This is a genomic window from Paenibacillus sp. MY03, assembly GCF_002165585.1.
GTDB classification, from domain to species: domain Bacteria; phylum Bacillota; class Bacilli; order Paenibacillales; family Paenibacillaceae; genus Pristimantibacillus; species Pristimantibacillus agaridevorans.
In genome coordinates this window covers 1-57,671 of the sequence record NZ_MXQD01000055.1, presented here as the reverse complement: position 1 = coordinate 57,671, position 57,671 = coordinate 1, and the positions used below count along the sequence as shown (strand labels likewise).

Below are 57,671 nucleotides of genomic sequence, written 5' to 3'. Positions count from 1 at the left end.
ATAATGTCCCGGATTTCATCCTCGGATTTCGCAAGCACGCCGGACACGACCATGTCTTTCCAGCGGGTCGCGTAACCTGCGCCCTTCTTCAGTTCGATCGGTCCCGGGAGGACGTACGGGGCTTTATCGGTTATATAGCTATAGACCGGTTCGCCTTCGACATAACCCATATTTTTTAACGTTTCTACGACGTCCGGCCTTTCGTCATACGCGGTCGGAGCATAGTATTTGACCTGAAGATCAAAGTTAGGAGAAGGGCTGTAATAATAGATCCCTTCCGGAATTTTCGCGACCAGGCTTCCGTTGAACTTTTCGATGCTGGCCTGGGTATCTACGATTTTATTGTTCGCATCGTACTCCCAATCCTTTCCTTCTTCTCCGAAGGTGGTCAACTTCCAGCCCTCTTCTCCCATCGTGTATTCCATAAACTTGATAAAGGCATTCAGATCTTCATCGCTGATGCTCTTTTTAATAATCCAGTACGAGTTGACTCCCAACAGGGCTTTCTTAATAAACGTCGGGTCAAGCGATGGGTTCGTTTTACTGCTGAACACAGTCGTTCCGACGAACAAACCGTCCGGATCCACGCTCGCCAAACTATCGTTGACCGTCATGACGTGCGTGCCCCATGTTCCGAACAATCCCACTCGGCCGCTGGACGCCTTCTCGATATATTGTCCGTACTTCATCGTCAAGCTTTCCTTGTCGATCAAGCCCTCTTTGAAAAGCGAGTTGTAATAGGCAAGAAACTCGAACAGATTATCCGAAAAAACCATGTCATGCCGTTTGACTTTACCGTCTGTTTTATCCGTAAACCAATCGTTCAGACCAACCGTAATGTTGCCGGAGCCCGCATACGAGTATTCCGGATTATCGAACATGTACTTATTGTTCCAGAACATCTCTCCGAAGTCGATCGAAGGAATGACCTTCTGCCCGTCGGGCAGCTTGATGTTATCCCTGAACGCGATCAACGTATCCCGCAATTCGTCCGTTGTCTTAGGTACGGGCAGGCCAAGCTCGTCGAGCCAATCTTTCCGAATGAGCGGCGCGGTAGCCGGCTTGGTCCCCTTCGGCGATTCATATCCCTGGGGCACGCGGAACAGCTTCCCGGTCTCCACATCTTTGTTTAACGGCAGCAGTTGGCTAACCTGGGCTTTATACGTCGGCATCCGGTCCAGGATCTCGTTCCAGTCCAACAGAATGTCGTTTCGTCCTAACGCATCGATCGTTTGCGCCGCCAGCGTGGAGCTTGTCGTCATTAAGATGTCCGGCATGTCAGCCGCTTTCGTGGCCGCCCACAACTGAAGCTTCTTGTCCGCTTCGTCGGAGCTTCCTACTTTGAATACGTTTAGATTCACTTTGAAGCCCAGTTCTTTCGCAAGCACGGGTCCGATTCTGTCCTTCGATTCTTCGACGGTCGGCCATCCCCAGTTGAACATGGAAACGGTAAGCTCCGACGGAAGCGCTTCCTCCGGGGGCGCGGCCGAAGCGGTCGCCTGTTGTCCGGACGAAGACGCCTCGGGGCTGGACGCTTTGGGCGCATCGTTCGTTTTGGCGCAGCCGGCCAGAACGCTGGAAGTCGCCAACGCCAGCGTAGCCAGCGAAACCAACATTTTCTTTTTCATCGTCATGCTAACCTCTCCCTTTTGATTTCATTATATATAAATACCGTTAGGTACTCATATCGCCTGTCCGATTAACCTTTGACCGAACCTAACATCATGCCTTTGACGAAGTACTTCTGTAGAAAAGGATAGACGACGATAACCGGAACCGTCGTGATGACCAGCATGGCCATTTTGACCGACTCTGCCGTCACGGTCGCTTTGAAGCCCGCATCCATCTTGGAAATAGACGCGATGTTGGACGCTTCGTTGGTTTGAATGATTTTCAGCAGCACGTTCTGGGCGGTCCAAAGGTCTTCGCTAGTCATATAGGTAAATCCGGAAAACCAATCGTTCCAGTGGAATACCCCGATAAACAGCGCAACCGTCGCCAGCACCGGCGTGCTCAACGGAACGACGATTCGCCAGAAAAGGGAAAAATCGCTCGCTCCGTCGATAACCGCGGATTCTTCCAATGCGGCCGGAAGTTCGTTCAAGAAGGTTCGCAAAATCAAAATATGAAAGGTCGCGAGCAAATGGGGCAACACGTAAACCATAACGTTGTTGACCAAACCCAGCATATCCATAACGACGTAAGTCGGGATAAGACCGCCGGAGAAATACATCGGAATCAACATCCACCAAGTCAGGAATTTGCGGAATACGAAGTGCTTCTTCGTTAGGGCAAAAGCGAACATCGCGGTAAGGAGCAAATGCAGGACGGACCCGACGATGACCCGGAACAACGTAATTTGGTAGGCGTTCAACAGCTCCGACGTTTGGAAAATCGCTTTATAATTTTCGAAGGAGAAAGACCTTACCCACAGATAGAGCCCTCCGCGCTGCGCGTCCAGCGGATCGTTAAGGGAAACGATCAAGACGTAGTAGAACGGATAAATGCAGGCCAGCGTGAAGAGCAGCATGACCAGGCCGTTGACCACGGCGAACAGGTCTGGTTTTCGTTTGTTCATAGCCTTGCCTCCGTAATCATAGGATGGAATCGCTTTTGGCGGCTTTCGCCAAATAATTGCACACGATGAACAAGACCAGGCCGATAAAGGCTTGGAAGATGCCCATGGCCGTTCCGATCGAATACCCCATTAAGCCCATATCCTTCAAGTAACGAAGAACGAGCGTATCCAGAATTTCGGCCTGCTGCTGAACGGTTACGTTCGACATCGTCCACATTTGATCCTGACCCGCCCTCAACAGGTTCGAAGCATTGAGAATGAACATGAGCACGATCGTGTTTTTGATGCCGGGAAGAGAGATGTGCCAGATTTGCCTGAACCGGTTGGCTCCGTCCATCTTGGCCGCCTCGTACTGCTGGACGTCGATCGCGGACAGAGACGCGATAAAGATAATCGCGCTAAACCCCATGTTTTTCCATGCCTCGGTAAATAAAATGATCGGATAAAAAGCGTCTTTATCGGCCATGAAATGAAATGGCTCTTTCAGGATTCCAAGGGAGACGAGCAGGTCGTTCACCACTCCGCCGTCGATGGACAAGAGCTTGTACCAGATTCCCGCCGCGATGACCCAAGAGACGAAATACGGCAAATAGGAGGTCGTCTGAACGAATTTCCGGAACCATCCCGTACTAATTTCATTGATCAGGAGAGCAAAAACGACCGTCGCCGGGAAGAGCAGGATTAATTTCAAAGCGCTGATCAGGATCGTGTTCCGAAGCGCGTTATTAAAATCGGGCATATCGAATAACGTTTTGAAATTATCGAATCCGACGAAGTCGCTTCGAAATACGCCTTTGAAGACGTCGAAGTCCTGGAACGAAATGACGATGCCGTACATCGGAAAATAGGAAAACACGAGAAAAAACAGAAATCCGGGCAACGCGAACGCGATCAACCATTTTTGACGATAAAGCTTGTTCATACCTTTCACCTGCTTACTTAAAGAATAGTTCAACCAAAATGTAAGCGCTTTCTCAATGAACTGAGAAGAATCCGCCGTTCCTCGCATCGCCTTGGCTCTTCTAAAGCGATACTTGTGACGGACTCGACTTCTCGCCGATTGCGCCTTGCTTATACTTCTACTTTAACGCATCGGACAACCGCTTATCTTGCACGAATCTTACGCGTTTTTTGGACTTTTTTTACTCTTGTTCCGCCATTCGCTCGGCGTCGTTCCCGTCGTTTTTTTGAACACCCGATTGAAATACTGTTGGTCGGAAAATCCGAGTCCGTGGGCGATGTCCGCGATTTCCAGCGCCCCGTTCCCGAGCAGTTCTTTCGCCTTATCGATCTTGAGCCCGGTCACGTATTTGACGAAGCTCTGACTCGTGGCGGCTTTAAAGACGCGCGAAAGGTACGAAGGATTAATGGCGAATTTATCGGATACCGTCTGCAGGTTGATCTCTTCCTCGATATTTCTGGACACGTAACCGATGATTTGATCGATGACCGACGAATGGAGAGCGGCATTCCGAAGGGCGCCTCCTTCCGATCCCGGAGCGGAACGAAACAATCTTTCGATCATCGTCTCGATCGACTTTACGATCGCTTCGCGATCCTCGAGCTCGTCCAGAGCTCTTCCCGATAGAACGTCCGGATCGATCCGATCGACGAAATCGTAGCCGTTTTTCAAACAGAACCGGATGACCAGGTTAACGTACTCGTTAAACAGGTAGTCGATCGAAATCTCTTCCCGGCATTCGGCTAGCGAACGTACGAATACATCCTCCGCGGTATGGCGGAGAAGGTCGATCGCTTTCGCAAGACTTTTGTTTTCCAGACTTTGTTCGGCCAGCTTGAATTTAAGCGCGAGCGATTGCGAAGCGCTATTGCTGCGAGCCTCGTTCGCGGCATACGGGAAGATGCGGTCCGTTCCGAAACAAAAGCGGTTTTTCAGCGCCATGGCGGCTTGTCGGTAAGCCGTCCTCGGATCGCCGCAAGGTCGGCTTATGCCTATCGTAACCGCCAAGCCGTGCCGGTCGCCGAGCGACGCGCGAAGCCGATGCGCTTCCTTGGACGCCGCGTCGGCGAGCTGATTTTCGTCCTCGCCGCCGAATATCAGAATGAACGTATCCTTGCCGAAGTAATTTTCCATCATCCAGCCGTGTCCCGTTTCATCGTCGAATCGATTGCGCAATTCCAGGTAAACTTCGCCATCGACCGGTCGTTCTCCGGCATGGAGCTTAACCGAGGCAATGAGATAGGAGCCATGCCCCAAAATGGCGAATTCCCGTACCGCATCTTTTTTCTCGCCCTCATCGTCCCGTCTGTCGGTCAACAGATGATAGATTTCCTTTTCCATCGCCATGCGGCGATTTTCCCGGCTGACCGTTTCGATCCGAATGCTCTCTTCTTTCGCCTGACCGGCTGCCGCGATCGCGTCCCGCATCGCCTCCACCACGGAAATGAGGTCTTGGGCCTTGACCGGCTTGAGCACGTAATCTGTCACCCCGTGCTTCATCGCTTTGACGGCGTAGTCGAAATCGGCATAACCGCTGGTCACGATAAACCGGATGTCCGGATATTCTTCCTTTACGGCCTCGATCAATTCCAACCCGTTCATGACGGGCATCCGGATATCGGTCAGGATCAGGTCCGGAATTACGCCGCCTTTGATCAAATCCAGCGCTTCCCTGCCGTTGCCCGCCGTTAAAACGCTTTCGAACGAAACGGAGCTGCCGTGCAAAAAATAAACGATTTTGTCCTTGCTCAATTCTTCATCGTCTACAACCATGACCTTCATCTGGATGCACCTCATTTCATTTTGCGACCGGTAATGACGACCTTTGTCCCGCTCCCCTTGGCGCTTTCGATCGAGATTCCGTAATCGCCACCGAATAAGAGCTTGTACCGCATGTTCACGTTTTTCAGTCCCACGCCCCCGCGAGTCTCGGAATGAGACAAAAAGGCTTCTCCATCGATATCTTGCATGATCTTGCGAAGCTTGGACTCCTCGATTCCGATTCCGTTGTCCGACACTTCCAGAACGATCGTATCCTCCGTTTCGAAGGCTTTGATCTCAATGACGCAGGCCATCGACATTTCGTTAAACGCATGTTTGATCGCGTTCTCCACGACGGGTTGAAGCGTGAACCGAATCGTCCGGTAGCCCGACATTCCTTCGTCGATCTCATAGATCACGCTTAAACGGCTGCCGTAACGAATTTGGATAATTTCAAGATAGTTTTTGACGTGTTGGATTTCGGTTCCGATTTCCACAACGTTATTGCTGGCGATGTTCATATTGTAGCGGTAAAAATCGGCCAGCTTTTCCACCATTCCGTTGATTCGCACGTAATCCCGTTTAATGGCCAGCGAGCTGATCGCGTCGAGCGTGTTGTACAGGAAATGCGGGTTGATCTGGTCCTGCAAACTTTTGATCTCGGCCTCGTTGCGCAACACTTGGTTCTCGAGCACGTTCTTGATCATCGCATTAAAGCTTCGGCTTAGATCGCCGATCTCGTCGTTCCGGTTAATGTCGCTTCGGATCTGGTAGTTCGATTTCTCTATGTTTTTCATCGTCTTGGACAACCTTTTGAGATCCCGCGTGCTCCTCGTCACGAATAGATGAACGGCGAGAATCAGGATGGCCATCACGATGATTCCCGTCAGCATGATGATGATTTTCGAATCGTTGATTTGTTTGTCGATCTTGTTTTGGTTAATCAAAGAAACGACGTACCAGCCCGTCGTCGCGGAATTTTTAACGTTGGCGTAATAGCTTGACCCATGGAGATGAAGCGTGTCGAATTCGGCTAACCGGCCGATGTCCTTGTTGCTGAATTCGTCGTAAGCCGAGACTTCGGAATTCAGGCTGAAAATGACCTTCCCGTCCTCCGTCGTAATCAAAATATCGTCGAATGCCTGGTTGTTGACCCCGTTGAGAAATTGCGAGAACAGGTCTTTGTCGGCGCTCAGCACCATGAAGTCTTTTTCCCCGGGCAGGTTGCCCCATAACTTGATGGCCTGGGAGAATAACGTATTGTTGTCCTTGCCCGGCAACAGGGAGAATCCCGGCAGCAGTACCATCGATTGCTCGGAATCGGTGATCTCGCGGTACATGTTCGTATTCAGGGCATTGCGAATATACTTGAAATCCTCGCCGTCGTTTAAATCCGTCGTCAGAATTTCCTGCCTGTCGAAGAGGATGACCGATAACGATTTGTAGCCTTTGAAAAAAATCAGCGATCGGATGTTATCGTAAAAACGATTGTAAGCCGTATACCCCTCGAAGGTTCCGACGAATTTCTTGTCCGCGATCACGGGGAGGTTCGCGTCCTCGGAGAGGATCATCAGCACCTTCTGCATATCGTCGACGTAGCGGTCGATGCTGTTGCTGATCTGCGCGTTCAGGCTCGTAACGTACTGATTGATGTTTTCCTTCGCGTACTTTTCCATGAAATGCGATAATAGAGCGCTTAAAACGGTAATAAACACGATGCCGATGATCGTGTTGAACAGGATAAATTTATTGCGTAAGCCAAAAAAGAGGAGTTTCATCCTCTTTTTAATCGTGTCGACGCTATTCGCTTTTATACGATAACCTCCCGGAAAACAAAACGTACATCTCTTCTTGCATGCTCAGAGAGACGTAAGCAGCGTCCCTTTTCTGTCATTATATCATCGTTTTTGCCATCGTTAATCGAATCGCAGCACAATTTCGGCATTTCCGTCGAATCGTTCGATCAATACGGTTTGCCCTGTAGGGCAGTAAGTTCCGCCTACGATCCGAGAGGGAATCGCGCCTTCCGGATGCGGGAGCCGGATGCTCACGGTGTTCGGTTTTCGGTCCGACCGGCAGACGACTTTCGCCACGATCTCATGTTGCTCCAAATTCGATTCGACGCTCAGCGTGACGGCTCCGAAATAAGTCGCGATTCCGTCCAACTCGATGATATTGCCATGCTCCAGCCATTTGCTCGGAATTCCCGGCAACAAGTTCAACCGATCCTCCCCTTCTTCCATGTAAAGCATCCAACGGGTCTGCATGAGGAACCAGCCTTCCTCGTGCGTCTTATGCGGGCTGGCGTGCCAGAAGTGCTCCCAGAACGTATACGTCTCCCGGTCGGCCAATCCGGAGAAGCCGTTATAGTAGGCTTTCAGGAACGCTTTAACCTCGCCGCGTTTCAGATGCACCCACGGATGAATGCTGTAGTAAGGCTGGCTTAAAGCGACGTTGCGCGTACACATCAATTCCTGATGGTAATTCAACATGAATTCCGCCGCGGCTTCGTCCGGAGCAACGACCTCTTGAAAGACGAGATATAGCGGGCCGAGAAGAGAATCCCGAGTGGCGACCGAACCGTGCGTCAGCCATTTGCCGCCTTCTCCGTTAATGGAAAGCGGTCCTCTGTGTTCTACCCAAGGAGGAACGGTCGGCACCCAGCTTCCGTCGGCCAGAGGGACGACCGGGGAGTTCCCCATCGCGACGAACAAAGCTTGCCGGATATCCTCTTTCATGGCCTGCGCCTCTTCTTCGATTCGCGCGGAACGGTCGGGATCGATGTTCGCGAGCATCTCCGACAGCCGGCTCATCCCCATATACGCATACCCGTTTAACATGAAGGAGCGGAACGGGTCCTCCGGATCCGCCGTTTTCCCTTCCAGCATGCCGTATCCTTTGCCCCGAAGTTCCTCCGTTTTATTGCGTTCTCTCCACTTCGCCAAATAATCGAACGCCTTTAGCAGACGATCCTTAATCTCAAGAAGCCAAGCTTCGTCCCGGGTATAACGGTAGTGCTCTCCGAGGCTCCATAACACGGCTCCCGTTTCCAGCATATATCCGCCGTAGTTTTGCATCAGGCCGTCCTCGTGCTGCTTATCCAAGAAAAACCGCAGCGCCCTCTCCGCAACGCCGTTCCAACCCATGGACTCCATGAATTGGATAATCGGCGAGCTCTCCGAGCCGATCGCCGTATACACGCCGATCGTCGGAACGATCGTCCCGCCGGGCTCCAGGCCGTAAGAGACGAGATCGAGATGGAGCAATCCGGCCTTGACCATCTCTTCGATCCGCGGCTCGGGAAGCTTGATCGTCGCCGCTCGGGAAAGCTTCTCCAGCCAGAAAGCGCGACACTCCGTCCATCTCTCTTCGAAAGATTGCCGCCGCAACCTTTCGGCGCGTTCCTCGGAGATCGGGCGGTGGGGCAAGTAGAATTCGAAAGCGATCGACTCTCCCGGAGCCAGGAGAACGGCCGTCTCTTCCGTTCCAAGCGGTTGTCCTCCCAGCTTGGATACGCAGCAAACCCGATTCTCCGAGTAACGGACGAACCCGTTGCCTCCGTCGAACTCGTATTGCTTGTCGTCGTTTAAGACGAAAGCGTTGGGAACGACGTTCTTGAACCAGGCGTATCTGGGCACTCGGGCTTTATTCGTGGCCACCGCCCGGAAGTAAAGCACCGTCTCCTCTGCCTGGTTCATCTCCTCCGGAAGGAGCCGTTCCCGCAGCGACGTCTGCTCTTCCGTCAGCATATGAAAGTGGCCGAAGCCGTCGGCGGCCAAATAATGGGTGCCCCTTAACGTATCGGCCTTCAAAGGGCTGCTTTCGTAAGAAACGAAGGATACCGTGTCGTAGACAACGTCGTTATCCACGATCGAGGCGTGCAGAATGGGGAGCGATCCGTCCTCGAGCCTGCGGGAGACGCCGTCCACGCAGCCGACGCCTCGGCCAAGCATATATCGATAGCAGACGGGCTTGTCCTCGTTTTCCGGCAGCTTCGCTTCGAAGCCGTGAAATCTCGGCTGCACCCAATCCCACAGCCTTTCCTCTCCGCCGACTCCGCGAAACCCGACGCCGAAAATCCGCATATCGCGCGACAACCCGAGCCAGGTCTGCGAAGCGAGCTCCCGGGTATGTTCGGCGGCGTTCTCGAAGGTTTCTTCCGGTTCTTCCTCGATCCGTTGCAGCTCGGTAATCAGGTTCAACGCCTTGACGTCGAGCTCGATTTGCCCGTATGTCCGATCGTCTTCGACTTGCGTAACGGCGACTCCGTAAGCGGGGATGTAGATCGGATAAACCTTGTTGACATCCCTTAGGAAAAAACTGAACGGATGCTTAGGCGTATCGATCTTCACCAGAATCCCCTGCGAGCCGGTTTCGTCTTCCGTTTCAATGGTTACTTCCAGCCGCGCCGGACCGCCGTCCGTGGAGAAGATAGCCTCTTCGGCCTTGCCGCTCCCCCGTACGATTGCCGTAACGACCGTGCCGACGGTCGCCGTAACAGCCCCCTCGATCGGCGCTTTCTTCCATTCTATCGCGAATTTCGCATTCATCTTTTCCAGTCCCCTTTATGAGGTTGTTCAAAAAGTACGCTTCCCATTACGAAGTAATCCTTGTAGCTGACTCGACGTCGAATATTGAATTCAGCCGAACCTTCCGGTGCTCACGTAGCCTCCACTACGCTCCGCTCCTCAGGTTCTAGCTTCATCCAATCTTCTCGGTACTGAGAACCGAACTTTTTGAACTCGCATTTTATGCTATAATCCCAAGGATGAACGGTTGGTTGCGCCTGTTGATCCACATCTGAAAGCGCTAACACCAATATCTCTACTATAGGCCGCGAAGGACGTATCGGATAGTACAAATCTTATCATTTCTTTTGGACTTTTTTGACCTGCATGCCCAGATCAATCGGCCGTTCGGGCGAAGCATTTTTCCATTTTGACCTTCTTTGACTTTTTGAAAACAATCCGTTATGATAGGAATACGAAATTTCTACTTATCGTTTCTTGATGAGTTTATGCTTACGAAGATGCGTTTGCTGCGCAAACACTTAAGGAGGATTGGTTAAAAATGAATTTTGTGCCTATGGTAATTGAGCAAAGCAACAGAGGGGAACGCTCGTACGACATCTACTCCCGCCTGCTGAAGGACCGCATTATCTTCCTTGGCTCCGGCGTGAATGACGTAGTCGCCAACTCCATCATCGCGCAAATGCTGTTCCTTGCCGCGGAAGATCCGGAGAAGGACATTTCCCTTTACATTAACAGCCCTGGCGGTTCCATTACAGCTGGCATGGCTATTTACGATACGATGCAATATATTAAGCCGGACGTGTCCACGATCTGCGTCGGCATGGCCGCTTCCATGGGCGCCTTCCTGTTGACTGCCGGCGCGAAGGGCAAACGTTACGCGCTGCCGAACAGCGAAGTCATGATCCACCAGCCGCTGGGCGGAGCCGAAGGCCAAGCGAGCGATATCGAGATCCGCGCCCGCCGCATTCTAAAGATGCGCGATAAGCTTAACAACATTCTGGCGGAACGTTCCGGCCAGCCGCTTAGCCGCATCGAACAGGATACCGACCGCGACTACTTCATGAGCGCTGCCGAAGCGCAAGCATACGGACTCGTCGATAAGGTTATCGAGAGGATCTAATATGCAATAAGCGCAAACAAGAGAAGCAACGATACTATTCGTCTGCTTCTCTTTTTCTTTCTCTATAACGACACTATTTTATAGTCCTGCAAACGCCGGAGCCATCATACTATACTGCCTATCTTATCTGCCACAAAGCTCATGCGGATCGACCAGAAGCTCCGTCATTAGCTCGCCACGATGCATCAACGCGATCCTTCGCTTTTCCAAATATGCTATTTCTCGGGGCACCTCGCCGTCACAGAACACGTCGTCCGCAACGGAAACATCCTGCAGCCACTTTCGCGCGTCATCGTCGCCGCGCACATCGTCGATTACATAGACAAGCCAACCGGCTTCAAGCTGAGGATGCTGAACGAGATCCAGCTTGTCGCCATACAATTGTTGTCTTAACTTTAGCACGGTCTCTCCTGCTTCATCCACCTCATGTATAATCTCAATGTCAACCTTGGAACGAGTAATCCGCTCATGCGAAATCCCGCGAAGAGAAGCAAACAAGACTTGCGCATTGCGATAATGGAGGACGATCCAGCGTCTTCCTTCGGCATCCCGTTCCTCGCTGACCTCTCCCGCAAAACGATGCACGATCCACTCGTCGGCAATTTCCGCGGCGCGATTATTGACGCCAAGCATGCCGCGATACATAATCAAGGCTCGCTCCTTCTGGGTGCAGCGCATCTGGATATTGGGATACCAGCTTTCTCTAAACAGGGCAGGACTTAAGTATGTTTCCTTTGCAAACGCCGGATGTGTACGATGCTTATCTCCATCGTCTACAAACCAACGGGGGTACGCAAGCTGCTCGCCCTCTATCAGGTATGCGGCGGGGAACGTCTGCCAGGCAAGCCCCCAGGTCGGCCATTGATAGGAGCCGGGAATAACTGGAAAACGATTCAAGCTGCCCAGCCGCGCCTGTTTGCCAATCCAGGAATAAGCAAAGCTATCGTCGAAGACGCGCTCCGTTCGCTCCCGAGGCACCGCCGCGCCGTCTGTCTCCGACAATGCTCCGCCGTTGTCCGGCTCCGCCGCCGCTGCCGCTTCAATACGCTCTTCGCTTAACCATACCGACATCACATCCGACATACATTCCGTCGCATTCGACATGCTGTCCAGCGCAAGAACAAGGTTGGACACATCTTTGCGCGTACCGGCAATCCATTGCAGCAGACCGTCGTTTTTGTCTATTCCCTTAAAATTATAGGTTCGAATCGCCGGTACAAAGGCATAGCCGCCATGAAAGCGAACATACTCAAGCAGTTCCTCGATAATGGCATCCAGCCTGACGGCTAATTCGTGATGCTCCGAACGAAGCGCAGCGATCGCGATATTCAATGCATTGATGCAAATCCGGATGTATCCGGAACTGATATTTTCACCCCAACCCCAGCCGCGTCTCGCCGTATAGTCCAGCCATCTTTCAAAAAATTGAACGCCCAGCTCATAATGTTCCCGATGATTGGTAAGACGCGACAAAGCAAGCAGCAATGCTCCATCGCTTAATATTTTGTTCGGGTAATACAGCTTGGCCTCCCCGATTTCGCGGGCAAACCATATTCTGCCGAGCTCCATCATTTCATCCAGTATCGGCAGATGTTCTCCCGGAATTTGTTCATGCAGCTTGAGACGAAGCACGACAAGCGATGTTAGCGTAAAAAAAGCCGCATTCGAGTCATGCATCTCGCTCTCTTCCCTGTACCAGAAGAAACAGCCGTAATACGGACTGGACTGATCTGTAATTTGCAGCTTCTGTACCGCTTCCAGCATATCCAGACCTTCATCCTTATCCAGTAAGCCAAGCGCCGTTCCCATCATATAATAAGCGGTTGTCGTCCGCCCGTCATGCGCCTCCGCCGCCTTCGAGGCGTCCCTGGTGTGGCCGGGCCTGCCCAAATTATTCAGCCCGTCGTCAAACACGCTGTTCTCGCGTACCTTCTGAAAACAAACCTCCCATAGCTGCCTCGTAAACTCCTTCATGCAAGCGCCTCCTGTTCCTCCCGATGTCTGGCCCCTTCCACCAGCATCAACATAACCATCGATTGGCCATATGGCATCGGACATTGTTCGATATCCTTGTAAAACTGCAAGTCGCGGCCCATTCCCGTACCATAGGATACGCCATGCACCAATCCTGCATCATCAATTTGCCGAAGCACCGCATGGTAAGCCTTCCACCCTGTATCCAAATAAGAACGGTCCAGATACCCGCATCTCACTGCTTTGAGAATCCCGTAAGCAAAGGCCGCTGTCGCCGAAGTTTCCTTGTAAGAGGAAGGATCCATCAGTAAGGTATGCCACATGCCATCCTCCGCCTGTACCTCTTGTAGCTTGGCAACCTGCCTTTCCAGCGAAGACAGCAGGAATAACCTCACTCCTTCCGGCAAAGGCGCCATGTCCAAATAATCGACCAGTCCCGCCGTATACCAGGAGTTCCCTCTAGCCCACAACGCCTGAGCAAAATGATGACTTCCATCAAAGGTCCATCCATGATAAAACAGCCCCGTTGCCGGATCGGTCAAATACTTCAGATGCACCAAAAACTGCCGGACGCTTTCATCCAAATAACGGCTTTCCTTCAGCAACACGCCGGCCCTGGTCAGAAATAAAACCGTCATATAAAGCGTGTCGTCCCAAAGCTGTCCTTCATTAAGCCCACCGGACACCACATGCTGGAAGCCGCCTTCTCCCGCGCGCGGCAGCTCGTTCATCACGTAATCCGCCCATTCCCGGCAGAGCGCCAGATAGCTTTCCTTGCCGATTTCCTCATACAAATACGTTAAAGTGAGCATCGGGCAAACAGTGTTTACATTTTTATATGGAATATTGCCGCTCTCCAATTTCTCATCAAACCATCTGCACATATAGTCCAAAATTTCCGGCCGTCCCGTCTCCTTGTAATAAGAATAAAGGGCAAACAATGCCACGCCCTGCGGCCATTCCCAATTGTCCATCGAAATAATGCCGATCGGCGCCGTTTCCGCCATGCCGCCTTTCATCTCCTGAAGTTGCCGCAGCAGCTTGTGAACCAAATTGTCTGTGTTGCTTGCGCTTAATCCAGCCTTACCGTTTATTTGCACATTGGACTCCTCCCGACTATCAAAATCACCCCCAATATACCACCTGGACCAACACCGTTTATATAAACAATAATTTCGGTTAAACATCCGGAGAAACGGATCCATCGCACACTCCTTTGCTTCATCCAGGACTATACAAAATTTTTGTTTATAGCCGCTTAACACGCGGCGCGCTAAGCTATTAATGATTTCACAAGACAAAGGAGGATTATAGTAATGAGGAAAACAGCTCTGCTTACTGTTGTGATCGCTTTGCTGCTTGGCGGTGTCAGCTATTCGCTCCCACGGACTCCCGTGCATGCTGCAATTCAGGCGACCTATTATGCCGCGCCTACCGGCAGCGGCACTGCATGTACTTTGGCAGCTCCATGTTCCATGGACGGAGTCCGGGACAAAGTGCGAACAGTTAATGCCAGCATGACAGGAGATATTGACGTAATGCTTCGCGGCGGATTGTATGCGCTTACAGGTCCTTTGACGCTTGATTACCGCGATTCGGGAACAAACGGCCACTCGATCATCTGGAGAAACTATGCCGGCGAAACTCCCATTATATCTGGAGAACGATCACTTGCCGGCGGCTGGACTTTGCATGATTCCGGAGCAGGCATTTACAAGAAAACGGGTGTTGCCCCCCGCTTTCGTCAGCTGTATGTCGAAGGAACAGCTGCCGTACGCTCCCGTACACCAAATCTGAACGATCCCGACACCATGGGTGGTTACTATAAGACGATAAGTGCAAATTTAACGAGCAAGCAATATAAAATCATCAAGTCAGAAGTCTCTTCATGGTCCAATCTCAATCAGGTAGAAATGGTGGTTCAGCCGCATTGGTATCACAATCAGCTTAGAGTGGCGTCCTTTACAACGGATGCCAGCTATGCATATGTCAGCTTCCTTTCACCTGAACAAGACTTTGCCTTCAACAAAGCGGCCGGTTTCTATAGCAACAACGCCTATCATTTCGAAAATGCCTATGAACTGCTGGACTCTCCGGGGGAATGGTATCTTGACCGGTTTACCAACACTCTGTATTACAAGCCACGGGCCGGCGAAAATATGGCCACCGCATCAGTAATCGCGCCTGTCACAGACACTTTGCTGCGACTCAACGGAACGATGACCAATCCCATCCATCATCTCGAGTTCAACGGCTTAAACTTCCGACACACTGGCTGGGATACCCCAAGCACGAACGGTCTCGTCGCTACCCAGGCCGCCTCTCCGGTCAATTCCTTGAACGTTCCGGGAAGCGTCCAGGCCACCTACGGCTACCAAATTCGTTTTGTTGGCAATACGTTCCGCCAGCTCGGCGCAACAGGACTTAAACTTGGCAACGGGATCAAACATAGCCAGGTAGTCGGCAATATTTTCGAAGACATTGCTGCCAACGGCATCATGCTCACTTCTCCCCGATTGGCATCGGCCGCAGATCTGACGGAGCAAGTGCTGATTGGCAATAACGCCATCTCGCGCGTTGGGCAGCTGTACAAAAATGGAATCGGCATCGTCGGCGCTTTTGTTCAAGGCGTTGTTATAGAACATAACGAAATTTCCTACTCTCCCTATATGGGCATTCAGTTCGGCGGCCAGACCGGCTGCAACTGCGAGACCGGCATGCGATCGAATCGTATTCACGCCAATCATATTCATCATGTGATGCAGCTTTATGATGACGGGGGGGCCATCTATACGTTAGGCCGACAACCCGGAACGATTATCGATCGAAATTACATCCACGATCTGTCCAAAAGCACTTATGCCATGAGTTATCCCGTAGCCGGTCTTTATTTGGACAACTATAGCGAATACATCCGCGTTCAGGATAACGTCCTGTCATCAATCGATACTGCTTCGGGCGTCACTGCGACTTACGAGCAGACCGGCATCGGCGCCATAAACAATTTGTGGTCCAACAATGATACGCTGGATGCCACGGTGATCAGTGAAGCCGGCGTCAGTTCTTCCTACACGGAACCTTCGATTTCCCTGTTCGAGGAAAATTTCAACGGCGGCACCGCCGGGACGCCGCCGACGGGATGGACGGTTGCGGCAGGCAGCGGCAGCGTACAGATAGCGAATATGCCAAGCACAGCGGATAAAAGCGTGTTGGTAAGCAAAGCTGTCTCCACATCTTCTACTATAGCGAAAAAAACATGGGCGAATGCAGACGGAATTGTGACCATGCAGCTGCGGATCCGGCCTGAACAGACGGGAGGTTGGAAAATGGCCCCTTATGTGCTTAGCGAAACTGGGACGGCGGCGATAAGCATCGCCTTTGACGCCGGATTCATCAAGGCCTATATCGGCTCCACATTAACCAACTTGCAAAGCTTTACGGCGGGGGCCTGGTATGAACTGCTGCTGGTCATGGATACCGACACCGACAAATTTGATCTATATGTGGACGGTATCCGTATATTAGCGAATGCCGCGTTCCGGAATGCTGTAGAGAATGTGGGCGGCATTCAGCTTGGCATCGGCGACGGGCATGCGGGCAGCTTTTACTTCGATCATATTCAGATGCTGACGCCTTGAGAAAAAATGCAAGAAAGAAGCTTGACCAGGAAAAATGATCCAGCTACAATAGGGGCAGACCCATATGGGGGGAAACGAGTAATTCAACATTTTATAAAAATTGTAGTGAAGCACACTCGATCAAGCGCAAGCTGCGCTGTCGGTGTGCTTTTTTGCGTTGTCGACGGAAAGCAGGAACGGTGCAAGTGGTCGGATTGAAACAAGGCAAGATACGGGGACTGCACAGTGGCACAAACACAAGGAGCGGGGGATTGGTATGGACCAGGAGCTGGAACAGGATCAAGAATGGGATCAGGAACAAGAACAGGAACGGATCAATCATGACGAAGCATTCAAAAAATTGCTGCATACGTTTTCCAAGGAATTTATCGAATTATTTTTCCCGAGGTTGGCAAAAGAGCTTGATCTGGGGGAAGTTATCTTCCTGTCCGAAGAACAGCTGCATGATATTGTCGGCGGGCAGTCGCGCCGGTTGGATGTGTTGTTCCGGGCTCGGTTGCGCGGACAGGAGGTTCATATTCTGGTTCATTTGGAGCCGCAATCCTGGCATGAAGCTGATTTCCATGAGCGGATGTATATATACTTTGGCCGACTGTATGAAAAGTATCGCAAGCAGTACAAGCTGATCATTCCGATTGCCGTCTTTTCCGGCCCACGCAAGAAGAAGGAGCGGAACGGGATCGACATGCGGATTGCCGGATATAAAATATTGCAGTTCCGCTTTCTGAAGGTACAGTTGAAGCGCAGTCATTGGCGGCAATTTATCGATTCGGACAACCCCGTGGCCGCTGCATTGTTGGCCAAAAGGGATTATAATGAGGAGGAGAGGCGTGAGCTGCGCAAGGCCTATTTGCGTATGCTTCTGCGCTTGCGTCAGAAGCTGGACGACGCCAGATTGGCGCTGGTCATGTCGGTTGCGGATTTGTATTATAAGTCAACTGTCGAAGAGGATCAAAGCATTGCCGAAGAGTTGAATGAACAAGATTCCAAGGAGGGACATGAACTGATGAAGCTGATGCCCGAATGGTCCAAGCAAGCATATATGGAAGGCAAAGAAGAGGGTCGTGAAGAAGGTAAAGAGCTAATCATCCGCAATCTGCTTCGCAAAGACTTTTCGTTGGAGCAAATTGCTGATATGGTGGATGAACCAATCGAAAAGATCAGAAGATTGGCGAAATGACGGCACGAAAAGATCACCTGAGTGGCGTGTACGTTAGATTTCCGTCCGTTAGATACCCGCCGAACTGCGCCTTTAGCGAGACGCAGTTCGGCGTTCACCTGGCAGGAGATTACGCTTTGCTCAATGACTTACTCCACTTCGATTGCTTCCAGCAGCCTCAAAATAACCGCCACCGCTTCGGCCCTTGTTGCTATTGCCCCCGGAGCAAACCGGTTGCCGCTTCTTCCCTCGACAATGCCCGTCTCCTTCAGGTAAGCAACCGCGCCCTTCGCCCACGCTGGAATATCCTTGTCATCGGAGAATCCGGCGGTTGACGAAGCCAACTCCGCCACTCCCGCAGCCCTTGCCATCATAACAGCCAGTTCCGAGCGTGTAATATTCGCTCGTGGACGGAAGCTGCCGTCTCTATAGCCGTTCACAATTCCGCTCTGCACAGCTTGAGTAATGGCTGCGCGCGCCCAAGGGTCGATCGCATCCGTAAACGTAAGCTCCGCTCCATCACCCGCCACATTGCCGCTTTTCAGCGCATTCATCAGCATCACAACAAATTCTGCGCGAGATATGGCTGCATCCGGCCTGAACTCGCCGTTCGGATAACCGTTAACCATTCTCATTTGAACAGCTTTACTGACAAGCGACTCTGCCCAATGTCCGGCAATATCGGAGAAAAATTTTTGCCCTGACTCGCCCGGCGACTCTTCATCGACCATTACGACCAGCTTCATCTTCGGATCGATTCGATCGATCTGAACCGCAATCCGGTCGCCGTCCACTTCGCCGCCAAGCTTCTTCCATTCTTTCGTCACTTCGTTGTAATAGAACACGGACGGTTGCTGTCCGACTTTGACTTGAGTCCGATCGAGTGTTATCGCAACTTCAAGCGGCTTCACAAATGCCTCCGGCTCGTCGCTCGTCAGCACAAACACCGGGCTGACCGGCTGCCCCTTCGGCAAATCGGCCGCGTAAGGCTCGGTCTCCTTTTCAACCGTAAACCGAACAGGCTTGGTCGTTGCGCCTGACGGAATATCGATGACAATATCGCCCGGCAACGAGGTTCGGCCGGCTCTTCCGGCCGGAAGATGCAAGATGCCGTTGGTCGTTTCGACGATCGAATCGTTGTGGACAATGATCCCGCCACCGCCGTTTGACGCAGCCGCCTCGCGTCTGATGACAACCGTATAGGTTCGGCTCTCTTCATTTAAACCCTTCACCGTTATGACAATCGTATTGTCGCCCACAGCCAGCTGCTCATTTCCTGCAATTTCAACCGTGACTCCGGGGTTGGAGGCGGTGTAGGAAATATCTACTTTTGTTACCTCATGAGCCACTTTCGCCTGATACGGTCCAGTGTGATCGGGACTAAAGCCCGATACAGCTTTGCCGTCCACGTAAAGCTCGGTCAATCTCAGATCGACAGACGGTCTTTCCACCGAGCGCAGAACGACCGTTCCGGTGCGCGCATGCACGCCGAAATATCCCCGTTCTTTGATCGCGGCATCCGCTGTATCCATAAAATCAATGACTGTTTCCCCGTCGATTTTCAACGTAATTTGTACGCCTTCATTCCGATTTACAGCGCTGACCTCAACCAGGCTTTCAACGCCATATTTCACATAATGGTTCGGAATCGCATCGCCCGCCACAGACAGGAAACCCGCAAGGTTGCCGTAAATCACCGTTCTCTGGCCGTTATTGAAACGATGAAGCTCAATCCCCCCCGCGGCAAACACAAAAATGTAATTGGAGTTGGAAGATCCGTTATAATCTTCGTCATATTCCTGAGAGCGCAAATACAACGAATGCCATCCGCCCGTATCTTTAATTTGCATTCGGAATTGCAGTGATTCATCCAAAAACGTTGTTCCCTGATATGTTGCAAAACCGGCCGGAGTAGTGATCTCGACAACTCCCGGGCTGCCTTCAACCTCGCCTATTCCATCCACATACCAGTATTCGGGTTTGTTAATAAAATCATCATTGGACTCTTCCACTATCTGAAGCAATAGCTGCCCCGTCTTCATTTCTCCCCGGCTTAATCCGGTTGCTCTGATCTCCGCATAGCCGGGGCTAATGCCGGTAACTTTGCCAGCGGCATCCACAGTCGCGGTCTCCGGATTCAGGCTTTCGAATGTCACGGAGGACAACGGGAGCTTCTGTCCATATTTCGTAATAGCCAAGGCTTCAACCTTCATCATAAACCCGGTTCCAATGACCGTTTTTGGCGCTTCGATGGTTAAAGCTGCAAGCTCGTCCTCCACATAAATCTTGTTGGCTACAGGCACGGACTTGCCGTCGACACTGGCCATAATCGTCGCTTCACCCGGTCCGACTGCAGTAACTTTCCCTGCCGCATCGATGATTGCAACTTCCGGATTCAAGCTGCTGAATACAGCGCTGTCGCCGACGTTCGCCACCGTATAGCCGCTGTCGGTCAAAGCGGATACCACCTCAATTTGTCCCTGTTGACCAACCTCAAGCGGCAGCTCCCGGATGAACAGACGCGCGATTTCCTCTTGCGGACGTAATCCGTGATAAGCCAGCTCCAGACCCGCCTGTCTGATAATATCCAGCGCTTCCGTCGGCCATACCGCATTTTCGAATAATTGCGTATTTTTAATGATTGTATTGATTCCATTGTTTCTGGAACTGGGCGTATTCGTATACAAATTATCGGCATGAATATCATGAATCGTATTGGTCCAAATAAAGATATACGCCGGCGCATCTTCGATCACATTGTCATAAACATCCCAATAATTGCTGCCTTCGTCAAAATAAAGCGCGCCTTGCGAATGGCTATGATTACGCAGCAAATAGTTGCCTGAAACAATACTCGGGTTTTCCGGCGAACCTCCCGTCCGGCCCAGCGCATAAATTTGCGCGCCATCGTTCAGAACCTGCATCGCATCGTAGATCAAATTGTTCTGGATTCGCACATTTTTGGTATTCGAGAATGCATTGGAAGCCCAGCCATAACCGATATGCAAGCCGGAGTAAGGAATATGGCCGATTTCATTATGTCTGATATCCATATCCACCGCATACCCCGCAGAAATGGCCGCCGATGAGTAATAATCCTGGCCGATATGGCTGATGTAGTTGTTCAGAACATCATTATTGCGGTTTAAATCCCTTGGATCATTTGTTCTTCTCTGAAGCTCGCTCACTTCCCCGATCGCAATCGCACTGCCGGCAATATCGACAAAGCGGTTGCCGACGACCAGGCTGTCCTGCACGCCGTCGGTTGTTCTCAGCGCAATCGATCCCAGATGCGTAAATTGATTGCCCGAAAATACGACCTCATTGGCGTTGCTTACATTAACCGCTCCCAGCGCCAGGATATCCGAGGAAACGCCTGGCTCGCGGATATAGCTGTTTTGCGCGTCGGATAGACCATTGCGCGAGCTTGGCCTCAGCCATGTTGTATATTCAAAACGTATGCCCTCAAAGGATAAACGAACCGCTTTATGATCCAGGCTGCTGCCCCGGATCGTCAGCAACGTTTCCAGCTCGGGAGCGATCACCTCCGCAGCCTCCATCGACTCGCCCGGACGCGGCTTGTAATAGAAATACTCCCCGTCAGCATCCAGGTACCACTCCCCCGGCTGATCAAGCAATTCATAAGCATTTTCATAATACCAAGGTACGGTCGCGCTAGTCGCCCCTTTGTCCGAAGCGTAAGACCAGCAAGGCTGCTGCATCGTAATATGAGCCAAACCTTGCTCCACCGCAATCGCCTCTACTCCACAGCGCGGGCTTGTCCATTTTTCCTGGAATACCATCTCGATATCTTTTACATTGCTCCAGCCTGCAAGGAAGGTGTCCGTTGTGGTCACTCCGGTGGCAGTCTTGACAGCTTGCGCCAATCCCGCTTCGCTGCGCGCTCTGACAGCGCGTTCCCCATTTACATACAGTTGTCGCGTATCCAGATTTCCGCCGGACGGCGCCTTGTAAATATTGTTCTGGGCATCATGCAGCGTCCAGCCGTCAATAACGCGCCCTCCCGCAATAGTTGGCTCCTCGCCGGGGAAAGCGGCATACCGTACGTAAAATCCATTTTTTCCGGAATCACGTTCATCGAATACCAGTTCGCTTTCCTTCACCTGCAAGATTTCGCTGAGGGAGTTATCCCGATTGTACAGCGGCTGCTCTGTCAATGTATATTCAGGCGTATACGTGCCGCCGCGCAAATAAACCGTGATATCGGAAGTCATTCCGTCGCTGATGGCGCGAACCTTGTCGCGCGCCCTGGCAATCGTCCGGAACGGTTTTTCCAGACTTCCCTCGTGATCGTCGTTGCCGAGCGCCGGATCGACATAAAACTCCGACGGCATTGTCGCTTCGATGCGTTCGGAAGGTAAACTCATATAAGGCTCTCCCTGAGATATTGCATCAGCCGGGGCGACTTCAAAACGAACATATTGATGAAGCTGCGCTTCCGTAAGCGTCAGCGACCGGCCTGCTGCACCGGGAATCGGGCTATACACGCCGCTCCTCGTATCGCTTTGCAGCCAGCGATATGTCGAGCCTGCTTCCTTGTCATCGTCTTCATCCGCAAACGCATATACGCCTTCCAACGTTTCTCCTACTGTTGGCATACCGGCAATGCTTACATCCGTTGCCGCCGGCGCATGATTTTCCGTCACCTGTACAGATTCACTGAACGCTTGCGTTCCTGTCTCGGGAGCAACAGTTGTTGCCGGCGTCACGCCGAATTGCAGGTATTTGCCCACATCGTCCAGCGACACGACATAGTCCCGACCGTTCTGCCCCGGAATAAGTGTTGGCGTACCTCCGGCACTGTCGCTGATGTACCAGTTGTAGTTTGTGCCCGCTTCATGATCGCCGTTGGCGTCTTCATAATCGTATACTCCGGTTACCGTTCTGCCGGGTTTTGCTTTCCCTTCCACAACCACATTGGAAGCTACCGGCGCCGTCGGCGTTGCTTCAGGCGTTATATTCGTCAAGGTGACAGTCAACCCGGCTTTCACTTGCGGATTGGCATGGGCCGCAGCCTGAATCCGCAATGTACTCGCAGCGGCGGAATCTGCCACCGACAGCTGCCCGGTAGCGCTATTGATGCCGACTCCCGGATAATCGCCTTCAAGCGTCCATGTTACAGCTTCATCCTCCATCCCTTCCGTGGTATGAAGCTGATTTTTCAATATCGCTGAATAGCTGTATTTACGAACCGAATTACCGTTCAACGGAATTTCGACCGAAGCTGCTCCCGTTATTTCCAGAGAGCTCGGCATGGCAATGCTGACGAATACATCATCGACATAAAAGGCCGGAAACGGCCCCGAGCCGTCATTGCCCGCGCTTGTATGCTGGAAGAACAGTCTGGCGTTATCATAAACGTAAGGTTGTCCTCCGCTTGTAGCCGCTGTCGGGAAGGTTCGGATGCCGGCGAGACGGGTCCAGGAAGTGCCTACATTGGAATTGGCCATCTGCGGATAGCTGCTGCCTCCGTTCCACTTGATATTGGGTTGGTTCAAATAAAACGAGATCGATCCGGTGCCTGTTTCCCTTCTCACCATGGCTGAAAAATAATAGGTTTCCCCTGGTTCAAAAGCAAAATTGTCTTGCCCGATATTCCCGTTATAGCCGACTGTGCGGCTCACCTTGGCCGAAGCTGCGCCGCTGTTTTTTATTGCGGTATCGCGGCTCAGCACTGCTCCGCCCGCGCTGTTCCAGCCTTGCAGATCCGTTTCGAAGCCCGGATTGCGAATCATATTGACGGTTGGCTCGGCATAAAGCGACACATGAAATGAAGCACTTGCAGAAGGGTTGTCAACGGATGCCGCGTGCACCGTTACTGTACCCGCCGCTGCGGCATCCGTTACGGCAAGCATTCCGGTGGAGGCATCTATGCTTACGCCGCTGAAGTCGCCCTCAATCGACCAGGCAATCGCCGGGTCGGCCATCCCTTCCTCCGTCCCCATTTGATTGAAAGCACTTGCATTATAGTCCAATATCCGTGCCGGATTTCCGGCATTCGGTATGGCTATCGAGTTTTCGCCCGAAATAACCAGACTTTGGGGCATCGCCGGCTCAACGACAATATCGTCGACATAGAAAGCGGGGAAAGGTCCCGTGCCATCGCTGCCCGCGCTGACATGCTGCACGAAAAAGCTGGCATTATTATAGATATAAGGAGATCCCTGACTGGTCTGCTCGGTGGGAAACGTCTTGATCCCTCTTAAATTAACCCATGTTGTGCCTATATTGCCTGTCGCCATTTGCGGGAAGCTTGTACCCCCGTTCCATGTTACATTCGGCTGATTTACATATAAGGCTATTTGGCCGCTTCCCGCCTCGCGCTTTATCCATGCGGAGAAATAATAGGATTTGCCAGGCTCAAACGATAACCCGGATTGCATCACATTGCCGTTATACCGCGATGGGCGCTCCACCTTGACGGATGCGGCCCCCCCATGTTTCTCGGCTTCATTGCGTGAGATTACGCCGCCGCCGTTTGCCGTCCAGCCGGACAAATCCGTCTCAAAGCCCGGGTTGGCAATCATATTAGCTCCTGCGGCCGCCGCAGGTCGGCCCAAACCGCCAGGAATCATGCTTGTAAGCAAAAGCGCCGCCAACAAAATCAAAGCGATTCTTCTCAACATCCACACATCCTTTACTTGTTCGAATACAGACCGTTTCTGCAATTATCATGTCTCCGCGCCCAAAGCCTGATTGCGATATTCCGTAGGTGTCATTTGCACCAGCTTTTTGAATGACCGGTTAAAGGAAACCGCATGGACATAACCGACCAAAAAACAAATATCCTGCACCGACGCATCGGTCTCGATCAGCAGCTTCTTCGCTTGCTCTATCCGAACCCGGGTGACATAATCGACGAACTTTTCTCCGACGCCATTTTTGAAGGCAATGCTGAACCGTGATGGCGCCATATCGAACATCTCGCTGATTTGCGCTAGTGACAGATTGGCGTCGTCCAAATTTTCATCAATATAGTGCTTCGCTTGCCTGGTGACAGCTTCATAGCCAGAGTCCGCCCGCCAGGCAGCCAATTGCGCGAATCGCAGCGTCAATTCTTTGCGTATTTCTGCGAACAGCTCTTCCATCGTATCGAAGCTTGCTATCTTCTCATCCATTTGCCGTCTTAACGATTCATCTTCAGGCACCAGCTCGGTCGGTGCCGCTTCCCGCCACTCGTTATCGAAATGATGGAGCATATACTCCGCCAAGTTGACCACATCCTTGCGAGGCATAATAAGCCCGCTCATGCGTTCAATCATCACTTCGAATTCCTTCTGCCACTCTTCCTTGCCCAGCTTGAACAAGTCGCTAATTTTGTGTATAACGGACAGGAACGGGTAATATTCGGTCATCGCATTAAAGGCCAGGGAACGCTGGTCAAGACGGCGATTCGTGCCCAGAGACACCTTCAAATGCAGCAAATGAGCAGCCGTGTCATGGGAAAGATACAGTCGCTCCAGCAGCTCGGTTTCTTCCCCGACAGCGATGGTCAGCGTAAACGACAAATTTGCCTGCACCCAGTCCAGCAACTCATCCAGATAGCCGGCAAAACCATGCTCCCAGGTCTGCTCGTTCGCCGCTTTTTCTCTACCCGTAACAAAAGCAAGGTGTTTGTCCGAAATCCACTCTGCCCAGACTGTCAGCTTGTGGTTTTGAGCCATCTCTTCGACAACGCTTTTGAGCGCAAACTTCAGCAAATGCTGATCGTTGCGGGAAAATTGTTTTTCGAATACGGCGTAACGATCCATTTCAATCTGAACGACCGACCAACAAGCCACCTCCGCCCCAAAGCCTTTACGATACAAAATTCCCCGCAGCTCGGCAGCCGAAGTTGGCTCCAGCCCGTCCATCAATTCCTTGAACAGCAGCTTTTCCTTCAGCACCCTGTTTTCGTCAAGCTGCCTGCTGTGCATTTGCGATTCCTCGAGCAGCTTGTCCAGCGCATGTTCGATATATTTGAACTCATCGTAACCGCCGCTGAGCTGCAACGATTTTTTCAAGGAATAACCTTCGATCCGCACCGTTAAAGCCTCGATCGGCTTGTAGTTTTTGCGGACCAAATAAAACAGCCAGCCCAGACCAACGACAATAATAAGCAAACCGCTTGCGATCCACAGACCCGAAATCAAGCGCAAGGAGTTGAACAAATACGTTTCGTTCAAGCCGGCAAAGATCGTCCACCCCGTGACATCGGATTGTAGCGCTGAATTCACTTTAAGCGTTTTCATATCTGCCGCAAGCACGTTTCCGAACAGCCAATTACCCGCCTGATCCTGCACATAGAGATTGCTGTAATCGATGCGCCCAATGCCAGTAAAAAAAGCTTGCAGCGCCGGAACGGAAATATTCAGTACCATCCCGCCGAGCTCCTCCGTGCCAATCGGGTATGGATACCATTTGGAAATAATCGTCCTGCCCGTCGACTGCCGCGTCTCTTTAAAGACGCGCGCACTCGACCAGGACGATTCCCCATCCGCTCCAAGCTCGGCAAAAATAAAAGCGGCATCCGCATATTCGTCGGCATGGATCAGGATAGAGTTGGACAACACCATATGATCCGACTGACGGTACATATAAACGGAATCGATCAGAGAGGCGGAATTCACAAAACGCTGCAAGTTTTGCGAAAGTTCATAATTCAGCCTAGTGTCCTGCGCATAAAGGGGATTGAAGAAAAACTGCGTCTTGTCGGAGAAAAAAACTTCGCTCAGCAAAGCCCTCTGCAACGTGCCCAGTTCATTGTCCACCGACTGCATAATATGTTTCGCAAACTGCTCATTCGCTCTGTTGTTTTCCTTCTCAGCTACCTGGTTGACCGCGAAAAAAAAGATAAACACAAGAACGGACACCACAATAAAAAACAACGGAAGATACGAAAGCAGCATTTTTTGAAACCATCTGTTTTTCATCTTCAATCCCCCGATTTCAGCCGCTAGAGCCTGACAGATTACATCCTATTTTGCAAAAAAAACATCCTGGGCCAACGCATACATATCTTTCGTCAAAAAGGCATTGTCTTTGTTTTCCTTGTACCAATCCGCATACCATTGGTCAATCTCGTCGCCGTTTGCCTGCTTCCAGGCCGATTGACCGTCGGCAATCGCCTGCTCGACCGAATAAGCATTTCCGCTAATAATCGACTTGACCAGCGCATCATGAATCGCCTTGAAGCCGTTAGTCTGATTAATTTGCAGATCAGCCGGCATGACTGGCATGTGCTCTCCATGGGTTAAAGCCGGAAGCGGATGGTCTGGATTAATATAAGCCTCCGAGGCAGCGAAGCGCAGATCTTTCATTTCCCATTGCAGCTCTGTCGCATTTTCCTTCTTCAAATTCCACCAACCCTCGCAAGGATTACTGAAGTCAGCGGATACCAGCATAAAGAAGTCGCCGCGATAGGACATCTGGTTTTTTACAGCTTCGGAATCGTTAACAACCGGGCAGCCGTCCACTAGGCTATGATGTTCGTCTGCAATACCATAGCCGGCAAGCGTTCTAACTTCATCGCTTAGCATAAAATCAACATATTCCATAACAGCCTCCGGATTTTCGGCCAATACATTTACAGCGCCAACCGACTGCACCGGATTCTGCAACACCGGACTGAAAGAACCTATCGGACTTTCTGGCAACGGCATCGGGATCATGCGGGCTTCCGGGAAATTTGCCCTTAACGTTTCAAATACACCTTGATCCAAAGTACCACCCCAAATGCCAAGTTTGCCGTTGATAAAATCCTGCTTTGCCTTATCGCCGTTGCCGTCCGTCAGGAAATCCTTGTCGACAAGACCGGCGTCAAACAGTCTTTTCTTAAACGCTGTAGCCGCAAGCTTACGATTCCAATCATGCACCAACTCGTCCTGTTCATTCGGATACCAAGGCTGCTTCTCATAGATCGTAAAGACATTGCCGAACATATAATCCACAATCATTCCGCTAATAAAGCTCAGCGCCATGCCATTCGTATCATTCTTCTGATTCCGATCCGGGTCTTGCTCCTTAAACGCCTTGGCCACTTCGAACAGCTCTTCCGTCGTCTTCGGAATGTCCAGCTGCAAATTATTCAGCCAGTCCTCCCGGATCCACAGGACGTGATTGGGCTGCAGGCCGTTGATTTTGGCAAATTCATAAATTTTTCCATCGCTTTTGGTCGTAACCTTCTTCAATATCGGATTTTCTTCAAGCAGCGCTTTATAAGCGGTGCTATGCTGCTCGATCAGATCGTCGAGCGGCATAATCAATTGCTGGTTAAAAAGTTGATTGCGATAATTTGTATCATATTCCAGAATCAAATCGGGAGCTTCCTTCGATGCGAACAGTACATTGAATTTTTGCTGCGATTCCCAACGAGGCACGCTCATAAATGTCACATCGACAGGCCCGTTTTCATTAAGCCACTTGGTATAGCGGTTATTCTCGATCGTACCGTCCTCTGCGGGCACATTGCCGCGGTCATAGACGGAAGCCGTTATTTTTCCGCGCTCCTTCGGCTTATCCGTTGCTGTCGCGGTTGTTTTCGGCGTATTGCTCGTAGGCGCGTTGCCGCCTTCTTCGCCCGCCGGGGCTTTCGAACAGGCGGAAAGCAGCGTTACTGCCAGTATACAGGCCAGCGCAGCGGCCAACCAAGACGTTTTTTCCAGTTTCATAGATAGACCTCCCGATTTTATAAATATCGTATCATCAACCTTTAATGGCGCCGATCATAACACCCTTCACAAAATACTTCTGCACAAACGGATAGACAACCACCATCGGCATTAATAAAATGATAATGCCGGCCGACTTGACGCCTTCCGGCGGGTACAAATTCATTTCATCCGGCTGCAGAGTGGTGAACTCCTGTAAAATCGACGAGCTGCGCACCATCTGCTGAACCAGTACCGTCAAGTTGTATTTGTCCGTATGATTGATATAAATCAGCACCTGAAAAAACGAGTTCCAATAATAAATGCCATAAAACAAAGCGATTGTCGCAATCATCGGAACGGATAGCGGCAGCACGATCTTCGAAATAAACTGCAGTTCACCGCAACCGTCCATTCTCGCCGCTTCTTCCATTTCCTCGGGCAAATTTTCAAAGTAACTTTTCATGATCAGCATATTGAATGGACTGATAAGCGCGGGCAGCCATAACGCCCAATAAGTATTGACGAGGCCAAGCGCATTGGCGAGCAGATAACTCGGGATCAGCCCTCCCGTAAAAATCATCGTAAATACAACCATTAATGTAAGCGCTTTCCTCGAATAAAACGCTTTGCGCGACAGCGGGTAGGCGGCCAACAGTGTAAACAGCATACATAAGAAAATGCCCGCTGCGGTCAGAACAATGCTGTTTTTGAACGCATTCAGTATCGGACTTCCCTGTATTAAAGCCTGATAAGAAGCGATATTGAAACCTAGCGGCCAAATGCCCACCTTGCCTGAAACGACCGCCTGATTGTTGCTAAGCGACATCGCCAGCACATTGAGAATAGGCAGGAGACAGCTTAATGACGCCAGCCCCAATACGATATAATTAACTGCATAGAACAGCTTTTCTCCCGGCGATACTCGCACCTAGAACTCACTCTCCTTCACCATAACCCCTGTCCAAATCGTCTGGCGAAGCCGTTGGCGAGCAGCACAAGCACAAGTCCGATCAGCGCTTCGAACATGCCCATGGCCGTCGTTATGCTAAACTGCATGCCTTGCAATCCGATCCTGTAAATATAGGTCGAAATAACTTCGGATATATTGGATACGACCGGATTATGCAAAATATATACTTGATCGAAACCGACTTCCATAACTCTGCCCATCGCCAGAATAAGCATCAGCACAATAATCGGCGTAATCCCCGGCAATGTCACATGAACGATCTGTTTCCACTTGTTGGCGCCGTCCAGATTGGCCGCTTCGTACAAATGCGGGTCTATGTTGGCCAATGCCGCCAAATAAATAATTGCGCCAAACCCTGCTTCCTTCCAAACGCCCGAGCCGAGGAAAATCGCCAGCCATGAGCCCTCCTGATATAAGAACGGGTAGGTGGAGCCTGTAAGTCTCTCCCAGATCGCATTCATGACGCCCGTTTCTTGCGAAAACACCGTAATGACAATCCCGCCCACAATGACCCATGACAGAAAATGCGGCAAATAAAGTAATGTTTGCACCGTTTTACGGTACCACATTTTGCGCACTTCGTTAAACAGAATAGCCAGTATAATGGGAAACGGAAAGCCCACCGCAATCGAAAGCACGCTGATCATCAGCGTATTGCGAATGGTTTTGAACGCGGCCGGGTCGGTAAACAGCATGGAGAAGTTTTTTAGTCCGACCCATTCGCTCCCCCAAATACCATGCAGAAAATGATAGTTTTTGAATGCAATGATCAATCCTCCCATCGGCACATACTTGAACATGATAAAGTAGATCGCTACAGGCAAAAACATAATCAGCCATGGGATATTCTGTTTCAGCCTTCGATGAGAATGGTACAATCCGGTCAACACCTACTTTCTAGGGATTTGTTCGTTTCGCTGCAGTGAAGAACACCCCAATTAAAGCATGGTGCCGCAAATTTAGTCTATAAACAAAAATTTCGATTAAACATTGTGTTTCAAAGTAGATCACTGGGGGCGTCATGGGATTAGATGTCGACATACTTCTCTAATTAATTCATAATTAAAAATGGAACTGTGACAAAGATCACTCCCCGCCATCGTGCGGCAAGCTATTATGGTTTTAGCAGGATGTTCCATCGCCTGCAGCCGCAACCAGCCCATTATGCATCAAGAGGTGGTAATCATGGAAGTAGAAGCGTTAAACAAGGTCGAGCAGCTCGCCCTTAAAAAGCTGCGCATATACAAAAATAGCGTCTGGCGTTACCTGTCTCGCTCCATGTTAGCCAGTATGTTCATCGGGTTCGGCGTTATCGTCGCCTTTAAGACGGGAAGCTTCTTCTATTTGGAGAATTCGCCGCTGACCTATCCCATGGCCGCAATCACGTTTGGCGCAGCCATCATTCTGATCAGTTACGGCGGAGGCGACCTGTTTACGGGCAATACTTTCTACTATACATACGCCGCTTTGCGCAAGCGCATGAGATGGTTGGATACCGTCAGGTTGTGGGTACTTAGTTACTTAGGCAACATCCTGGGCGCCGCCGCGTTCGCCTTGCTGATCTGGACGACCGGCTTGTTCTCAAGCCCCGACGTTAATGCTTTCTTGCTCGAGGTTGTGCACAAAAAGATGACCGCGCCGACTTCGGAGCTGTTCTTCCGGGCCATTCTTTGTAACTGGCTGGTCTGCCTTGCATTCTTCGTTCCCATGTCGATGAAGAGCGACGGAGCCAAGATGTTTGCGATGATGTTGTTCGTCTTCTGCTTCTTTATCTCGGGCTACGAGCACAGCATTGCCAACCTATGCACCTTCGCCATCGCATTCGTGTTGGATCCCGGAAACTTCTCTTATTCGGGAGGCTTCCACAACATCATCCCCGTCACGCTGGGCAATCTGATCGGCGGCGGCATCCTGATGGGATGGATGTACCACTACGTCAACAAGCCGTTCTACGAGGATTAAACGCAGTATCATACGGCGATCGCCGTGAATTCCAATACAAGGAGCGATTCCATTCCATGAAAAAATCCAAAATCGTTATTATCGGCACCGGAGCCGTCGGCTCGACTACTGCATATACGCTGCTGCTTCGCAATCGCGTGGACGAGCTGGTGCTCATCGACGCCAACCATAACAAAGCCGCCGGAGACGCGCTCGACATGAATCACGGCATGCCGTTCCTCGGTCAAGCCTCCGTCTGGGCCGGCACTTATGAGGACTGTGCAGGCGCCGACATCATCATCATTACGGCTGGCGCCGCCCAGAAGCCGGGCGAGCCTCGCACCGAGCTGCTGAAGCGCAACGTCGCCATCTTCGACAGCATTATCGAGCAAGTGCTTCCGTATAATGGAGACGCCATCCTGCTGATCGCTTCCAACCCTGTCGACATTATGAGCTATATGGCGTATAAGAAAGCTGGGCTTCCTATACATCGCGTTATCGGCTCCGGCACGCTTCTCGACAGTGCGCGGTTCCGCTACCTGATCGGTCAGAAGCTGGATATCGACCCGCGCAGCGTGCATGCGCATATCGTCGGCGAGCATGGCGACTCCGAGCTGCCGCTCTGGAGCTTGGCCAACATAGCCGGATCGAAGCTTACATTGTCAGCAGAAGACCGCGAAGACGTGTTCGTCAATACTCGCGATGCCGCCTACCAGATCATCGAAGCCAAAGGCGCGACCTATTATGCCATCGCGCTGGCGCTCGACCGCATCTGCACAGCGATTCTGAGTGATGAGGGCGCCGTACTCAACGTCTCGACCTTGCTGAACGACTATCACGGCGTATCCGACGTTTACCTGGGCGTACCTTGTATCGTCGACCGCAGCGGCGTCAGACAGGTGATGGACATTACGATCACGGAGCAGGAGCGGGAACTTTTGCACAAGTCTGCGGATAAGCTCAAGGGGCTAATTTCTACGTTACAGATTTAAGGACATCCCCTCATTATACGCAGCAATGGCGGTGCTCGGGTTATGTTACTACCCGTTCACCGCCATTTGTTGTCTTGATGGATTGCCTAGGTTGCCTTAATTGTCGAATACGGACTACATGGATGCCGGAGCGGCAACGATGCCGCCTTGGTGCAGAACGCTTTGCGCGTGCGCGTCCAGAGGTCTGTATCCTTTCTCCAGCAGTTCCTTGATGTACATCTTGTTATAGATGAACGAGAAGATGATTCCTGGAACCCAGGCTCCGAGACCCAGCGTGAATATCCCGATCGCCGTAGCCGTAATAAACATGATCGCGGCCCACTTCAGATCTCCTCTGAACAAAGCCGGGAAAAATCCGAAGAAGAATGTTGTCCAGCTGAATCCAACCTTTACTTCCTTCACTCCGCCTGCCGCATTTACCAATCTTACGTGCACGTTCGTCAACTCCTTCTATGTATTGACATTATTATAGGAAATATTGCCTAAAATGTCGATTGTTTTTTTGGTAACTAATGCGCTTACATGTTAATTTATTTACAAATATAGTTCCGCTGCCAGGGTGTCTTAGAGCCCTCCCAACGCAACCCCTGCTCACGCAAATAAGAGCCCTCTATGCGACCCTCTGCGTCGCACAAAAGACTCCCTTGCTTTGCTCATGAAAGGACGGAAATCCCATCCGAGCTTGCCTTATTGGTTCTCGAGCTCTTCTTTGCTGACCAATGCGACTAAAGCGTTTACAGCCTGTTCCGCATCCGATCCTTCCGCACTTATGGAAATTTCAGTTCCGGAGCTGATCGCAAGGCTCATAATGCCCATAATGGATTTAGCGTTTACTTTCTTATCGTCCTTCTCTACGAATACCTCGGAGGAGAATTTGTTCGCTTCTTGAACGAATAGCGCTGCAGGCCTAGCATGAAGCCCAGTCTTCAACCGAACGACAACCGGAAGCCTTGTCATGGAAACATACCCCCTATATTTTACTGAATCATCTAGCGGAAACGCTTGTCGAAGCCCTTTATGCGGGGGACGTCGTTCCGCGTTGAATTCTGAGGCTAACATAAGCGCCGTGCGCTTAGTGACAGCTTAGAATTGAACATATACCGTCAGAAAAGCCAATTACAACTTATTATATCATTTTACAGGCTGTAGCACTAGGCAAAAGTTGAACCGGACCGTATTTTTTCGGCCATTTCGTCAATTTTGCGAAGTCGGTGATTGACGCCGGACTTGCTTACTTGCCCTTTCAGCATCTCGCCTACTTCCGTGAGGTTAAGGTCGGGATGCTGCATCCGAATGACCGCGACCTCGCGCAGCTTGTCGGGCAGGCTGTCGAGTCCGATCTCCTTCTCCAGCAGCTTTATGTTATCGATCTGCCGAACGGCAGCGCCGATCGTTTTATTCAAATTGGCGGTTTCGCAATTGACGATCCGATTAACGGAATTTCGCATGTCGCGCATAATCCGAACGTCCTCGAACTTGAACAACGCTTGGTGTGCGCCGATGATGTTCAAAAGTTCGATGATCTTCTCGCCTTCCTTGATATAAAAAATAAAACCTTTCTTTCGCTCGATGCATCTCGCGTTCAAATCGAATTTGTTCGCCAGATCGACGAGAGCGCCGCAATGCTCTTCGTACATCGAAGCAATCTCCAGATGGTAGGACGAACCCTCCGGATTGTTAACAGAGCCTCCGGCAAGGAAGGCGCCGCGCAAGTAGGAGCGTTTGCAGCAAGGCTTGCGCACGATCTCTTTGTCGATACCATCATTGAACATAAAGCCTTCGGAGACGATTCGAAGTTCGGCCAGCGTCTCCTGCACCTTGGCGGGAAGACGTACGATATAGACGTTATTTTTCTTAAGCCTCATCTTCTTGCGTACGAGCAGTTCTACATGCAGGTCGAAGTGCTTCTTGATCAGTGAATATATTCGGCGCGCGATCGCGGCATTCTCCGTCGAGATGTCAAGAACGACCTTGCGGCTGGATAAGCTGACCGAACCGTTCATCCGTATAAGGGCCGATAACTCGGCGCGCTCACAGCAGCTGTCCGCTTCTACCATCGTCAGCTCTTTTTTTGTTTGGGCCGCAAAAGACATTCTGCCTCACCTCTTTCGTAACATCCAATTCTCCACCAGCTTGTAGATATGGTGGCTTAACCGCTCCGCGTCGTGACGCAGGAACGTACGGAACAACACAAGCTTGTCGGCGATAACCTTGTACCCTCTGCGGGTGACCTCGTCAATGTCCAACTGGACAGCCTTGGCCCCAAGCTCGGCGTATTTGCTCTCCACCTGCGGCGGAATCTCGCCGTCGTTTACGATGACATAATCGAATAAATGATGGCCGATATGGGCGTGAATGGCGTCCAGATGATTGCTGACCGTATAATTATCCGTCTCGCCCGGCTGCGTCATCACGTTGCAGACGAACAGCTTGACTGCCTCCGACTCCACGATCGCCTGAGCCAGCTTGGGAACGATCAAGTTCGGCATGATGCTCGTGTACAGACTGCCAGGGCCGATCAGAATGGCGTCGGCCTGTTCGATGGCTTCCACAGCTTCCGCGAGCGGCACGACATCGGCAGGCTCCAGGAACACGCGCTTTATCGCCTTCCCCGCTTTGGGAATTTGCGATTCCCCCGTCACGATAGTTCCGTCTTCTAGCTCCGCCTTAAGCACGATTGCACGATTTGCCGCCGGCAGCACACGCCCGCGTACGGCCAGCACTTGGCTAAGCTGACGAATGCCCGTCACGAAGTCTCCGGATAGATCCGTCATGGCGGCCAGCATCAGGTTGCCGAGGCTGTGTCCCGCAAGTCCGTTGCCATTTTTGAAGCGATACTTCAGCATGTCGGCAAGCAGCGGCTCCACGTCGGCGAGCGCCATCAGTACGTTGCGGATGTCGCCCGGCGGCGGAATCTGCAGCTCATTTCTTAATATGCCGGAGCTGCCGCCATCATCGGCGACCGTAACGATCGCCGTTATGTCGAGCGGCTTCTCCTTCAATCCTCGCAGCATGACGGAGAGACCCGTGCCGCCGCCGATGACGACGATCTTGGGACGACGAACAATCTTTTGGATCGTCTGCATGTTCTCCCCCCGAATCAATGCTTATCACGCTCCGAATCCCGATGGCTTACGCGTACCCGCTCCGTGTCGCTGCTGCCGAGCACCTTGCCCAAATATTCCGCAATGGCTACGGAGCGATGTTTGCCGCCTGTGCAGCCGATGCCGATCACAACCTGGCTCTTGCCTTCCTTGCGGTATAACGGGATGAGGAACTGCAGCATATCGATCAGCTTCGCGAGGAACTGATGCGTCTCCGGCCACTTCATCACGTACTCGTAGACATCGGGATTCTGGCCCGTGTTGGGACGCAGATGCTCGACGTAATGCGGATTGGGCAAAAATCGAACGTCATAGATCAAGTCGGCATCGATCGGAATGCCGTACTTGAAGCCGAACGAGGTTACATTAACGGAGAGGTTGCTTTGCTCCACATTCGTGAAATGGGTGATGATACGTTCCTTGAGCTGCAAAGGTTTCAGGCTGGTCGTATCGATAACCTGGGAAGCCGAGCCTTTGAGATCCTCCAGCAAGCGGCGCTCGTTATGGATGCCTTCCAGCGGAAGCCCCTGAGGCGCCAGCGGATGCCGGCGCCTGCTCTCCTTGTAGCGCTGGACGAGCACTTCGTCCGTAGCGTCCAGGAACAGGATTTCGCAGCTTATTGTATGATGATCTTTGATATACGCCAATGATTCCGACAGCGCCGTGAAAAATTCGCGTCCCCGCAGGTCGATAACGAGCGCAACTTTGCCGATCTTGCCGTTTGACTGCTCGATGAGCTCCGCGAACTTGGGAATGAGCACCGGCGGAAGGTTGTCGACACAGAAGAATCCAAGATCCTCCAGGCTTTGCACCGCAATGGTCTTGCCCGCGCCCGACATGCCGGTAATGATCACTAGCTTAGCAAGCGTTGCCGTCGTTTCCATGCGTACACCTACTATCCTCTAAGAATGAGTCCTGCAGCGCCTACGACGCCCGCATCGTTGCCCAGCGTAGCCGGTACGATCTTGACGCCTTCCTTGGCTTGATCCTGTGTATATTTCTCGAACACTTCGCGAATCTGGTTAAATAAGAAGTCGCCGGCCTTCGATACGCCGCCGCCAATAATAAAATATTGCGGGTTCAAAACGATGGAGAGCATCGCCATCGATTTGCCGAGATAATAAGCAGCGCGGCTCACGATGCGCGCAGCCACCTCGTCGCCGGCTTTCGCCGCGTCGACAACGTCCTTCGCCATAATGTTCTCCACCTGCGCAAGGGTCGTCCGGTCGCCGCGAGCCACGGCGTCCTTCGCCATACGAATGATGCCTGTCGCGGACGATACGGTTTCCAGACAGCCCATCTTGCCGCAGCCGCACTGGATTGCTTCCAAATCCGGAACGATCGCGATATGGCCGAGCTCGCCCGCCATGCTGTTGAAGCCCTCTACGATCTTGCCGTCTATAATAATGCCGCCGCCGACACCAGTGCCGAGCGTATAACATACGCAATGCGCTACGCCTCTGCCTGCGCCAGCCCATGCTTCGCCCAGCGCCGCAACGTTCGCGTCGTTGTTCACTTTAATGGTTTTGCCAAGTTCCCGCTCAAGGAAACCCTTTAAATCCGTATTCTCGATGTACAGGTTTGCCGAATATTTCACGTAGCCCTTCGAGATGTCCAAGAAACCCGCGATACCGACGCCTACGCCGTCCACTTGCTCCCAGCCGTAATTAGACTGTTCTACAATGTTGCGCGCGTACCTCGCGATATTATGAAGAATAGCGTCCGTACCTTTATCCGTTTCCGTCGCCCCTTCATAGGTATGAAGGAGTTGCCCTTCTGCGTCGCACAGGCCTACCTTAATGGTTGTGCCGCCGACATCGACGCCCACGTAAATCTTCTCAGACATGACAATAGCCACCTCGTTTACATAATTAACATTCTCTGTTCCAACTATAAGCGTTGTTTCCGCGTCGGTCAAGGTGAAACGGCTTTCCTCATCCTATGGCGTGCAACGCGTTTCATTCGCGAAAATGAAGAGGACCGCCGCCTGATTATTGCCGACTTCTCAGGTGCAGTCCATCTATGCGGTCGCGGCGAGGACAGCCCAAGCTGCCTGTTGTGCCCAGACAAGCGTCGCCGCAGATCACGCTTTAACGTTCCTCGTCGTTCCCGCCGCCGCATGGTCGATTACAGCGACTGGCTCCAGTCATGCGTAATGGATCCTTCCAGGAACCGTTCGCAGTCGAGCGCGGCCATACAGCCGCTGCCCGCTGCCGTGATGGCTTGACGATACTTGCTGTCCTGCACGTCGCCGCAGGCGAATACGCCCGGAACATTCGTCTCCGAGGAGCCTGGCTTGACCTGAATGTAACCATATTCGTCCGTGTCAATCTGCCCGCCGAGGAACTTCGTGTTCGGCGTATGGCCGATCGCGATGAAGATGCCGTTCGTTTCGATAACCTCTTCTTCCCCCGTTGCATTGTCTCGCACCTTGAGGCCCGTTACTCCCATGCCGTTAGCCACGACTTCCACTGGCGTGCGGTTAAGGCTCCAACTGATCTTCTCGTTCTCGCGGGCGCGCTCCTGCATGATCTTGGAAGCGCGCAGCTCGTCGCGGCGGTTGACCAGCTCAACGTTCGTGGCGAAACGCGTCAGGAAGTTTGCTTCCTCCATCGCGGAGTCGCCGCCGCCGACCACGATGATCTTTTTGCCCCGGAAGAAGAAGCCGTCGCATGTCGCGCAAGTGCTGACGCCTTTGCCCACGTTGTCCTTCTCGCCCGGAATGCCGAGATACTTAGCCGACGCCCCCGTGGAAATAATGACGCTCTCTCCGACGATCTCGCCCTGGCCTTCCACTTGCAACTTGAACGGACGCTGCGACAGGTCGATGGAGTTGACCCATCCCGTCAGGAATTTCGCGCCGAAGCGCTCCGCTTGCTTACGCATATTGTCCATGAGCTCAGGGCCCATAATACCTTCGGGGAAGCCCGGGAAGTTCTCGACCTCCGTCGTCGTCGTCAACTGTCCGCCCGGCTCCGGTCCTTCGATAATGAGCGGGTTCATGTTGGCGCGCGCCAGGTAGATGGCAGCCGTCAGTCCGGCTGGTCCCGTGCCGATAATAATGGATTTGTACATTGATTCTCACCTCATGCCAAATTTAGTCTTCGTTGGGTTCGTGCGAGGAGAAAAACGAGCTGATGCTCTTCATTTTCTCCTTGATGCCGCATGCGCTGTCGATCAGCTTTACGTGTTTGCTTACCGTCGCGATCGATGTTCCATAACGAACGGACACCTCGTGGTAAGAGATCGCACGACGATGCATCTTGGCCGTTAAGTATTCGAGAGCCGCCGCCCAGCCTTCCGATTTCGTCAGCTTGGGAACGTCGGGATAGACGCGCGACAAAAACTCCACCCATAATGTCATCATATCATGCTGCTGGACGAGATCATAATGCTTGCTCATCCGGCTCAGCGCGGTTTGGGCCACTTCCTCCCACTTGTCATGCCATTCCGGCAGCCTCGACGGCACGCGGTTCGGTTCGATGGTCGTCTCCTTGCCTTCCAGCACGACCTTTAGCGGCTCCTGCACGCCGATCGTGCGCAAGACGAAAATCGCGATTTTTTTTAAATAATCGTCTTCGTCCGACTCCAGCAGGAATGCGCGCAATACGTCCTTCACTTCGTTATCTGCAATCATGCCGAACGCCTGAATGACCTGCAGCTTCGTATGCTGGTCCCCATGCCGCAGCGCCCAGAAGAATGAGGAACGGACAAGCGGATCGCTCTTTAGATGATCGGGAATGCCGTCCGTCGACTTCTCCCATAGCTTGAACTGCTCCTCGAAGGGCAGATGATAATGATAGCTGATAGGCGCTGCGGCGCGTCCCTGACGGAGCTGTTCGAGCTGCTGCATGTAATAATGAGGAACATCGGAGCTCGGGTCGAGCTTCATCGTCGTCTTCCACAGCCGCTCGGCGTCGTTAAGTCTGCCTATGTTGCATGCCGCTACCGCGGCGTAATGGAACAGGCACGGATCTTGCTGTACCTCAGAGTCCTTGGCGAGACGGATGAAATGCCTGTAGGCAATCTCATGTTCGCCCAATATGCCCATCGTCGTCGCGAGCTTGAACACATGCTCCTGATGAAACGGCACTGTCTTGGTCAGCAAATCCACCAGCTCCGCGAGATTGTCCTTGTCTCCTTCGTGCTGATAAAAAATCGCTAGATTGCAAAGCGCGTGCAAATTGCCAGAATCCTGGGCTAGCACACTCCGAATGGCTTCCTTCGCTTTGTCGAACAATCCCATATAATAATAAGCCAGCGCAAGATTATTGCGAGCCGCAAGAAATTCGGGCTGCCCCTCTACGATATCCTCCAGAATGCGTACGGCCTCGGTAAACTTGCCTTCCTCCAGCAGCGCGCGTGCCTGGTCGTGCTCCACCATGCCTTCGCGAGCCTTAATGCTCTTAAGCTCCATCGGCCGCTCCAGCTCGAATTGAAGCAGATCCATCATCTCTTCGGCTTCATCCAGGTATTGTCCCTCGGGATCCTCTTGCAGGTATTTAACGAGCGATTGCTCGGCGGCCTCATACAACTCCATGTTGGCGAAGTTATTGGCCATATAGAAGTGGCATTCCGTCATCATAGGGTCGAGATCGTCCATAATTCGGCCCAAAATCTCGTTGGACTCCTTATAGTTGCCCATCTCCGACAGAATACCCGCCATATTGCAATGATTCACGGGATTGTCCGGTTCGTATTCTACGGCTCTCCGGAAATATTTGAGTGCCTTGTCATAATGGAATCGGTCCAGCGAGCGTACCGCGCGCTCGAAGAAGAATGTAGCGTCCCACTGTATAGAGATAATGTTCGTATTCGCGCCTTCGCCGACCGCCATTCTTTTTTTGTTCATTTGCAAGGCACCTCCTTTTCTATCCTTCGTCAGCACGATTATACCATAGCCGGGCATGTCCCAACATGCTAGAATATGTGGGAAAATCGCGGACAGCCTCCAGGCCGCCCGCGATTTTCGCAATTGGAATATTCCGATTATACGCCTTTGTTCTTGAACAGCGTGCTGATAGAGCCGCCGTCCAGAATGATCCGAGTCGCTTCCGCGAGCAACGGCGCAACGGACAAAATTTTAAATCGTTCCGGCGTCTCCTCGGGCAGCATGATAGAATCGGTCACGATCACTTCTTTTATAGATGGATGGTCTAAACGCTCGATGGCCGAGCCGGAGAACAGCGGATGCGTGGCGCAGACATATACATCCGCGGCCCCGCGTTCCTTAAGGCTTTCGACTACGTTCACGATCGTACCGCCCGTATCAATCAAGTCCTCGATAATGATCGGCGTCTGCCCTTCGACGTCGCCGATGACGTGCGTAATGGAGGACTCGTTGTGCGCGGAGCGCTTCTTGATCATGATGGCGAACGAGGTGTCCAGGTAGTTGGCGAGCTTCTCCGCCGTAGACGCGCGGCCCGCATCCGGAGATACGACAACCGGGTTCTTAATGTTCTTGGACTTCAGGTAATCGCTGATCAGGTCCAGCGCCGTCATATGGTCCACAGGAATGTTGAAGAAGCCCTGGATCGCCGGAGCATGAAGATCGATCGTTATGACGCGAGTCGCTCCGACCGTCGTCAGTACATCCGCCAGCATCTTCGCCGAGATCGGCTCTCGTGGCGCAGCCTTCCGTTCCTGACGAGCATATCCGTAGTACGGCATAATGATGTTGACCGTCCTTGCGGAAGCACGCTTCGCCGCGTCGATCATAACCAACAATTCGACAAAGTGCTCATTGATGGGATGCGAGAACGACTGAACGAGAAAGACGTCGCAGTTCCGAATCGTCTCTTCGTAGTGAACGTAGATCTCACCGCTCTTGAAACGGGACAGTTTGATGGAACCTAGGTTCAAACCAAGCTCTTCGCTAATTTTCTGAGCCAATACCGGGTTTGACGAACCTGAAAAAATACGCACCTTGTCGCTTAACATGATACCCTCCTGAGCGTTTCGACCAAATAATTTACTAGAGGTTGTTCAAAAAGTCCGCTTTTTGAACTCGCACTATATGACTCCAATCAAGCTTACCTGTCCTATTATACATTGATTTATGAAGATTTCAAAAATGTAAATGCACTATTTTTCGACAAAGTCATGAATTTGGGCGATTTGTCTGCCCTTTTATCGCATTTTGTTCGTCGTCGGTTTGCCGTGACGGTTGTTCAGCTCGCTCATAATGTCGTCGAGAGGCAGCCCTCGTTCGCGCAGCAGCACCATTAAGTGGAAAAGCAGATCGCCGGCTTCGCTGCGAAGTTCGTCGTTATCCTGGTTCTTCGCTGCGATAATAACTTCAGCGGATTCTTCTCCGACCTTCTTGAGAATTTTATCCACGCCTTTATCGAACAGGTAGGTCGTATACGCGCCTGCAGGACGCTCCGCATATCGCTGAGCGATGATGGTCTCCAGCTTGCCGAGAATGCCGAAACGGTCGGAGGACTCTTCTTCATCGGCGGAATCGGCTTGCTGCGCGCCTGACTCAAGCTCGATGCCGTTATAGAAGCAGCTATACCGTCCCGTGTGGCATGCAGGACCCTGCTGGGCTACGCGAACCAATAGCGTATCTCCGTCGCAGTCGTAGCTCATCGACTCGATACGCTGCGTATGGCCGCTTGTCGCGCCTTTATTCCACAGCTCGTTGCGGGAGCGGCTCCAGAACCAAGTCGTCCCGGTCGAGACGGAGAGCCTCAAGGATTCCTCGTTCATGTAAGCGAGCATGAGCACTTCCTTGCTTTGCGCATCCTGGACGATCGCGGGAACGAGGCCGTCCTCGCTCCACTTGATGGCAGCCTTCAATTCATTCATGTTGCTTGTCGTCACCTGACCTCAACTCCTTTGCTCCGCAGATCGTCCTTCACTTGCGCTATCGTGAGTTCTTTGTAATGGAAAATCGTAGCCGCAAGAGCGGCGTCCGCCTGCGCATCCTGGAATACTTCCGCGAAATGCGCAATGTTGCCGGCACCGCCGGAAGCAATGACCGGAATGCCTACGCTCCGAGAGACAGCCCCCGTCAGCTTCACGTCGAAGCCGTCCTTCGTGCCGTCGGCGTCCATGCTGGTCAGCAAAATCTCGCCCGCTCCCAGACGCTCTACCTCGCGCGCCCATTCCAAGGCCCGAATACCCGTCGTCTGCCTTCCGCCATGCGTATAAACTTCCCACTCGCCCCACTCGGGATTAAACTTTGCGTCGATTGCGACGACGATGCACTGCGATCCGAAGTGCCGCGCTCCGTCTGAAACGAGCGATGGATTTTTGACTGCGGCCGTGTTGATGCCGATCTTGTCCGCCCCCGCTCGCAGAATCCGCTTCATGTCGTCGACATGAGAGATGCCGCCGCCAACGGTGAACGGAATCGTAATTTCGCCCGCCGTACGTTTCACGACCTCAATCATCGTCGCACGTCCTTCCACCGACGCCGATATGTCGAGAAACACGAGTTCGTCCGCGCCCTCGCGATCGTAGGTCGCCGCAAGCTCTACAGGATCGCCTGCATCGCGCAGGTTGACGAAATTAACGCCCTTCACTACTCGCCCGTCCTTTACGTCCAAGCACGGTATTATACGTTTCGCCAGCATAGGTTATCCCTACCTTTCCATCTTTCATCGAAATGCGCGACAATGGCCGTCTCACCGAGTTACCATTGTTTCGCTAACGGACACAGGAGTCGCTATTTCGATAAAAACATATGTTTTGTAAATCTAAAGGACACAAACGACGCTATTTCATCCAAAATGGGGGATACCCCCTCCGGTTGAAGTCAATAAGGCATCTGATGTCCGTTAACTATTTCAGTTGATTGAATTTGACCAATTTAGCGTCTCATGTGTCCGTTGTCCGTTGGCAATTAACTCCCCAAGAAGGACAGTTTTCCTTATTGTCGGATTAATCGCTTAATCGGGACCCGCTAACGATGCGTCAGCCGGAAATCATTGGCCTTCGTACATCGGTCATTCGTTGATTCGTTGTTTCGTATTTCGTTGTTTCGTTGTTACGTTGTTACGACACATTCGCTGCTATTTTGGGGCTGCCCGTCAACGCCAGGAAATTATCCAACAGCTGCATGCCGAGCTCTCCGCTTTTCTCCGGATGGAACTGCATGCCGTAGACGTTATTCCGACCTACTATCGCGGTTACGTCGCCATTGTAGTCTGTTGTCGCCAGCAGGTCGGAAGCTTGCTCCGGCTTCGCGTGGAAGGAGTGGACGAAGTAGACATGTCCCTCTTCTAGTCCGCGAAGCAACGGCGATTCGGTTTGTCGGAACTGCAGCTTATTCCAGCCCATATGCGGAATTTTGTAGCTGCCGTTGAAGCGGATGACTCGGCCCGGCAGCAAGTTCAGTCCTTCATTGCGGCCGTATTCCTCGCTTTCGCCGAACAGCAGCTGCATGCCGAGACAAATGCCCAGCAGCGGCTTGCCCGATTCGGCATAAAACTTCACCACGTCGTCGAGCTTCGTATTACGCAGGTTCTGCACCGCGTCTCCGAACGCGCCGACGCCTGGCAAAATGGCGCCTTCGGCCTCCACGATCGTCTCGGGATCCGCCGTCACGATAGCCTCGTAGCCGAGTCTTTCTACTGCCTTGCTTACGCTGTGCAGATTGCCCATCCCGTAATCGATGATTGCGATCATGCTACAATACTCCCTTCGTCGAAGGCACTCCTTGCACGCGTGGATCGATGCTGGTCGCTTCGTCAAGCGCGCGTCCCAGCGCCTTGAATACGGCTTCGATCATGTGATGCGTATTTTGTCCGTAGTGTACGATAACGTGCAGTGTAATCCGCGCCTCAAGCGCCAGCTTCCACAGAAACTCGTGGACAAGCTCCGTCGAGAAGCTTCCGACTTGGGCGGATGGATACTGTGCGCGATATTCGAAGTGCGGCCGGTTGCTGACGTCGATCACCACTTGCGCAAGCGCCTCGTCCATAGGCACGAACACGCTCGCGTAACGCTTGATGCCGCGCTTGTCGCCCAGCGCTTCGCGCAGCGTCTGCCCCAGGCAGATACCGATATCCTCGACCGTATGGTGGTCGTCGATATCGATGTCGCCTTGCGCCTCTACGCTCAGGTCGAACTGTCCGTGCTTCGCGAACAGGTCCAGCATATGATTCAGGAACGGCACATCCGTCTCCAGCTTCGCCTCACCCGTACCGTCTACCGCAAACGCCAGCTTAATGTCCGTTTCATTTGTTTTGCGCTCTACCGACGCTTCACGTTTGTTATTGTCAGTCATCTTCGTTTCCTCCTGATTGGTATATGTCTCATATCTCTATCTGATGTGCGGCGAGGTTTTAAGTCGGTCTCAACGACTTAACTCCCTTCGTACGCACCATTTGAGGCATTTAAGTCGGTCTCGACGACTTAACTCCCCTCGCACGCACCATTGCGTGCAGTTAAGTCGGTCCCGACGACTTAACTCCCTTCGTACGCACCATTTGAGGCATTTAAGTCGGTCCCGCCGACTTAACTCCCCTCGTACGCACCATTGCGGGCATTTAAATCGGTCCCGACGACTTAACTCCCCTCGCACGCACCATTGCGGGCATTTAAGTCGGTCCCGACGACATAGCGCCTCTCCAGTCGGGCTGTCCTATGCGCCCGACCCGCCTTCCTTCTCCAAACGGATCTCGATCGCTCGGGCATGGCCTTCCAGCCCTTCGTGGCGCGCGAGCGTCATAATTTTGTCGCCATTCGCGAGCAACGCTTCCTTGCTATAGTAGATCAGACTCGACTTCTTCATAAAGTCGTCTACGTTCACCGGAGACGAAAATCTCGCCGTACCGTTCGTCGGAATAATGTGGTTCGGACCCGCAAAATAATCCCCCACCGGCTCCGAGCTATAAGGACCCAAGAAAATCGCCCCCGCGTTCTCGATGTGACCCAGCAGCTTCATCGGGTCGGCCGTCAGCACTTCCAGATGCTCCGGCGCGAGCTGGTTTACGACCGCGATGCCCTCATCGATGGAGTCCACCAGCAGCACCGCTCCGTAGCTGTCGATGGAAGCCCGCGCGATCTCCGCGCGCGGCAGCGTCGCCAGCTGGCATTCTACCTCGGCGGCCACGGCCTTCCCCAACGCCTCGGACGGCGTTACGAGCACGGCCGAGGCCATCTCGTCATGCTCCGCCTGCGACAACAGGTCCGCCGCGATATAGGCCGCATCGGCAGTCTCGTCGGCGAGCACGACGATCTCGCTTGGTCCGGCGATGCTGTCGATATCGACAGCGCCGAACACCGCCCGCTTCGCCAGCGCTACGTAAATATTGCCCGGTCCCGTAATCTTGTCGACCGGGGCGATGCTCTCCGTGCCATACGCAAGCGCAGCGATGGCTTGAGCGCCTCCGACCCGGTACATCTCCCGCACGCCCGCCTCAGCGGCAGCGACGAGTATATACGGGTCGATACCCGCTTTGCCGCCCGTTGCAGGAGGCGTCACCATGACGATCTCCGGCACGCCGGCCACCTGCGCCGGAATGACGTTCATCAGCACGGACGAAGGGTACGCCGCCTTGCCGCCGGGCACATAGACGCCTACACGCTTCAGCGGCCGCATAATCTGCCCCAGCATGGTACCGTCCGATGATAAGTCCATCCACGAATTTCGTTTTTGCTTCTCGTGGAACGTCCTAATATTAACGGCAGCCTCGCGAATCGCCGTCAGGAACCTCTCGTCTACATCGCTGTATGCCGCTTCGATTTCCTCTCGCGTCACACGAAGCTCTTCCGCTACCATCTTCACGCCGTCGAACTGCTCGGAGTACCGCAGCAGCGCAGCATCGCCCTCCGCCTTCACGTCTCCGACGATCTTCAAGGCGCTGGCATTCTGCTCGGGCGTTCCGTATTCCACCTCGCGTTTCAATCCGAATTGCTCGGCGCGCATTATTCGCATCCCGCTTCCGCTCCCTCCATCTATCTTTGTCTCCACCACTCGCCTGTGCCGCCCTAAACTTTAGCCGAAATCACCTCATGAAGCTTGTCGCATAAGCTTTGGATGCTGTCGTTCTTCATCCGGTAGCTGACGCGGTTCGCGATCAGTCGGCTCGTAATGCCGAAGATGGATTCCATCTCGACAAGGCCGTTCTCCTTGAGCGTCTGCCCCGTCTCCACCATATCAACGATTCGGTCGGCCAGCCCGATCAACGGCGCCAGCTCGATGGAGCCGTTCAGCTTAATAACCTCCACCTGCTGACCTTGCTCGCGGAAGTACGCCGATGCCACGTTGGGATACTTCGTCGCCACGCGCGGATGAATCGTCGGCTTCCAGTCCGGCAGACCAATGACGGACATGCGGCACTTCGCGATACCGAGATCCAGCAGCTCGTAGACGTCCTTGTTCTCCTCCATCAGCACGTCCTTGCCAACAATGCCGATATCCGCCACGCCGTATTCCACGTAAGTCGGCACATCGACCGGCTTCGCCATAATGAACTCCATATTCGCTTCCGGCAGCTCGATGATCAGCTTACGCGTATCGTCAAAATCGCTCGGAATCGGCAAACCCGCTTCTCGAAACAGCTTGGATGCCTGCTTATAGATCCGCCCCTTAGGCATCGCGACCTTTAATATTTCCTTACTCACTATACGCCGCCTCCTTCTACGCCAAGGAACACGCCAAGCTCGCTATACCGCAAGCCCTTGTACGAAAATGCCGCTGCCCCTGTGCCGTTGTCCGCATCCCCCATAACCTCGGCTTGTTTGACCGCGACTACGTCAGTCAACTCGCGATCCAGACTCTCTGCCCGCTCCGTCACGACAGCTGCTCCCTGACCGCGAAGCCGCTGGGCTTCCGCCAACGCTTCCTTGCGCCCTGCCGTGTTGTATACGATCAGCGTACGCTCTTCGGCAACATTATCCTCTGCTCCCAGCAGCTCCAGGATACGCGTAGTCTTAAGCGCGAAGCCTGTCGCCGGCGCCGGCCGGCCGAACTGCGATAACAGATTGTCGTAGCGCCCTCCGCTAACGACAGGGAATCCAAGATCCGCCGCATAGCCCTCGAACGTCATGCCCGTGTAATAAGAGAAGTCGCCGATCATTGTCAGATCGATCAGAACATGATCGCATACGTCGTACGCCTTGAGCACTTCCCATGTCTCGCATAGATGATTGATCGCGTCCTTGGCGGTCTCTCCTCCATGCAGTTGCATCGCCTGTTCGCAAATTTCGGCTCCGCCGCGCAATCTTAGAATACTTTCCAGTTCGCGGCGAACCGGTTCCTCCAGCGACAGCTTGCCAAGCTGCTCGCGGTACCCGACATGATCTCGGCCAAGCAAGCAAGCCTTCAGCAGTTCCTGCTCCTCCTTGCGGTTCTGCAGCGCTTCGCCGAGCAAGCCATTGAGGAAACCTACATGGCCGATTGCAATCTTGAAGCGATCCACGCCCTGAGCCTTCAGCGACGCAATCGCCAGCGCGACCACCTCGGCGTCCGCCTCCGCCGACGAATCGCCGACGAGCTCCACGCCCGTCTGGAAAAACTCCGCCTCCCTGCCGGCTTCTTCCTCGATGGAACGGAATACATTGGAATGATAAGACAGCCGCAGCGGGAAACTGGACTCCTTGAGAAGCGACGATACAACGCGGGCGATCGGCGCGGTCATCTCGGATCTCAGCACCAGCGTCGTGCCTCTATTGTTAAGCAACTTATATAGTTTCTGATCGGATGTAGAGCTTGCAACACCAACCGTGTCATAGAACTCCATCGTTGGAGTCATGATTTGTTCGTAGCCCCACTTCTCCATGCATGCGAGCGCCTCGCGCTCGATATGACGCAGCTTTTTGACTGCATCTGGCAAATAATCCTTGACACCGATTGGCTTTTCGAACATTTTTGGCTTAGACATATCCGGGTCTCCTTCGGTTTGCTGTATTGTCTTTGAGGAGCTTCTTTAAAGGTTTTCTCGCATTTATCTCAATCAATCATCCCAATCACTTTAGTGCGTTAAATCGCTAATATGGTACCTTGCTAATAAAATAAAGAATTTCAATCGATCTTAGCATGCACATCGGCCTCTCGTCAAGCTAACCACGCAAAAAATAGACGTCCCATCTGGCTGCTCCCACTCCCGAACGGAAATCGGCGCAGCCTGCTGGACGTCTAGCTTTCGCCATCTCCAGCCATGTTGCTGGCTGACGATGGTTTTGATTCGATGAGGCGCATCGGATTGCCTCCTACGAAGGCGGATGCGGGTACGTCCTTATGTACAAGCGTACCGGCGGACACAATCGCATGATCGCCGATTTTCACGCCGGGCAAAATGGTGCAATTCGCTCCGATCATGACGTGATCGCCAATGACGACGTCTCCGATCCGGTATTCGTTGATGAGATATTCATGAGTCAATATCGTCGTGTTGTAGCCGATAATCGAGTTGCGTCCGACTGAAATCCGTTCGGGAAAAAATACATCCACCATCACCATGAGCGCGAAGGCGGTATGCTCGCCTACCTTCATCCCGAGCACCTTGCGGTAAATCCAATTTTTCCACGATAATTCAGGGCAATAACGAGCCAACTGGATCGCGATGAAATTACGGACGGCTTTCGCGCGGCTGACCGTCTTATATACCTGCCACAGCGCGTTAGGGCCGTCCACGGAATGCCGATCAACGTTCCGCAAGGATCTCCCGCTCCAATCCGGCGAAGGCGTACAGCTCCCGCATGTCGTCGATGACATAAGCGGCTCCGGCATCGCGCAGAATTTGACCGCCTTTCATCGACCATGCCACACCAACCGGAAGAACACCGGCCGCCGAAGCCGCCCCCATGTCAACCGTGCTGTCTCCTAGCATCAACGTTGTCGCCGGATCGGCTCCGAGCAACTCCAATGCTTTGAGCACCGGCTCGGGATGCGGCTTTGCATTCGCAACATCATCGATCGTGATAACGACGTCCATGTAAGAATGGATGCCGACGAACTTAAGTCCCCGCTCCGTTGTCAGTCTCATCTTTGTCGTCACGACACCCAGCTTGACGCCATTCGCCTTAAGCCTCTCGAGTACTTCCTTCACGGCTTCGAACGGCTTCACGTAATCGTCATGCAGCCTAAGATTAACTTCGCGATAGGCATCCACGAGATGATTGACATCCTCTAGTCCGGAGAAACGCCTCATCTGATCGACCAGCGGCGCCCCCATGCTCGGTATAATATGGTCCCGGCAGAACCCTTCGGGCACAGATCCCTTGAGCGCCTCCAGAAACGAAGTAATAATCAATTCGTTCGTATCCAATATCGTACCGTCCAGATCGAACAGCATCGTGCGAATATCGTTCCTTACCTCCATGCTTTGTTTACCTCCTGCTGTCTGTTAACTATCTTTGCGGGTATCGTCCGGTGTTATAATGGGGCTCTCTGAATCATCTTGCTGGTCAGCCTGCTCGGCTACTACACTCGACTTGTCTTTCTTAGCAGCGATTTCGTTGTTATCGGAATCAGCGCCAGCACCTTCGATCAGACCGTTGCGTTCAGGCTTGGTCGTGACGATCGGATCAAGGTATCTGACAGTTGCATTGCCCGTTGCACGTCTAATAATAATGAAGGCGATCGCAGCGACGATCAACAGCAGCGCCAACATTTGCGAAATTCTAATATTGCCGTAAGCCGGATCCAGATACCCCTGATCGAACACTCCAGTCATTGGCGTCCATAGTGCATTAATGAAGTCTGCGACCCACTTCGGTCCGATAAATGCCAGACTGTCTATGCGAAGCGCTTCAATAAAGAAACGGCCGATGGAATACCAGATAAAGTAAGCGGCCATAAGCTCGCCGGCCCGCAGGAACTTCTGACGGCGCAGGATGAACAGAATACCCAGTCCCACCAAACTCCATAGCGATTCGTACAAAAATGCGGGATGGCGGAATGCGCCTTCCGGAATAGCGGAATCCACAATGAACATATGGTTTACGATGAAGGAAGGAATGTGCAGCGTGTTGCGCAGAAATTCTTCGCTGACCGGTCCGCCGTAAGCTTCTTGGTTCATAAAGTTGCCCCAGCGGCCGATCATCTGGCCAATTAACAGAGCCGGTACGCAAATATCAACGATGCGCCAGAAGCTGTAGCCCTTGTACCTGGAGTAAATAATGCCGCAAATAAAGGCGCCGATAATCGCGCCGTAAATAGCGATGCCGCCCTCCCAAATTTTGAAAATATCGAGCGGGTTATCCTTATAATCTTCCCACATAAACGCCACATAATAAATTCTCGCTGCAATTATAGCCGACGGAGCGCCAATCAACAGCAAGTCCATAAAGAAATCCGGCTTGATGCCGAACCGTTTGCCCTCGCGCACCGCGAGCAGAAGCCCCGCCAATGCAGCTAGTCCCAAAATAATGCCGTACCAGCGAACCGACAGCGGCCCGAGTGTGAATACGACAGGATCAATCGCAAGCATGCTCATCGTTTTCAATTTCCCCTTTTCTACCTTTAGTGAATTGAGTTGCCGCCTTGCCTTTCCGAAAGCGCTGACGGTCCCGTTGGGGAAGCGCCAGCGCCCTCCTTCAATCAATCATAGTCGTCCATGTCGTCGGCGATTGTCTCTGTCAGCTTGTTCGTGAATTGCAGCGCGGCGTTGTAGCCCATCCGTTTCAGTCGGAAGTTCATGGCTGCCACCTCGATAATAACGGCAAGGTTACGCCCCGGACGAACCGGTATCGTCACTAAAGTTACGTCGGTGTCGATAATCCGTGTCGTCTCCTCGTCCAACCCCAGCCTATCGTATTGTTTGTCCTGTTGCCAGTTTTCCAGCTTGATTACCAGCCCAATCCGCTTCTGCGAACGAACGGCACCCGCTCCGAACAACGTCATGACGTTAATAATGCCAAGACCACGAATCTCTAACAAATGTCTAATGAGCTCAGGCGCTGATCCATGCAGCTGACCGTCCGAAGTTTGTCGGATCTCGACCGCATCATCCGCGACAAGGCGATGGCTGCGTTTCACCAGCTCAAGCGCCGTCTCGCTCTTGCCGATTCCGCTGCCGCCGGTAATCAGCATGCCTACGCCATACACATCTACCAAAACGCCATGAATCGTGGCTGTCGGAGCAAGTTTGCGCTCAAGGAAATCCGTAATGCGGCTTGTCAGAATCGTCGTGGCGATATTGCTGCGCAGCACGGGGATATTCGTTTCATTGGACTGGTCAATCAGCTCCTGCGGCGCATCCAATCCCCTGGTCAGAATAATACATGGCGTCTCTTCATTACATAACCGAATCATTCTGTTCTTGCGTTCCTCGCTGTCGAGCATGCTAAGGAACGAAATTTCAGTCTTGCCAAGCAGTTGCACGCGCTCCACGGGATGATAATGGAAGTAGCCGGCCATCTCAAGCCCTGGCCGATACAGATCATCCACTGTAATGTTGCGCTTCAAACCGTCTTCGCCCGCCAATATTTCCATCTGGAAATGGCGAACCAGCTCGGATACTTTCACTTTCTTAGCCAATGGTTCGGCCTCCTTCTTAAAGCAGCTATGTGATAGGGCGTTATGTATGTGTATTTCCAATGTCTTCATCGTAATGCAAAAAGACGCCAAACGCAACGTTTCCGCCGCGTGGCGTCATCTTCTTATTTGATGGGAATCGCAATTTCCTTAAAAGCATGACCGAGATATTGTTCGATCTCGATAGTCAAAGGCTGAACATACTCTTCGTTCGGGATATTATAATAATAGGTTACTCGATGCCTGTCACCTGCTCCGAACCGTGAAACAGTCATACCGTTGGTGCCATAGCTTGTTCCTCGTGTGATCGAATAGGCAGTTCCTTCGGCATCTCGCACAACGCCGTTAAAACCAAATAAAAGAATATCTCTCATAACCGTCTGTGGATCATCCGCCTGCGACAATTCAAACGACAGATCTATCGCTTCACCTGACTGCCTTGCCTCGCCAAGCTTCAACCGTCCATCAGGCGCCTCTAGCAGCTTTCCTTGCTCCGTATCGATTACAACCTTCATTCCGCGATCGGACATCAGCAATCCTTTCGCCTTCAACGTTAAAGTCTCCGGCTTCTGGAAGTACGAGCTTTGGAAATGACGGACGATCTTCGTGTCGAGATCCCCCATTCCCGATTTCGTCTGATAGCTTCGACCTCGTTCATCCACAAGCTCCAGATCGATAAAGTCGTTCAGCCTTTTCTCATTCCCGGATGCACTTTCAAACGTAATCGACACCTGCAGCGGCGTTATAACGGCTTTCTTGATCTCGATCCGCTGCCCCTCAACCTCGATCGTCTGATTCAAGTCAATGACTTCGGTCATCTCATCGAATCGGCTATGGTCGATCGGAACCTGCACCTCCAGCCATTCGCCGCCTAACTCCAGCTTAAACTGTATTTCGTGCGGCACGGGTTCGCCAGGCGCCATCATAATATCCAGATAATCCTGTACAACACTGTCCTTATTATCCTTTTCCCGAAAATAATGAGCAGAGCCGATTGAGGCCACCACATTCCCGCCGTTCTCATTTTTGAGCTCATAGGACAGAGACGGTGTATCCTCCTCACTAATCCCCGGCCCTTCAGCCGTATACAACAACACAACCCGCTGTGCATCCGCTATAACGCCGTTCACCGTAAATGTATATCCATTCCGTTCGTCGGACTTGCCCACGACCTGAATGTATTCGTTGTCGATCGCCGATTGCAAGGAACCATCGTAGCTTACCAACTCCACAAATCCGGCGAAACCGGGTATATCTTTGACAATAGCCGCGAAGCCAGGAGAGATTCGTACAAAAGCCGTTAATACAAACAACATCGCAAGGACTGCGGCGCTTAGCTGAAGGCTCATTCGCTTGCCGCGCTGCCGTGCACTTCTCTTGCGCCCTTGTTCCATTCCAGCTGCCAATACTTGATGCAGCTTCGAAGTTAACAAAGACTCCTCGCTTAATTGAATGCTCTGTCTCACCAGATCCGCATCTTTTAATAAGACGGCAACCACCTCTCGATCTGCTTGTTCTATATCCCTTTCATCGATTCCAGTATCATCCGAGCACTTTTCCTCTTCCGACGCTTTATCCTTCTTCAGCCAATCGCTCATGCCGAATCCCCCCCTCCCTTTCGCCGATTTCCGCTCTTAATTGCTTCAGTGCTTTGTGAAGCCATGTACGTATTGTCCCATCCGGCTTCTCCATCATTTCTGCGATTTGCGTAATGGTCATGTCCCTGTAATACTTTAATACAATCACCATTTTGTAATGGGGAAGCAGCTTTGCCAACTGCTCCTCTATACCGAGACGTTCGATCGATTCTTGACCAGGGCCTGCAACATCTTTTAATGTCGAATCCGAAGGCATTTCCCGCTTTCTTTTTTTCCTTTCGTCCATACAGACGTTTATTAAAATTCGAATCATCCAAGTTGTGAAATATCTACTGTCTTTCAAGCTTTTTCTTTTGCTCCAAACGCGGCACACCGTTTCCTGTATGGCTTCCAGCGCGTCATCCTCATTACGCAAGTAAGCAAAAGCAATGCCGTACATTTTGTCCTTTTCCGACTGAATTCGTGCCAGCAGCGTTTCTTGGCTCCAATTCTTCAGCCCTTGGACATGCTTTGAATCCTCATTCTCTTGCACGACATCCCTCCTCGACAACCTGTCTCGTCTCTTTCCCGTTAATTATTAGACTCTTTAGGAAAGCAAACGGTTTTCCCCTCCGAAAAAATAAAAGAACCTCAGGCTTATGCCTAAGGTTCTCTATTATAAGGGGGATTAGAATTAGCTTTCGAAGATGTTCAGTTCGGACTCTTTGTCGAAAAGGTGAACTTTGTTCATGTCCAGGGCCAGCTTTACGCTTGCACCATCACGGATTGCGGAACGGCCGTCTACACGAGCGATTACCGTGTCGTTGCCGATACCGTTCAGGTACAGATACATTTCGTGACCAAGGTTCTCGGCTACCTCTACGTTCGCGTTTACGATCGTGCCAGGGGAAGCTTCCAGGAACACAGGCTCTTCGTGGATGTCCTCAGGACGAATACCGAGGATGACTTCTTTGCCGATGTAGCCTTTGGAACGAAGCGTTGCTGCTTTGCCTTCTGGTACAACCACGTCTACGCCGGAAGCTTTGAACTTAACTGCGCCGCCTTGCTCGCTCAACGAGCCCGTCACGAAGTTCATGGAAGGAGCTCCGATGAAACCTGCAACGAAGATGTTAACCGGATGATTGTACAGTTCCTCTGGGGAAGCCGTTTGTTGAATGAAGCCGTCTTTCATAACGACGATGCGATCGCCCATTGTCATGGCTTCGATCTGGTCATGCGTTACGTAAATCGTTGTTGTTTCCAGACGTTTAGTCAGCTTGCTGATCTCCGCGCGCATTTGGCCACGAAGTTTGGCGTCCAAGTTGGAGAGCGGCTCATCCATCAAGAATACTTGCGGTTCACGAACGATTGCGCGGCCCAAGGCAACACGCTGACGTTGACCGCCGGAGAGAGCTTTTGGTTTACGGTCGAGCAAATGCTCGATATCAAGAATTTTAGCAGCTTCACGAACGCGTTTGTCGATGTCTGCTTTTTTGAATTTACGAAGTTTCAGACCGAACGCCATATTTTGGTACACGTTCATATGCGGGTACAAGGCGTAGGATTGGAATACCATCGCGATGTCGCGATCTTTAGGAGCAACGTCGTTCACGAGACGGTCGCCGATGAACAATTTACCTTCCGAGATTTCTTCAAGACCTGCGATCATACGAAGCGTCGTCGATTTACCGCAACCGGATGGTCCTACCAATACCAAGAATTCTTTGTCCTTGATATCAAGATTTACGTCGGTTACAGATGCTTTATCGGAACCCGGATATTTTTTGTAAATGCCTTCTAAGCGTACGCCTGCCATGATCAATTTCCCCCTAAGAAAAGAATTTCGATATGCATCTATCTTATCCCACAGACGGGCAGATGACTATGCACATACTTTACAAAAAAACTAATTCCTTTTCGTAACTTTGTACAATAGCAAAATGATCTTAACAAGCACGGCATCTCTAAACTGCCGAACATCAAGCCCCGTCTCCTGCTTGAGCTTGTCCAGCCGATATAAAAGCGTGTTCCGGTGAATATAAAGCCTCTTCGCCGTCTCGCTGACATTGCAATCCAATGAGAAAAACGTCTCCAGCGTAGCCAGCATCTCCGGCTCCACAAATAGATCGGCACGCTTCAGCGATTGCTCCAGGTACTTCGCGCGATAGCTCTCCGGAATCGTGTTCAACAGCCTTTCGAGCTGCAGCATCCATGGAAGATGAATATTCGTCCCCACATGGAATTTCCGTCCGAGATTGATCGTTTCGCGCAGCAGCATCGTCACCTCTACCATTCCTTTGGACGGTGTTACTGGAAGTCCGACGGCCAGATGACACTCGCCCAGCCACTCGCTTGCCAACATCTCATGCAGACCGGACGTTATGGAAGCAAGACTATCCTCCATCGATTCCTCTTCTGTCGCATCATAAGGTTCGGCATCCTCATCTCTGAGCAATGCCATCGGTCCCCAGATCAACCATTCCTGACTCTTGAGCGGAATAAGCAGAATATCCTCCGACAGAAACGACTTGAGAAGTTTCTCAAGCTCGGTGTAAGCCGCCGCCTTCGTGGTCGTTGTCTGCTCCGTTATTAGAAGGAAAGGAATCATGTCGTAATACAATCGGCTGCCCACTGTGAGATGATCGGGCAAGGAATAAGCCGGTTCATCGGAGTCCAGCTGCTGCTGGAGCCATTCGCTTAACCGCTCAGCGAACCGTTCCGAATCGCTAATGTTAGCATTCGGCTTCGCGGGCAGGTTGCGCACCGTCATGTAAAGCGTCCAACTGATCAGATCCTTTTCCTTCGTCGTCAACGAAGTGTCCGCGATTTCAAGCACGGACAGCTCCTGTTTCTGCCTTCCTGCAATAAACCAGGTCGACGACTCTGCCTTTTCGATTCTTGTACCGGGGGCAAGTGCTTCGCTCTTATCGGGCTGCCACTTGGCATCGGCTTCTTGTACGAACGTTTCCCATTCCTGGACCGTTCTCGTTTTCAATTGAATAGGGCTATTCAGAATGTGCTGCAGCGGCATCAACCAGTCTGTCTTGCTCATTACTTAATCTCCACTCTCCATGAATAGACGCTTTTTTATCATTGTACCATAACCCTGCGATGAATATTAATTAGCATCCGTTTGACCCTACTCCCGATTCATGATACTCTACTGCCAAACGATTCCTGGGGGCACTATAAGCCCCAGTCACGAAGGAGAACTGGTCTATGTCCACAATCGCAATCATTTCCGGTAGTCCCAATGCAACTTCCCGTCTCAACGGCATCATCGATTACGCCCGTAAGGAAATAGAATCCCTTGGTCACACGACTAATACGATAACCGTAGTATCTCTGCCTGCTGATGATCTTGTCCATGCCAGATTCGGCAGCGCCTCTATCGTAGAGGCCAACCGGATCGTCGAAGAGGCGGATGCCGTCATCATTGCCAGCCCAGTATACAAAGCCTCCTACACTGGCGTATTGAAAGCTTATATTGACCTGCTCCCGCAGAAAGGGCTGGAAGGCAAACTTGTTGCCCCTCTCTTCATCGGCGGAACGCTTGCTCACTTATTGAGCATCGATTATTCATTAAAACCGGTCCTGTCTTCCATGGGAGCAAGACATTTCGTTCGTGGCGTCTATGCGACAGACGAACTGGTGACACGCATTCAAGACGGCTCAATCGAAACCAAATTCGAGCTCGGCGCCGAGCTGCAAGGACGTCTTCAAGAGACGGTAAAGGAGCTCGATGCAGAATTGCGTATGAGAGCGGCGTTTAATAAATAGTACGTGGCGATAATAAAAGGGCCGACGCATGATGAAATGCGTCGGCCCTTTTCAAGTAAGAAAATCCGTGTAGACATCTCCATACAACAAAAAAAAGAGGCATCGCCTCTTGTCTGGTTAATTAGTAATAAAAACTGGTGAGCCATGAAGGACTCGAACCTTCGACACCCTGATTAAAAGTCAGGTGCTCTACCAACTGAGCTAATGGCTCCTGTTAAGGAACTGGTGGAGGATGATGGATTCGAACCACCGAACCCGAAGGAAGAGATTTACAGTCTCCCGCGTTTGGCCACTTCGCTAATCCTCCACGTTATAAATCCTAATGGTGGCTCGGGACGGAATCGAACCGCCGACACGAGGATTTTCAGTCCTCTGCTCTACCGACTGAGCTACCGAGCCTTACTTGCTAAGTTATAAAGAAATGGCGGAGCTGACGGGATTCGAACCCGCGGTCTCCTGCGTGACAGGCAGGCATGTTAGGCCTCTACACCACAGCTCCA

General features: G+C 52.1%; 43 protein-coding genes and 4 tRNA genes (1 of these 47 running past the window's edge). 6 read left to right on the top strand and 41 right to left on the bottom strand.

Annotation, left to right across the window (positions count from 1 at the left end):
- The 6 genes from B1748_RS30685 to B1748_RS30660 form a co-directional block, all read right to left on the bottom strand.
- On the bottom strand, positions 1-1,634 hold the 5' portion of the coding sequence (locus tag B1748_RS30685; protein ID WP_087571772.1) for a type 2 periplasmic-binding domain-containing protein. Its footprint begins 94 nt before the window's first position; 1,634 of the gene's 1,728 nt are visible here — the first part of the coding sequence; its start codon is at positions 1,632-1,634; the stop codon falls past the left edge of the window.
- A 65-nt stretch (positions 1,635-1,699) separates the two neighbouring features.
- A complete protein-coding gene (locus B1748_RS30680) occupies positions 1,700-2,578 on the bottom strand; it encodes a carbohydrate ABC transporter permease (protein WP_087571771.1) in 879 nt (292 codons plus the stop codon).
- A gap of 16 nt (positions 2,579-2,594) precedes the next feature.
- A complete protein-coding gene (locus B1748_RS30675) occupies positions 2,595-3,500 on the bottom strand; it encodes an ABC transporter permease (RefSeq protein ID WP_179215904.1) in 906 nt (301 codons plus the stop codon).
- A gap of 198 nt (positions 3,501-3,698) precedes the next feature.
- Entirely contained in the window at positions 3,699-5,321 is a 1,623-nt protein-coding gene (locus B1748_RS30670) for a response regulator (RefSeq protein ID WP_179215903.1), read from the bottom strand.
- 11 nt (positions 5,322-5,332) lie between these two features.
- Entirely contained in the window at positions 5,333-7,078 is a 1,746-nt protein-coding gene (locus tag B1748_RS30665) for a sensor histidine kinase (protein ID WP_087571768.1), read from the bottom strand.
- Between the two features lie 138 nt (positions 7,079-7,216).
- Entirely contained in the window at positions 7,217-9,850 is a 2,634-nt protein-coding gene (locus B1748_RS30660) for a glucosidase family protein (protein WP_087571767.1), read from the bottom strand.
- 520 nt (positions 9,851-10,370) lie between these two features.
- On the opposite strand from B1748_RS30660, the gene clpP reads away from it, so the two are divergent.
- Positions 10,371-10,952 (top strand): ATP-dependent Clp endopeptidase proteolytic subunit ClpP, encoded by a 582-nt coding sequence (gene clpP, locus B1748_RS30655; protein WP_087571766.1) that lies wholly within the window; start codon positions 10,371-10,373, stop codon positions 10,950-10,952.
- A gap of 123 nt (positions 10,953-11,075) precedes the next feature.
- Here the strand turns inward: clpP and B1748_RS30650 are convergent, their stop codons facing one another.
- Positions 11,076-12,926: a hypothetical protein gene (locus B1748_RS30650; protein WP_087571765.1), complete on the bottom strand. Its 1,851-nt coding sequence runs from the start codon at positions 12,924-12,926 to the stop codon at positions 11,076-11,078.
- On the bottom strand, positions 12,923-14,026 hold the full coding sequence (bglB, locus tag B1748_RS30645) for a beta-galactosidase BglB (protein ID WP_256976045.1): 1,104 nt from the start codon (positions 14,024-14,026) through the stop codon (positions 12,923-12,925). Before bglB ends, B1748_RS30650 begins: the two co-directional genes overlap by 4 nt.
- Before the next feature lie 216 nt (positions 14,027-14,242).
- Between bglB and B1748_RS30640 the strand changes: the two genes are divergently transcribed.
- Positions 14,243-16,564: a right-handed parallel beta-helix repeat-containing protein gene (locus B1748_RS30640; RefSeq protein ID WP_087571764.1), complete on the top strand. Its 2,322-nt coding sequence runs from the start codon at positions 14,243-14,245 to the stop codon at positions 16,562-16,564.
- 256 nt (positions 16,565-16,820) lie between these two features.
- Entirely contained in the window at positions 16,821-17,744 is a 924-nt protein-coding gene (locus tag B1748_RS30635) for an Rpn family recombination-promoting nuclease/putative transposase (protein ID WP_087571763.1), read from the top strand.
- A 128-nt stretch (positions 17,745-17,872) separates the two neighbouring features.
- Here the strand turns inward: B1748_RS30635 and B1748_RS30630 are convergent, their stop codons facing one another.
- The 5 genes from B1748_RS30630 to B1748_RS30610 are packed head-to-tail and all read right to left on the bottom strand — an operon-like array spanning position 17,873 to position 30,175.
- Positions 17,873-24,412, bottom strand: a complete 6,540-nt coding sequence (locus B1748_RS30630; RefSeq protein WP_087571762.1) for an S-layer homology domain-containing protein — start codon at positions 24,410-24,412, stop codon at positions 17,873-17,875.
- A gap of 3 nt (positions 24,413-24,415) precedes the next feature.
- Positions 24,416-26,656, bottom strand: coding sequence for a helix-turn-helix transcriptional regulator (locus B1748_RS30625; RefSeq protein ID WP_087571761.1), 2,241 nt, complete (start codon positions 26,654-26,656; stop codon positions 24,416-24,418).
- Positions 26,657-26,701: 45 nt separating this feature from the next.
- Positions 26,702-28,393: a type 2 periplasmic-binding domain-containing protein gene (locus B1748_RS30620; RefSeq protein ID WP_087571760.1), complete on the bottom strand. Its 1,692-nt coding sequence runs from the start codon at positions 28,391-28,393 to the stop codon at positions 26,702-26,704.
- A 34-nt stretch (positions 28,394-28,427) separates the two neighbouring features.
- Positions 28,428-29,303, bottom strand: a complete 876-nt coding sequence (locus B1748_RS30615) for a carbohydrate ABC transporter permease (protein ID WP_087571759.1) — start codon at positions 29,301-29,303, stop codon at positions 28,428-28,430.
- Positions 29,304-29,320: 17 nt separating this feature from the next.
- Entirely contained in the window at positions 29,321-30,175 is an 855-nt protein-coding gene (locus tag B1748_RS30610) for an ABC transporter permease (RefSeq protein WP_087571794.1), read from the bottom strand.
- A 355-nt stretch (positions 30,176-30,530) separates the two neighbouring features.
- Between B1748_RS30610 and B1748_RS30605 the strand changes: the two genes are divergently transcribed.
- Both B1748_RS30605 and B1748_RS30600 read left to right on the top strand, forming a co-directional pair.
- Positions 30,531-31,307, top strand: coding sequence for a formate/nitrite transporter family protein (locus B1748_RS30605; RefSeq protein ID WP_087571758.1), 777 nt, complete (start codon positions 30,531-30,533; stop codon positions 31,305-31,307).
- A 56-nt stretch (positions 31,308-31,363) separates the two neighbouring features.
- Positions 31,364-32,278, top strand: a complete 915-nt coding sequence (locus tag B1748_RS30600) for an L-lactate dehydrogenase (RefSeq protein WP_087571757.1) — start codon at positions 31,364-31,366, stop codon at positions 32,276-32,278.
- A gap of 114 nt (positions 32,279-32,392) precedes the next feature.
- Here B1748_RS30600 and B1748_RS30595 read toward each other — a convergent pair whose 3' ends face one another.
- The 24 genes from B1748_RS30595 to B1748_RS30480 all read right to left on the bottom strand — a co-directional run bounded on the left by B1748_RS30595 (position 32,393) and on the right by B1748_RS30480 (position 56,443).
- Positions 32,393-32,713: a hypothetical protein gene (locus tag B1748_RS30595; protein WP_087571756.1), complete on the bottom strand. Its 321-nt coding sequence runs from the start codon at positions 32,711-32,713 to the stop codon at positions 32,393-32,395.
- A gap of 252 nt (positions 32,714-32,965) precedes the next feature.
- Positions 32,966-33,235 carry an HPr family phosphocarrier protein gene (locus B1748_RS30590; protein ID WP_068678916.1) on the bottom strand — a complete coding sequence of 90 codons (270 nt, stop codon included), beginning with the start codon at positions 33,233-33,235 and terminating at the stop codon, positions 32,966-32,968.
- Between the two features lie 194 nt (positions 33,236-33,429).
- A complete protein-coding gene (whiA, locus tag B1748_RS30585) occupies positions 33,430-34,371 on the bottom strand; it encodes a DNA-binding protein WhiA (protein ID WP_087571755.1) in 942 nt (313 codons plus the stop codon).
- Positions 34,372-34,377: 6 nt separating this feature from the next.
- Complete coding sequence (locus tag B1748_RS30580) at positions 34,378-35,364, bottom strand: gluconeogenesis factor YvcK family protein (RefSeq protein WP_087571793.1); 987 nt, start codon at positions 35,362-35,364, stop codon at positions 34,378-34,380.
- A gap of 14 nt (positions 35,365-35,378) precedes the next feature.
- Positions 35,379-36,266 carry an RNase adapter RapZ gene (gene rapZ, locus B1748_RS30575; RefSeq protein WP_087571754.1) on the bottom strand — a complete coding sequence of 296 codons (888 nt, stop codon included), beginning with the start codon at positions 36,264-36,266 and terminating at the stop codon, positions 35,379-35,381.
- 11 nt (positions 36,267-36,277) lie between these two features.
- Positions 36,278-37,228 (bottom strand): ROK family glucokinase, encoded by a 951-nt coding sequence (locus B1748_RS30570; RefSeq protein ID WP_087571792.1) that lies wholly within the window; start codon positions 37,226-37,228, stop codon positions 36,278-36,280.
- 281 nt (positions 37,229-37,509) lie between these two features.
- The gene (gene trxB, locus B1748_RS30565) at positions 37,510-38,457 is read right to left on the bottom strand and encodes a thioredoxin-disulfide reductase (RefSeq protein ID WP_087571753.1); all 948 of its coding nucleotides are present in this window, start codon (positions 38,455-38,457) and stop codon (positions 37,510-37,512) included.
- A gap of 22 nt (positions 38,458-38,479) precedes the next feature.
- Complete coding sequence (locus B1748_RS30560) at positions 38,480-40,234, bottom strand: tetratricopeptide repeat protein (RefSeq protein WP_087571752.1); 1,755 nt, start codon at positions 40,232-40,234, stop codon at positions 38,480-38,482.
- A 137-nt stretch (positions 40,235-40,371) separates the two neighbouring features.
- Positions 40,372-41,322, bottom strand: coding sequence for a ribose-phosphate diphosphokinase (locus tag B1748_RS30555; RefSeq protein WP_087571751.1), 951 nt, complete (start codon positions 41,320-41,322; stop codon positions 40,372-40,374).
- A gap of 189 nt (positions 41,323-41,511) precedes the next feature.
- Positions 41,512-42,192 carry a bifunctional phosphoribosyl-AMP cyclohydrolase/phosphoribosyl-ATP diphosphatase HisIE gene (gene hisIE, locus B1748_RS30550; protein WP_087571791.1) on the bottom strand — a complete coding sequence of 227 codons (681 nt, stop codon included), beginning with the start codon at positions 42,190-42,192 and terminating at the stop codon, positions 41,512-41,514.
- A gap of 11 nt (positions 42,193-42,203) precedes the next feature.
- Positions 42,204-42,962 carry an imidazole glycerol phosphate synthase subunit HisF gene (gene hisF / locus B1748_RS30545; RefSeq protein ID WP_087571750.1) on the bottom strand — a complete coding sequence of 253 codons (759 nt, stop codon included), beginning with the start codon at positions 42,960-42,962 and terminating at the stop codon, positions 42,204-42,206.
- A gap of 421 nt (positions 42,963-43,383) precedes the next feature.
- Positions 43,384-44,016 carry an imidazole glycerol phosphate synthase subunit HisH gene (gene hisH, locus B1748_RS30540; RefSeq protein ID WP_087571749.1) on the bottom strand — a complete coding sequence of 211 codons (633 nt, stop codon included), beginning with the start codon at positions 44,014-44,016 and terminating at the stop codon, positions 43,384-43,386.
- Position 44,017: 1 nt separating this feature from the next.
- A complete protein-coding gene (gene hisB / locus B1748_RS30535) occupies positions 44,018-44,617 on the bottom strand; it encodes an imidazoleglycerol-phosphate dehydratase HisB (RefSeq protein ID WP_087571748.1) in 600 nt (199 codons plus the stop codon).
- Positions 44,618-44,974: 357 nt separating this feature from the next.
- On the bottom strand, positions 44,975-46,270 hold the full coding sequence (gene hisD / locus B1748_RS30530; RefSeq protein ID WP_087571747.1) for a histidinol dehydrogenase: 1,296 nt from the start codon (positions 46,268-46,270) through the stop codon (positions 44,975-44,977).
- Positions 46,271-46,323: 53 nt separating this feature from the next.
- Positions 46,324-46,932, bottom strand: coding sequence for an ATP phosphoribosyltransferase (hisG, locus tag B1748_RS30525; protein WP_218781675.1), 609 nt, complete (start codon positions 46,930-46,932; stop codon positions 46,324-46,326).
- 26 nt (positions 46,933-46,958) lie between these two features.
- The gene (locus B1748_RS30520; protein WP_087571745.1) at positions 46,959-48,218 is read right to left on the bottom strand and encodes an ATP phosphoribosyltransferase regulatory subunit; all 1,260 of its coding nucleotides are present in this window, start codon (positions 48,216-48,218) and stop codon (positions 46,959-46,961) included.
- Between the two features lie 254 nt (positions 48,219-48,472).
- Positions 48,473-48,994 (bottom strand): acyltransferase, encoded by a 522-nt coding sequence (locus B1748_RS30515; protein ID WP_087571744.1) that lies wholly within the window; start codon positions 48,992-48,994, stop codon positions 48,473-48,475.
- Positions 48,981-49,658 carry a pyrophosphatase PpaX gene (ppaX, locus tag B1748_RS30510; RefSeq protein WP_087571743.1) on the bottom strand — a complete coding sequence of 226 codons (678 nt, stop codon included), beginning with the start codon at positions 49,656-49,658 and terminating at the stop codon, positions 48,981-48,983. The genes B1748_RS30515 and ppaX overlap by 14 nt, the downstream gene beginning before the upstream one ends.
- Before the next feature lie 24 nt (positions 49,659-49,682).
- On the bottom strand, positions 49,683-50,774 hold the full coding sequence (lgt, locus tag B1748_RS30505; protein WP_087571742.1) for a prolipoprotein diacylglyceryl transferase: 1,092 nt from the start codon (positions 50,772-50,774) through the stop codon (positions 49,683-49,685).
- Between the two features lie 104 nt (positions 50,775-50,878).
- A complete protein-coding gene (hprK, locus tag B1748_RS30500) occupies positions 50,879-51,817 on the bottom strand; it encodes an HPr(Ser) kinase/phosphatase (RefSeq protein WP_087571741.1) in 939 nt (312 codons plus the stop codon).
- A 122-nt stretch (positions 51,818-51,939) separates the two neighbouring features.
- Positions 51,940-53,412 (bottom strand): DUF4179 domain-containing protein, encoded by a 1,473-nt coding sequence (locus tag B1748_RS30495; protein ID WP_087571740.1) that lies wholly within the window; start codon positions 53,410-53,412, stop codon positions 51,940-51,942.
- Entirely contained in the window at positions 53,387-53,944 is a 558-nt protein-coding gene (locus tag B1748_RS30490) for a sigma-70 family RNA polymerase sigma factor (protein WP_087571739.1), read from the bottom strand. Before B1748_RS30490 ends, B1748_RS30495 begins: the two co-directional genes overlap by 26 nt.
- A 141-nt stretch (positions 53,945-54,085) precedes the next feature.
- Entirely contained in the window at positions 54,086-55,207 is a 1,122-nt protein-coding gene (locus B1748_RS30485; RefSeq protein ID WP_087571738.1) for an ABC transporter ATP-binding protein, read from the bottom strand.
- A 90-nt stretch (positions 55,208-55,297) separates the two neighbouring features.
- Positions 55,298-56,443 (bottom strand): PucR family transcriptional regulator, encoded by a 1,146-nt coding sequence (locus tag B1748_RS30480; RefSeq protein ID WP_087571737.1) that lies wholly within the window; start codon positions 56,441-56,443, stop codon positions 55,298-55,300.
- Between the two features lie 167 nt (positions 56,444-56,610).
- On the opposite strand from B1748_RS30480, the gene ssuE reads away from it, so the two are divergent.
- Entirely contained in the window at positions 56,611-57,171 is a 561-nt protein-coding gene (ssuE, locus tag B1748_RS30475) for an NADPH-dependent FMN reductase (RefSeq protein WP_087571736.1), read from the top strand.
- Between the two features lie 135 nt (positions 57,172-57,306).
- Here the strand turns inward: ssuE and B1748_RS30470 are convergent.
- The 4 genes from B1748_RS30470 to B1748_RS30455 form a co-directional block, all read right to left on the bottom strand.
- A tRNA-Lys gene (locus tag B1748_RS30470) sits at positions 57,307-57,382 on the bottom strand.
- 12 nt (positions 57,383-57,394) lie between these two features.
- A tRNA-Tyr gene (locus B1748_RS30465) sits at positions 57,395-57,478 on the bottom strand.
- A 16-nt stretch (positions 57,479-57,494) separates the two neighbouring features.
- A tRNA-Phe gene (locus tag B1748_RS30460) sits at positions 57,495-57,570 on the bottom strand.
- 23 nt (positions 57,571-57,593) lie between these two features.
- Positions 57,594-57,670 (bottom strand) — tRNA-Asp (locus tag B1748_RS30455).
- Between the last annotated feature and the right edge of the window lies 1 nt (position 57,671).

Excerpts from the sequence above, each read along its gene's own strand:
- trxB (WP_087571753.1), bottom strand. The coding sequence starts at position 38,457 with ATGTACAAATCCATTATTATCGGCACGGGACCAGCCGGACTGACGGCT.
- B1748_RS30650 (WP_087571765.1), bottom strand. The coding sequence starts at position 12,926 with ATGAAGGAGTTTACGAGGCAGCTATGGGAGGTTTGTTTTCAGAAGGTA.
- B1748_RS30635 (WP_087571763.1), top strand. The coding sequence starts at position 16,821 with ATGGACCAGGAGCTGGAACAGGATCAAGAATGGGATCAGGAACAAGAA.
- B1748_RS30680 (WP_087571771.1), bottom strand. The coding sequence starts at position 2,578 with ATGAACAAACGAAAACCAGACCTGTTCGCCGTGGTCAACGGCCTGGTC.
- B1748_RS30670 (WP_179215903.1), bottom strand. The coding sequence starts at position 5,321 with ATGAAGGTCATGGTTGTAGACGATGAAGAATTGAGCAAGGACAAAATC.
- B1748_RS30555 (WP_087571751.1), bottom strand. The coding sequence starts at position 41,322 with ATGTTAAGCGACAAGGTGCGTATTTTTTCAGGTTCGTCAAACCCGGTA.
- B1748_RS30610 (WP_087571794.1), bottom strand. The coding sequence starts at position 30,175 with ATGTTTTTGCCTGTAGCGATCTACTTTATCATGTTCAAGTATGTGCCG.
- rapZ (WP_087571754.1), bottom strand. The coding sequence starts at position 36,266 with ATGGAAACGACGGCAACGCTTGCTAAGCTAGTGATCATTACCGGCATG.
- clpP (WP_087571766.1), top strand. The coding sequence starts at position 10,371 with ATGAATTTTGTGCCTATGGTAATTGAGCAAAGCAACAGAGGGGAACGC.
- B1748_RS30580 (WP_087571793.1), bottom strand. The coding sequence starts at position 35,364 with ATGCAGACGATCCAAAAGATTGTTCGTCGTCCCAAGATCGTCGTCATC.
- B1748_RS30600 (WP_087571757.1), top strand. The coding sequence starts at position 31,364 with ATGAAAAAATCCAAAATCGTTATTATCGGCACCGGAGCCGTCGGCTCG.
- lgt (WP_087571742.1), bottom strand. The coding sequence starts at position 50,774 with ATGAGCATGCTTGCGATTGATCCTGTCGTATTCACACTCGGGCCGCTG.
- B1748_RS30560 (WP_087571752.1), bottom strand. The coding sequence starts at position 40,234 with ATGAACAAAAAAAGAATGGCGGTCGGCGAAGGCGCGAATACGAACATT.
- hisB (WP_087571748.1), bottom strand. The coding sequence starts at position 44,617 with ATGACTGACAATAACAAACGTGAAGCGTCGGTAGAGCGCAAAACAAAT.
- B1748_RS30665 (WP_087571768.1), bottom strand. The coding sequence starts at position 7,078 with ATGAAACTCCTCTTTTTTGGCTTACGCAATAAATTTATCCTGTTCAAC.
- hisF (WP_087571750.1), bottom strand. The coding sequence starts at position 42,962 with ATGCTGGCGAAACGTATAATACCGTGCTTGGACGTAAAGGACGGGCGA.
- ppaX (WP_087571743.1), bottom strand. The coding sequence starts at position 49,658 with ATGGAGGTAAGGAACGATATTCGCACGATGCTGTTCGATCTGGACGGT.
- hisH (WP_087571749.1), bottom strand. The coding sequence starts at position 44,016 with ATGATCGCAATCATCGATTACGGGATGGGCAATCTGCACAGCGTAAGC.
- hisIE (WP_087571791.1), bottom strand. The coding sequence starts at position 42,192 with ATGAATGAATTGAAGGCTGCCATCAAGTGGAGCGAGGACGGCCTCGTT.
- B1748_RS30620 (WP_087571760.1), bottom strand. The coding sequence starts at position 28,393 with ATGAAACTGGAAAAAACGTCTTGGTTGGCCGCTGCGCTGGCCTGTATA.
- hisD (WP_087571747.1), bottom strand. The coding sequence starts at position 46,270 with ATGCGAATAATGCGCGCCGAGCAATTCGGATTGAAACGCGAGGTGGAA.
- B1748_RS30480 (WP_087571737.1), bottom strand. The coding sequence starts at position 56,443 with ATGAGCAAGACAGACTGGTTGATGCCGCTGCAGCACATTCTGAATAGC.
- whiA (WP_087571755.1), bottom strand. The coding sequence starts at position 34,371 with ATGTCTTTTGCGGCCCAAACAAAAAAAGAGCTGACGATGGTAGAAGCG.
- B1748_RS30590 (WP_068678916.1), bottom strand. The coding sequence starts at position 33,235 with ATGACAAGGCTTCCGGTTGTCGTTCGGTTGAAGACTGGGCTTCATGCT.
- B1748_RS30660 (WP_087571767.1), bottom strand. The coding sequence starts at position 9,850 with ATGAATGCGAAATTCGCGATAGAATGGAAGAAAGCGCCGATCGAGGGG.
- B1748_RS30625 (WP_087571761.1), bottom strand. The coding sequence starts at position 26,656 with ATGAAAAACAGATGGTTTCAAAAAATGCTGCTTTCGTATCTTCCGTTG.
- B1748_RS30605 (WP_087571758.1), top strand. The coding sequence starts at position 30,531 with ATGGAAGTAGAAGCGTTAAACAAGGTCGAGCAGCTCGCCCTTAAAAAG.
- ssuE (WP_087571736.1), top strand. The coding sequence starts at position 56,611 with ATGTCCACAATCGCAATCATTTCCGGTAGTCCCAATGCAACTTCCCGT.
- B1748_RS30675 (WP_179215904.1), bottom strand. The coding sequence starts at position 3,500 with ATGAACAAGCTTTATCGTCAAAAATGGTTGATCGCGTTCGCGTTGCCC.
- B1748_RS30495 (WP_087571740.1), bottom strand. The coding sequence starts at position 53,412 with ATGAGCGATTGGCTGAAGAAGGATAAAGCGTCGGAAGAGGAAAAGTGC.
- B1748_RS30485 (WP_087571738.1), bottom strand. The coding sequence starts at position 55,207 with ATGGCAGGCGTACGCTTAGAAGGCATTTACAAAAAATATCCGGGTTCC.
- B1748_RS30640 (WP_087571764.1), top strand. The coding sequence starts at position 14,243 with ATGAGGAAAACAGCTCTGCTTACTGTTGTGATCGCTTTGCTGCTTGGC.
- B1748_RS30520 (WP_087571745.1), bottom strand. The coding sequence starts at position 48,218 with ATGTCTAAGCCAAAAATGTTCGAAAAGCCAATCGGTGTCAAGGATTAT.
- B1748_RS30570 (WP_087571792.1), bottom strand. The coding sequence starts at position 37,228 with ATGTCTGAGAAGATTTACGTGGGCGTCGATGTCGGCGGCACAACCATT.
- hisG (WP_218781675.1), bottom strand. The coding sequence starts at position 46,932 with ATGCCTAAGGGGCGGATCTATAAGCAGGCATCCAAGCTGTTTCGAGAA.